This window comes from Pseudoduganella violacea, assembly GCF_014191875.1.
Lineage (GTDB): Bacteria > Pseudomonadota > Gammaproteobacteria > Burkholderiales > Burkholderiaceae_D > Rugamonas > Rugamonas violacea_A.
This window is the reverse complement of sequence record NZ_JACHXD010000016.1, coordinates 57,672-115,342: the sequence shown is the minus strand read 5'-3', so window position 1 is coordinate 115,342 and position 57,671 is coordinate 57,672. Positions and strand designations below refer to the sequence as shown.

Annotated in this window: 49 protein-coding genes (2 of these 49 cut by a window edge); 25 read left to right on the top strand and 24 right to left on the bottom strand. The window is 63.3% G+C overall.

Features of this window, described 5'->3' with window-relative positions; genetic code table 11:
- The 4 genes from FHS03_RS22495 to FHS03_RS22480 all read left to right on the top strand — a co-directional run.
- Positions 1–326: the 3' portion of a DoxX family protein gene (locus FHS03_RS22495; RefSeq protein WP_183443163.1), read on the top strand. 115 nt of this gene lie to the left of the window's left edge; 326 of the gene's 441 nt are visible here — the last part of the coding sequence; its start codon lies beyond the left edge, outside the window; the stop codon is at positions 324–326.
- 242 nt (positions 327–568) lie between these two features.
- Positions 569–1,564, top strand: coding sequence for a porin (locus tag FHS03_RS22490; RefSeq protein ID WP_183443162.1), 996 nt, complete (start codon positions 569–571; stop codon positions 1,562–1,564).
- A gap of 40 nt (positions 1,565–1,604) precedes the next feature.
- Complete coding sequence (locus FHS03_RS22485; RefSeq protein ID WP_183443161.1) at positions 1,605–2,363, top strand: transporter substrate-binding domain-containing protein; 759 nt, start codon at positions 1,605–1,607, stop codon at positions 2,361–2,363.
- Positions 2,364–2,395: 32 nt separating this feature from the next.
- On the top strand, positions 2,396–3,163 hold the full coding sequence (locus FHS03_RS22480; protein ID WP_183443160.1) for a substrate-binding periplasmic protein: 768 nt from the start codon (positions 2,396–2,398) through the stop codon (positions 3,161–3,163).
- Here FHS03_RS22480 and FHS03_RS22475 read toward each other — a convergent pair.
- Both FHS03_RS22475 and FHS03_RS22470 read right to left on the bottom strand, forming a co-directional pair.
- On the bottom strand, positions 3,160–4,176 hold the full coding sequence (locus FHS03_RS22475; RefSeq protein WP_183443159.1) for an AraC family transcriptional regulator: 1,017 nt from the start codon (positions 4,174–4,176) through the stop codon (positions 3,160–3,162). The genes FHS03_RS22480 and FHS03_RS22475 overlap by 4 nt on opposite strands.
- Complete coding sequence (locus FHS03_RS22470; RefSeq protein WP_183443158.1) at positions 4,173–5,087, bottom strand: GGDEF domain-containing protein; 915 nt, start codon at positions 5,085–5,087, stop codon at positions 4,173–4,175. The genes FHS03_RS22475 and FHS03_RS22470 overlap by 4 nt, the downstream gene beginning before the upstream one ends.
- 314 nt (positions 5,088–5,401) lie before the next feature.
- Between FHS03_RS22470 and FHS03_RS22465 the strand changes: the two genes are divergently transcribed.
- The 4 genes from FHS03_RS22465 to FHS03_RS22450 all read left to right on the top strand — a co-directional run bounded on the left by FHS03_RS22465 (position 5,402) and on the right by FHS03_RS22450 (position 12,991).
- The gene (locus FHS03_RS22465; RefSeq protein ID WP_183443157.1) at positions 5,402–7,942 is read left to right on the top strand and encodes a TonB-dependent receptor; all 2,541 of its coding nucleotides are present in this window, start codon (positions 5,402–5,404) and stop codon (positions 7,940–7,942) included.
- A gap of 20 nt (positions 7,943–7,962) precedes the next feature.
- Positions 7,963–9,825 (top strand): phytase, encoded by a 1,863-nt coding sequence (locus FHS03_RS22460; RefSeq protein WP_229426349.1) that lies wholly within the window; start codon positions 7,963–7,965, stop codon positions 9,823–9,825.
- A 216-nt stretch (positions 9,826–10,041) separates the two neighbouring features.
- Positions 10,042–11,673: an ABC-F family ATP-binding cassette domain-containing protein gene (locus FHS03_RS22455; RefSeq protein WP_183443155.1), complete on the top strand. Its 1,632-nt coding sequence runs from the start codon at positions 10,042–10,044 to the stop codon at positions 11,671–11,673.
- A gap of 13 nt (positions 11,674–11,686) precedes the next feature.
- On the top strand, positions 11,687–12,991 hold the full coding sequence (locus FHS03_RS22450) for an NCS2 family permease (protein ID WP_183443154.1): 1,305 nt from the start codon (positions 11,687–11,689) through the stop codon (positions 12,989–12,991).
- A gap of 23 nt (positions 12,992–13,014) precedes the next feature.
- Here FHS03_RS22450 and FHS03_RS22445 read toward each other — a convergent pair whose 3' ends face one another.
- The gene (locus FHS03_RS22445; RefSeq protein WP_229426348.1) at positions 13,015–13,293 is read right to left on the bottom strand and encodes a hypothetical protein; all 279 of its coding nucleotides are present in this window, start codon (positions 13,291–13,293) and stop codon (positions 13,015–13,017) included.
- Positions 13,294–13,419: 126 nt separating this feature from the next.
- Between FHS03_RS22445 and FHS03_RS22440 the strand changes: the two genes are divergently transcribed.
- From FHS03_RS22440 to FHS03_RS22425, 4 genes are all read left to right on the top strand, one after another.
- The gene (locus FHS03_RS22440) at positions 13,420–13,881 is read left to right on the top strand and encodes an Lrp/AsnC family transcriptional regulator (protein WP_176346207.1); all 462 of its coding nucleotides are present in this window, start codon (positions 13,420–13,422) and stop codon (positions 13,879–13,881) included.
- Positions 13,882–13,950: 69 nt separating this feature from the next.
- The gene (locus FHS03_RS22435) at positions 13,951–14,832 is read left to right on the top strand and encodes a CHAD domain-containing protein (protein WP_183443153.1); all 882 of its coding nucleotides are present in this window, start codon (positions 13,951–13,953) and stop codon (positions 14,830–14,832) included.
- A gap of 130 nt (positions 14,833–14,962) precedes the next feature.
- The gene (locus FHS03_RS22430) at positions 14,963–15,712 is read left to right on the top strand and encodes a DUF481 domain-containing protein (RefSeq protein ID WP_183443152.1); all 750 of its coding nucleotides are present in this window, start codon (positions 14,963–14,965) and stop codon (positions 15,710–15,712) included.
- Between the two features lie 83 nt (positions 15,713–15,795).
- The gene (locus FHS03_RS22425; protein ID WP_183443151.1) at positions 15,796–16,596 is read left to right on the top strand and encodes a class I SAM-dependent methyltransferase; all 801 of its coding nucleotides are present in this window, start codon (positions 15,796–15,798) and stop codon (positions 16,594–16,596) included.
- A 144-nt stretch (positions 16,597–16,740) separates the two neighbouring features.
- On the opposite strand, the gene FHS03_RS22420 is transcribed toward FHS03_RS22425, so the two are convergent.
- Both FHS03_RS22420 and msbA read right to left on the bottom strand, forming a co-directional pair.
- The gene (locus FHS03_RS22420; protein ID WP_183443150.1) at positions 16,741–17,499 is read right to left on the bottom strand and encodes a carbonic anhydrase; all 759 of its coding nucleotides are present in this window, start codon (positions 17,497–17,499) and stop codon (positions 16,741–16,743) included.
- A 129-nt stretch (positions 17,500–17,628) separates the two neighbouring features.
- Complete coding sequence (msbA, locus tag FHS03_RS22415) at positions 17,629–19,500, bottom strand: lipid A export permease/ATP-binding protein MsbA (protein ID WP_221208227.1); 1,872 nt, start codon at positions 19,498–19,500, stop codon at positions 17,629–17,631.
- 110 nt (positions 19,501–19,610) lie between these two features.
- On the opposite strand from msbA, the gene FHS03_RS27950 reads away from it, so the two are divergent.
- Both FHS03_RS27950 and FHS03_RS22405 read left to right on the top strand, forming a co-directional pair.
- Positions 19,611–22,745, top strand: a complete 3,135-nt coding sequence (locus tag FHS03_RS27950; RefSeq protein WP_221208226.1) for a patatin-like phospholipase family protein — start codon at positions 19,611–19,613, stop codon at positions 22,743–22,745.
- Between the two features lie 125 nt (positions 22,746–22,870).
- Entirely contained in the window at positions 22,871–23,305 is a 435-nt protein-coding gene (locus FHS03_RS22405) for a universal stress protein (protein ID WP_183443148.1), read from the top strand.
- Positions 23,306–23,313: 8 nt separating this feature from the next.
- Here the strand turns inward: FHS03_RS22405 and FHS03_RS22400 are convergent, their stop codons facing one another.
- The 8 genes from FHS03_RS22400 to FHS03_RS22365 all read right to left on the bottom strand — a co-directional run bounded on the left by FHS03_RS22400 (position 23,314) and on the right by FHS03_RS22365 (position 30,918).
- Positions 23,314–23,709: a four-helix bundle copper-binding protein gene (locus tag FHS03_RS22400; RefSeq protein WP_229426346.1), complete on the bottom strand. Its 396-nt coding sequence runs from the start codon at positions 23,707–23,709 to the stop codon at positions 23,314–23,316.
- A 73-nt stretch (positions 23,710–23,782) separates the two neighbouring features.
- On the bottom strand, positions 23,783–24,226 hold the full coding sequence (locus FHS03_RS22395) for a GNAT family N-acetyltransferase (protein WP_183443147.1): 444 nt from the start codon (positions 24,224–24,226) through the stop codon (positions 23,783–23,785).
- A gap of 15 nt (positions 24,227–24,241) precedes the next feature.
- The gene (locus FHS03_RS22390; protein ID WP_183443146.1) at positions 24,242–25,441 is read right to left on the bottom strand and encodes an MFS transporter; all 1,200 of its coding nucleotides are present in this window, start codon (positions 25,439–25,441) and stop codon (positions 24,242–24,244) included.
- The gene (locus FHS03_RS22385; RefSeq protein ID WP_183443145.1) at positions 25,438–26,100 is read right to left on the bottom strand and encodes a lysozyme inhibitor LprI family protein; all 663 of its coding nucleotides are present in this window, start codon (positions 26,098–26,100) and stop codon (positions 25,438–25,440) included. Before FHS03_RS22385 ends, FHS03_RS22390 begins: the two co-directional genes overlap by 4 nt.
- 42 nt (positions 26,101–26,142) lie before the next feature.
- Positions 26,143–27,885 (bottom strand): lactate permease LctP family transporter, encoded by a 1,743-nt coding sequence (locus FHS03_RS22380; RefSeq protein ID WP_183443144.1) that lies wholly within the window; start codon positions 27,883–27,885, stop codon positions 26,143–26,145.
- A gap of 59 nt (positions 27,886–27,944) precedes the next feature.
- Positions 27,945–29,390 (bottom strand): LutB/LldF family L-lactate oxidation iron-sulfur protein, encoded by a 1,446-nt coding sequence (locus FHS03_RS22375; RefSeq protein ID WP_183443143.1) that lies wholly within the window; start codon positions 29,388–29,390, stop codon positions 27,945–27,947.
- Positions 29,387–30,100: a LutC/YkgG family protein gene (locus tag FHS03_RS22370; protein WP_183443142.1), complete on the bottom strand. Its 714-nt coding sequence runs from the start codon at positions 30,098–30,100 to the stop codon at positions 29,387–29,389. Before FHS03_RS22370 ends, FHS03_RS22375 begins: the two co-directional genes overlap by 4 nt.
- Positions 30,097–30,918 carry a (Fe-S)-binding protein gene (locus FHS03_RS22365; protein WP_183443141.1) on the bottom strand — a complete coding sequence of 274 codons (822 nt, stop codon included), beginning with the start codon at positions 30,916–30,918 and terminating at the stop codon, positions 30,097–30,099. Before FHS03_RS22365 ends, FHS03_RS22370 begins: the two co-directional genes overlap by 4 nt.
- Before the next feature lie 125 nt (positions 30,919–31,043).
- On the opposite strand from FHS03_RS22365, the gene FHS03_RS22360 reads away from it, so the two are divergent.
- Together FHS03_RS22360 and FHS03_RS22355 are read left to right on the top strand one after the other, a co-directional pair.
- Entirely contained in the window at positions 31,044–31,760 is a 717-nt protein-coding gene (locus FHS03_RS22360) for a FadR/GntR family transcriptional regulator (protein ID WP_183443140.1), read from the top strand.
- 101 nt (positions 31,761–31,861) lie between these two features.
- Positions 31,862–32,668, top strand: coding sequence for a PEP-CTERM sorting domain-containing protein (locus tag FHS03_RS22355; RefSeq protein WP_183443139.1), 807 nt, complete (start codon positions 31,862–31,864; stop codon positions 32,666–32,668).
- 46 nt (positions 32,669–32,714) lie between these two features.
- Here FHS03_RS22355 and FHS03_RS22350 read toward each other — a convergent pair whose 3' ends face one another.
- Genes FHS03_RS22350 through FHS03_RS22330 form a run of 5 tightly spaced genes read right to left on the bottom strand, consistent with a single transcriptional unit; the run spans position 32,715 to position 35,446 of the window.
- The gene (locus FHS03_RS22350) at positions 32,715–33,386 is read right to left on the bottom strand and encodes a hypothetical protein (RefSeq protein WP_183443138.1); all 672 of its coding nucleotides are present in this window, start codon (positions 33,384–33,386) and stop codon (positions 32,715–32,717) included.
- Positions 33,387–33,401: 15 nt separating this feature from the next.
- Positions 33,402–33,764 (bottom strand): CPCC family cysteine-rich protein, encoded by a 363-nt coding sequence (locus tag FHS03_RS22345; protein WP_221208225.1) that lies wholly within the window; start codon positions 33,762–33,764, stop codon positions 33,402–33,404.
- A 53-nt stretch (positions 33,765–33,817) separates the two neighbouring features.
- A complete protein-coding gene (locus tag FHS03_RS22340) occupies positions 33,818–34,033 on the bottom strand; it encodes a hypothetical protein (protein ID WP_183443137.1) in 216 nt (71 codons plus the stop codon).
- A 9-nt stretch (positions 34,034–34,042) separates the two neighbouring features.
- A complete protein-coding gene (locus FHS03_RS22335; protein ID WP_183443136.1) occupies positions 34,043–34,453 on the bottom strand; it encodes a nuclear transport factor 2 family protein in 411 nt (136 codons plus the stop codon).
- Between the two features lie 60 nt (positions 34,454–34,513).
- Positions 34,514–35,446, bottom strand: a complete 933-nt coding sequence (locus FHS03_RS22330) for a LysR substrate-binding domain-containing protein (protein ID WP_183443135.1) — start codon at positions 35,444–35,446, stop codon at positions 34,514–34,516.
- A 95-nt stretch (positions 35,447–35,541) separates the two neighbouring features.
- On the opposite strand from FHS03_RS22330, the gene FHS03_RS22325 reads away from it, so the two are divergent.
- From FHS03_RS22325 to FHS03_RS22310, 4 genes are all read left to right on the top strand, one after another.
- Positions 35,542–36,714, top strand: a complete 1,173-nt coding sequence (locus tag FHS03_RS22325) for an aminotransferase class V-fold PLP-dependent enzyme (protein ID WP_371871758.1) — start codon at positions 35,542–35,544, stop codon at positions 36,712–36,714.
- A 250-nt stretch (positions 36,715–36,964) separates the two neighbouring features.
- Positions 36,965–37,888 (top strand): ABC transporter substrate-binding protein, encoded by a 924-nt coding sequence (locus tag FHS03_RS22320; RefSeq protein ID WP_229426345.1) that lies wholly within the window; start codon positions 36,965–36,967, stop codon positions 37,886–37,888.
- A gap of 147 nt (positions 37,889–38,035) precedes the next feature.
- On the top strand, positions 38,036–39,190 hold the full coding sequence (locus tag FHS03_RS22315; protein ID WP_229426344.1) for an ABC transporter substrate-binding protein: 1,155 nt from the start codon (positions 38,036–38,038) through the stop codon (positions 39,188–39,190).
- Between the two features lie 42 nt (positions 39,191–39,232).
- Positions 39,233–43,774: an EAL domain-containing protein gene (locus FHS03_RS22310; protein WP_183443134.1), complete on the top strand. Its 4,542-nt coding sequence runs from the start codon at positions 39,233–39,235 to the stop codon at positions 43,772–43,774.
- Positions 43,775–43,807: 33 nt separating this feature from the next.
- Here the strand turns inward: FHS03_RS22310 and FHS03_RS22305 are convergent, their stop codons facing one another.
- Positions 43,808–44,707: a hypothetical protein gene (locus tag FHS03_RS22305; protein WP_183443133.1), complete on the bottom strand. Its 900-nt coding sequence runs from the start codon at positions 44,705–44,707 to the stop codon at positions 43,808–43,810.
- On the bottom strand, positions 44,707–46,185 hold the full coding sequence (locus tag FHS03_RS22300) for an AAA family ATPase (protein WP_183443132.1): 1,479 nt from the start codon (positions 46,183–46,185) through the stop codon (positions 44,707–44,709). Before FHS03_RS22300 ends, FHS03_RS22305 begins: the two co-directional genes overlap by 1 nt.
- Positions 46,186–46,476: 291 nt before the next feature.
- Here FHS03_RS22300 and FHS03_RS22295 point away from each other — a divergent pair, with 291 nt between their 5' ends.
- The 5 genes from FHS03_RS22295 to FHS03_RS22275 all read left to right on the top strand — a co-directional run bounded on the left by FHS03_RS22295 (position 46,477) and on the right by FHS03_RS22275 (position 53,775).
- Positions 46,477–47,688: a cyclic di-GMP phosphodiesterase gene (locus FHS03_RS22295; protein WP_183443131.1), complete on the top strand. Its 1,212-nt coding sequence runs from the start codon at positions 46,477–46,479 to the stop codon at positions 47,686–47,688.
- Between the two features lie 383 nt (positions 47,689–48,071).
- Positions 48,072–49,997 carry a thiamine pyrophosphate-binding protein gene (locus FHS03_RS22290; protein WP_229426343.1) on the top strand — a complete coding sequence of 642 codons (1,926 nt, stop codon included), beginning with the start codon at positions 48,072–48,074 and terminating at the stop codon, positions 49,995–49,997.
- Positions 49,998–50,795, top strand: a complete 798-nt coding sequence (locus tag FHS03_RS22285) for a citrate synthase family protein (RefSeq protein WP_183443130.1) — start codon at positions 49,998–50,000, stop codon at positions 50,793–50,795. It begins immediately after the preceding gene.
- Positions 50,792–51,604, top strand: coding sequence for a citrate synthase family protein (locus FHS03_RS22280; RefSeq protein ID WP_183443129.1), 813 nt, complete (start codon positions 50,792–50,794; stop codon positions 51,602–51,604). The genes FHS03_RS22285 and FHS03_RS22280 overlap by 4 nt, the downstream gene beginning before the upstream one ends.
- A 68-nt stretch (positions 51,605–51,672) precedes the next feature.
- Positions 51,673–53,775: a TonB-dependent receptor plug domain-containing protein gene (locus tag FHS03_RS22275; RefSeq protein ID WP_183443128.1), complete on the top strand. Its 2,103-nt coding sequence runs from the start codon at positions 51,673–51,675 to the stop codon at positions 53,773–53,775.
- Between the two features lie 152 nt (positions 53,776–53,927).
- Here the strand turns inward: FHS03_RS22275 and FHS03_RS22270 are convergent, their stop codons facing one another.
- From FHS03_RS22270 to FHS03_RS22255, 4 genes are all read right to left on the bottom strand, one after another.
- Positions 53,928–56,168, bottom strand: coding sequence for a TonB-dependent receptor (locus tag FHS03_RS22270; protein WP_183443127.1), 2,241 nt, complete (start codon positions 56,166–56,168; stop codon positions 53,928–53,930).
- Between the two features lie 35 nt (positions 56,169–56,203).
- A complete protein-coding gene (locus tag FHS03_RS22265) occupies positions 56,204–56,950 on the bottom strand; it encodes a substrate-binding periplasmic protein (protein WP_183443126.1) in 747 nt (248 codons plus the stop codon).
- A 229-nt stretch (positions 56,951–57,179) separates the two neighbouring features.
- Positions 57,180–57,338, bottom strand: coding sequence for a hypothetical protein (locus FHS03_RS22260; protein WP_183443125.1), 159 nt, complete (start codon positions 57,336–57,338; stop codon positions 57,180–57,182).
- Between the two features lie 3 nt (positions 57,339–57,341).
- Positions 57,342–57,671 carry the 3' portion of an RHS repeat-associated core domain-containing protein gene (locus FHS03_RS22255; RefSeq protein ID WP_183443124.1) on the bottom strand. 5,148 nt of this gene lie beyond the right edge of the window, so the window shows 330 of its 5,478 coding nt (coding positions 5,149–5,478); its start codon lies off the right edge, out of view; the stop codon is at positions 57,342–57,344.

Genomic DNA, 57,671 nt, shown 5'->3' with positions numbered 1-57,671 from the left:
CGCCGGCCGCCACCATGGGCTACATCTCGGCCATGGGCCTGCCCTTCCCGGTCCTCGGCCTGGCCGGCGCCATCGGCGTCGAACTGATTGGCGGCCTGCTGCTGGCCTTCGGTTTCCAGACTCGTCTGGTGGCGCTCGGTCTGGCCGCCTTCTCGGTGGTGACGGCCGTGCTGTTCCATAACGCCATCGGCGACCAGAACCAGCTGATCCACCTGCTGAAAAACCTCGCCATGGCTGGCGGCCTGCTGCAAATCGCCGCCTTCGGCCCAGGCAGCCTGAGCCTTGATGCCCGTCGCGGCGCACCGCAAGTGCTGGCCCGCATCTGATTCGGCAAGCATTTCTAGCACGGGGGCCTGGCCCCCGTTTTGCTTTTTTTGCGCATGGTGGCGCTTTCGCCACGCTAGCAGGCGCTTTTGTTAACGTCCTTGCAGTCTTTCTTGCCACTTCCATAAGAACAGCAAAAAAAATCTCCCCAAGGCTGTCGCGTTTTTCCAAAAAACGTTGAAGTTACGGGGCGTATGGCCATAATCGATTCCGCAAGCCAACCAGCCAGCGACGGAGACGACCAATGAAAACCAGCCATTGCATCTTGATGTCCACCCTTGTTCTGGCAGCCGGCGGCGCCGGCGCGCAAACCAATATCACCGTCTACGGCTCGATGGACCTGGGCATCGTGCACGAAAGCGGCGGACCGAAGGCGGCCGGTTGGACCGTGCAAAGCGGGGTCGAAGCCGGGTCGCGCCTGGGCTTCAAAGGCACGGAGAATCTGGGCGGCGGCCTGCAGGCCCTGTTCGTGCTCGAAAGCGGCATTGCCGGCGATACCGGCGGCAGCCGGCCGGGCGGCCTGGCGTTCGGCCGCCAAAGCCTGGTCGGGCTGAGCGGCGGCTTTGGCACCATCAAGCTGGGGCGGCAATTCAATCTGCTGACGTATGCGCTGATGGATGTCGATCCCTTCGGCGGCGGCCACGAGGGCGCCTATTCGAACATCATGTTCTCGGATTTCCGCACCAGCAACGGCGTCTACTACACCACGCCCACGATGCAGGGCTTCAAGGCCAGCCTGACCTATGCCCCGGGCGAAACGCCGGGCAACAGCAAGGCCAAGCGCGAAACCGGCCTGGCCCTGGAATACCAGCGCGGCCCGCTGTTCGCCGTCTTCGCCCACCGCAATCTGGAAGACGCCACGGGCAGCAGCCGCAACAAGGTCAGCTTCGCCGGCGCCACCTACCAGGTGGGCGCGTTCAAGGGCGCGCTCGGCTACGCCGTCAACAAAGACCCGGCCATGGCCATGGACAGCCGCGACCTGATCGTCGGCGCCACCTGCGAGCACGGGCCGTCCACCTATCTCGTGTCCTGGATACAGCATAAGGACCGCAGCATCCTGGACCAGGATGCCAACCAGGCGGCGATCGGCTATACCTTCGCGCTGTCGAAACGCACTGATTTATACAGTTCTTACTCGCGCATCAACAATAAGAATGGCGCCCCGTTCACGGTCGGCAATGCCATCGAAGTCGGCAGCGGCAAGCGCGGGTTTGCGGCCGGCATCAACCATAAGTTCTAAGTCCCTGTTCAACCATCCTCGTCCAATGGAGAAGTTTCCTATGAAAGCTCTCGCCAGCGCCCTGCTGCTCGCCTTGCCCGTCTCCGCCTTCTGCCAGGATGCCATGGTTCTTTGCGTTGAAGACCAGGCTGCGGCGCCCTATACCTTCCCCGCCAAGGACGGCACCATGCAGGTGCTGATCAAGATGGCGGCCAAGCAGGCAAATGTACCGGTAACAATGAAAGTAGCACCATGGAAACGCTGCATCGACGAAGTGCGCAGCGGCGCCACGAGCGGCTTGGTCAACGCCGGCTTTACGCCCTTCCACGCTGAATACGCGGCCTACCCGATGCAGGGCGACAAACCGAACACCGCCGCCGCGCTGGCGCGCATGGACATCCTGGCTTATCGCATCAAGGGCAGCAATGCCGGCTGGGACGGCAGCAAATTCCAGAACGTCAGCAAACCGGTGCTGATCCCTTCCGGCTTCGCCACCATTTCGGATCGCCTGAAATCCATGAATGTGCCGTATGATGACAATACCAAGGAGCCGGCGCGCAATTTCCATAAGCTGATCGCCGGCCAGGGCGAAATCCTGCTGGGCTTCGATGGCGAGATGAACGCCTTGCTCGCCACGCGCAAGGAGTTCAGCGACAAGGTCGAAGCCCTGCCCAAGCAATTCATGACGGCAGATTTCTACGCTCCCGTATCCAAAACCTATTACGCGGCAAACAAGGAGAAAGTTGAAGCGCTATGGGCGGCCATCGGCAAGGTGAAAAAGTCCAAGGAGTACCAGGACGCCATCAAGGACATCAAATAGTCCGCTGCCGTATCGCGGCCGCCGGCGTCCTGTTGGCGGCCTTGCTGGGTGGCGGCGCGGCGGCGGCCGACCAGGTTGAAGTGGTGGTCTATGCCGACGACGCCTATCCGCCTTATTCCTATTCCCTCAATGGCGAAGCGCGCGGCGTCTATCCCGGCATTCTGCGCAAGGCTTTCGCGCGCATGCCGGCCTATAAGGTGCAGGTGCTTCCCGTGCCTTGGAAGCGCGGCCTGAAAATGGTGGAAATGGGCGAAGCTTTCGCCCTCACGCCGCCCTACTACCGTCCGGACGAGCGGCCGTATATGGACTATTCCGCCCCCATCTTCAATGAGAGCGTGTCCCTGTTCTGCAACGATAGCGTGGCGCCCAAGGGCCCGCTCAGCCGCTGGCCGGACGACTATCTGGGGCTGCACATCGGCAGGAATACCGGCTATCTAATCGGCGGCAAGGAATTCGACCAGGCGCTCAAGCAGGGCAAGATCACGCTGAACGAGGCGCGCGGCACCGAAGAAAACCTGCGCAAGCTGCTGGTGGGACGGCTCGATTGCTATATGAACGACCGCCACGCGATCCAGAACGCGCTGGCCCGCATCCGCACCGAGAAGGCCTATCAAAAGACCGGCAATGTGGTGGAGGCCACGATCATCAGCCAGGAATTCGGCTACCTGGGGTTCACCCGCGTGGACCCGCTGCGCTATCCCTTCAAATCGGAGTTCGTGCGCCAGTTCAACGTCGTGCTGAACGAGATGAAGCGCAGCGGCGAGCTGGAACAGATCGCCGAGAGCGAGCTGCGGCGCTAGGCCAGCAGCGCATCGCGCAGCAAGGCCGGCGTCTTGCCGGTCCAGCGCTTGAAGGAGCGGCGGAAATTGGTGGCGTCGTGGAAGCCCAGGTACTGGGCCACGGCCTCGTTGTCGGCGCGCCGGCTGTGAAAGAGATGCAGCGCGACGTGGGTGCGCACCTGATCCAGTTCGGCTTGAAAATGCGTGCCGTGGCGCGAGAGATAGCGCTTCAGCGTGGCCGGGCTGGCGCCGAAATCGGCGGCGGCCTGCTCTTGCGACGGCGCCCGCCGCACCCGTTCCAGCAGATAGTTGTACATCGCATCGGGCAGGCTAGGCAGCGCCGCCGTTTCGCCGGCCGCATTGCGCAGGGCGACGGAGGCCGCCACCGCGTTGCCGCGCGGCCAGGGGCGGTCCAGCCAGGCGGCGTCGATCAGCATCGCATCCAGATGGCAGTTGAAGCGTAGCTCGGAACCCAAATGCACTTCGTGCTGTTCCACATGCGAAGGCGAGGCGCGGTTGAAGCAGAAGCGCCAGGGCAGGCGCTCGCCGCCGAGCCAGCGGCACATGGCTACAACGGCCGTCATATGCATTTCCACCAGCGCGGGCAGCAGGCTGGGAGCGCCATAACTGTCGACCCAGTACAGCACGGCGATGCCGTTCTCCTCGCGCAGCCGGGGGCAAAGCAGCGGCGTCAAGCGGGCATGCCAGGCCGTCAGCAGTTCCAGCGCCTGGCGCAGGTTCTGTGCATGCAGCAGCGCGTGGCTGATCGCACCGTTATGGCCGGGCAGCAGGTGCTGGCCCAGCATGAAGCTGGTATCGGAGCTGTTCAAGGCGCGCAGCGTATTCGCCAGCAATTGGTGGTACTGGCCCGGTGTAATCATGCTGGCGGGATCGGACAGTACCGAAGCGTCCAGCCACAGGCCGCGCAGCAGCGCGCTGTCCGCCGCCTCGCGGCTGCGCGCATAGTCGAGCGCCAGCGCGGGCTGCTGGCCTGCCGCAATGCAGGCGTCGCCGATGGTGTGGAAGGCGATCACGTCGGCGCTGCCCGCTGGCCGCCCAGCACCGTCTCGCCAGGCTGCGGCGCGGATTGGTCGATTTCGCGGCCCAGGCGGGCCAGCAGCTCGTCGGCCTCGCCTTCGGCGGCGGCGCAGGCGTGACGCAGGCTGATGGCGATTAATCCCTGGCTGCCGTGATGGCGCATCTTGCCCACCATGGCGCATAGATGGGCGGCGATGGCGCGCGCCTCCTGCGCGCCGGTGCAGGGCATCAGGATGGCGAAACGGTCGCCCGCATAGCGGCATAGCAGATCTTCATTGCGCAGATTGAGCAGCAGCATATGGCCCACGGCCTGCAGTGCGCGGTCGCCTTCACGCTGGCCGTGTTCGCGATTGATGCGGTGGAAGCCGTCGATGTCCAGCAAAACCAGGGCGCAGCCGCGGCCTGGATGGTTTTCGCGCTCCAGGCGCAACTGGGTGCGCAGATAACCGGCGCCCGCCAGCTGCGTGATGCGGTCGAAGGCGCGATGGTCGCGGAACAGGCGCTCGCGCTTCTGCAAATGTTCGTTCAGGCTGAATTGCTCCTGGCGCCAGTAATACATGCCCGCCGTGAGCACCAGCATCCCCAGCGGCATCAAGCCTTCCAGCCAGTTGTCCCACACCTCGTCCTTGGGGATGCGAAAGAATTCGTCCATGCAGTCGGCCCAGCAGCCCAGCATGATGGCCGCCAGCCCGCCGGCCAGCAGGCGCGTCACCAGTCCACCGGGACGGCTGCTCAGGGTAATCAGCAGCCACACGCCCGCCATCAGCGCGGTGCCTCCTTCGCCCACGATGTCCATCCAGCGCCAGGCCGCAACAGGTTTGGCCGCTCCCAGCGCCGCGTACAGGAAGGGCAGCGAGAGCATGGCCAGCGCGGCGGCGATGAGGAAGTTGCGGTGCAATCTGAGCATGGCGTTGGGACGGTATCGAGAGGGCCGCAGCAGCTTATCGCCGCCATATGACGGGGCGATGACAAGCGGGAGGTGCAAACAGCTCACATCTTTTTTGCGGCAAGCGCGGGCCGCACCCTTATCTCATAGGGAAAGCCGGCACGCCATACCTTGCAAGACGGCGCGCACCCGCCGCGCAGACAGGTCATTTCAGCTCAGATCCCGCGCCGGATGCGGCAAATCGGGCCGAATCCGGGGCTGCGGCCAAAGCTCGTAACAAAGCTGACACATTCCCTGCCTAGAATCCGCCCCGTTCAACCACTCATCCACACACCATGCATACCAAGACCCAGCCGAACAAGCCCGCCGCCCTGCGCCTGACTACCCTGAGCCTCGGCATCCTCGCCATGTGCAGCGCCCACGCCGAACTGGCTGACACCGGCCCGGTGGCCGCCGCCGTCGTCGTGACCGGCCAGCGCGCGAGCCTGAGCAAGGCCATTTCCGCGCAGGAGAAGGCCGACAATATCGTCAGCGTCGTCAGCAGCGACGATATTGGCGGCCTGCCGGACAAGAACGCCGCCGAAGCGCTGGCCCGCCTGCCCGGCGTCTCGGTGCAGCGCGACCAGGGCGAAGGCCGCTATGTCACGGTGCGCGGCCTCGGTCCGGACCTGAATGGCGTCACCATCAACGGCGCGCTGGTGCCCTCGCCGGAAGCTGGCCGCCGCGCTGTGGCGCTGGATGTGCTGCCCGCGGGCCTGATCCGCTCCCTCGAAGTGAGCAAGACCCTGCTGCCCGAACAGGACGCCAACTCCCTGGGCGGCTCGGTGGAAGTCAAATCGCTGTCCGCCTTCGACCTGCCCGGCACGCTGCTCAACGTGAACGCGGCCGCCAGTCATGACGGCAACACCGGCAAGAAAAGCCCGAGCGCCGGCCTGCTGTGGGCGCAGCGCTTCATGGACGGCAAACTGGGTGTGGCCGTGGGCCTGAGCGCCGAGAAACGCAAATTCGGCTCCGACAATGTGGAAACCGGCGGCGCATGGGATGGCGAGCGCCTGGGCGGCTTCGAGCTGCGCGACTATCTGCCGGTGCGCGAACGCAAGGCCGCCGCCGTGAACCTGGATTACCGCCCCGAAGCGGGCAGCAGCTTCTACCTGCGCAGCTTCCTGAGCCGCTTCAGCGACGACGAAGTGCGCGACCGCATCACCGTCGGCAATTTCAGCGGTGGCGGCGTGCTGGAAGGCGTTACCGCCAGCGCGCGCGCCGAGCGCCGCATCCGCCAGCGCAAATACACCCAGGAGATCGGCTCGCTGGTGCTGGGCACCGAACAGAAAATCGGCGCCTGGCAGTTCTCCGCTTCCGGCGGCATCAGCCGCGCCGACGAAGACACACCGGAATCGCTGAACGATGGCCGCTTCCGCGGCAATGCCAACTTCGCCGGCGTCGGCTTCCTGAATGGCGAGAAGCCCCAGCTGCAAGGTCCGGCCGCGCTGTTCGATCCAGCCAATTACAGCCTGAACGCCATCACCCTGCAGCAGCGCTATTCCAACGACAAGGCGCGCCACCTGCGCGCCGACCTGGGTCGCGGCTTCGACACCGGCGATCTGCATCACGAGCTGAAATTCGGCCTGAAAACCAGCCGCCGCGAGAAAACCAACGACACCAACCAGTGGGCCTATAACAGCAGCAAATCGTCCAGCCCGAACTACTGGGGCGCCGGTTCGGTCGCCATGTCCAGCTTCGTGCAGGGCAGCGAGCTCGATTACAAGCTGGGACGCATCGGCATCGCGCTCGATCCGGCCGCCATCCGCGCCCGCGTAGCTAATCTGGACCGCAACGCCGCCCGCCTTGCCGCCGAGTCGAGCATCAACGACTACACGATGAACGAGAATATCGACGCCGCCTACGTGCAGGACAGCGTCTCTTTCGACGCCTGGCGCCTGCTGGCCGGTGTGCGCGCCGAACGCACCCGCTTCGACGCCGCCGGTTCGCAAGTAGCTGGCAGCACCATCACGCCGCTGAACCGCAGCCGCTCCTACACCAACTGGCTGCCTTCGCTGCAGGCACGCTACGATGTGGACCAGCAAACCAGCGTGCGCGCCGCCGTCACCAGCTCCGTGGTGCGCGCCAATTTCAGCCAGCTGGCGCCGGGTGTCAGCCTCGCCAGCAATACCGAAGCCGTGATCGGCAATCCGGACCTTGCGCCGCTCAAGTCGCGCAACCTGGATCTGGGTGTGGAACGCCTCATCGGCAGCGACGGCACGGTATCGGCCTACTTCTTCCACAAGGATATCCGCAACTTCACCTACACCACCAATCTGGCGGGCAGCGGCCAGTGGGCCGGCTACACCAGCGCCACGTCCTACGAGAACGGCGACAAGGCCAAGGTGAAGGGCATCGAGCTGTCCTGGATGCAGCCGCTGCGCATGCTGCCGGCGCCGTTCAATAATCTGCTGTTGGGCGCGAACGCCGCCTGGACCGACTCGCGCGCCGACGTGGCCCGCTTCGATACCAAGGCCAAGGCGCGCCTGTCGCGCAGCATCGCGCTGCCCGGCCAGTCCGACCGCGTGATGAACCTGATGCTGGGCTACGAACAGGGTCCGGTCAGCACCCGCCTGGCCTTGAACTACAAATCGCCGTATCTGCTGGAACTGGGCTCGGATATCCTGAACGCCAGCCAGGACCGCATGGTGGACAGCCAGAAGCAGCTGGATTTTTCCTTCTCCTGGCAGATCGACAAGCGCTTCCAGCTGACCTTCGAAGCGGCCAATCTGAACAACGAAAAGTACTACGTCTATCAAGGCAGCAAAAACCACAACGCGCAGTACGAGCAATACGGACGCACCTACAAGATCGGCCTGAAAGCCGCCATTTTCTAAGAGAGCATATGAGAAAGAGCATGATTCAAAGCGCGATCGGCGCGCTCCTGGCTTCGTCAGCCGCCGTGGCGGCAACGCCGGCGCCGGCCCTTCCTTCGACACTGGCCAACGCGGCCGAACTGGCGGCCCTGCCGGACGGCGGCTGGCTGGCGCTGGACAAGAACGGCCTGCGCCTGCTCGACGCAAGCGGCGCGCAGCGCGCCCAGTTTCCCATCCGCGCCCGCCAGCTCGACACCCGCAGCCATGCCGAAGGCATGCTGGCCGTGGTGGTCGATTCCAACACCGAGCGCGCCCAACCCCTCGTCGTCGACCTGGCGCGCGGTACGCTGAACGCCCTGCCCGCGCTGCCCGCGCCGGGCTTCGACGTGGAGGCGTCCTGCCTGTACCGCGACGCCCAGCGCATCGACCACCTGTTCCTGATCGGGAAAGATGGCCAGTCGGAGCAATGGCTGCTGTCCGGCGCGCAGTACCGGCCGGTGCGCAAGCTGGCGCTGCCGCCGCATATCAAGCACTGCCGCGTGGATGACGACAGCCATACCCTGCTGGCCGCCGAATCGGACTTCGGCCTGTGGGCCTACCGCGCCGATGCCGAAGGTTCCGGCCAGCGCCAGGCTGTGGCCCTGCGCGCGCCATACGGCAAGCTGGCGGGCGGCGCGGGCGCGCTGTCCCTGCTGCCTGGCGGCGCCGCGCTGCTGGACAAGGACGGCGCCAAACTGCATCTGTTCCGCCAGCGCGAAGGCAAATGGGAAGCGGCGGGCAGCCAGCAGCTTGCGGCAAAAGGCGGCAGAGGCAACGCGCTTGCAGTCCGCGCAGCCGGTGGCAACGCGGTCAGTCTCGCCTACAAAACTGCTGAAAACGCGCCGTGGCAGGCGCGCGCCCTGGCATGGACGTCCGCTGGCCAAGCGCCCGCCGCCATCCCCTTCGCTATTGTCGAACCGCGCACCCAGACCGACCCGATGGAACGCCAGGGCGACGCGGCCGACGATCCGGCGATCTGGCTGCATCCCACCAACCCGGCCGCTTCGCGCGTCTTCGGCACCAACAAGAAGCAAGGCTTGCTGGCCTACGATCTGCAAGGCAAACAAACCCAGTTGCTGGAATCGGGACGGCTGAACAACGTCGACATCCGCCAGAACGTGCTGCTCGCGGGTGAACGTTTCGATCTGGCCGCCGCCACGCGCCGCGACGACAACACGCTGATGCTGTTCACCATCGATGCCAAGGGTGACGCCGCCGAAGCCGCCGTCTTCCCGACAACGCTGGAAAAGATCTACGGCATGTGCCTTTACCAGCCGTCCGGCGGCGCACTGGAAGCCTTCGTCAACGACAAGGATGGCCGCTACCAGCACTACCGCATCGAACGCAGCGAAGGCCGCTTCCGCGCCGCCCTGCTGCGCAGCTTCGCCGTCGCCAGCCAGCCCGAAGGCTGCGTGGCCGACGACCGCAGCGGGCGCCTCTTCATCGGCGAGGAAAAACTCGGCGTCTGGTCCACCTCGGCCAGCGCCGCCAAGGCCGAGCCGCTGCGCATGATCCTGCCAGTTGGTCCCGCGCTCAAGGCCGACGTCGAAGGCATGGCCCTCTACCACGGCGAGAAGGCCAGCTATCTGGTGGTGTCCAGCCAGGGCGACAACAGCTATGTGGTGCTGGACGCCGCCGCGCCGCACGCCGTGCGCGGACGCTTCCGCATCGGCATGAACGTGGCGGCCGGTGTGGATGGCGCGTCCGAAACCGATGGCCTCGACGTGACCTCGGCCAATCTGGGCGGCCCTTACGCCAAAGGCATGCTGGTCGTGCAGGATGGCTACAAGCGCTTGCCCGATGGTCCGCAGAACTTCAAATACGTGGCCTGGGACGATATCGCCCGCGCCCTGAACCTGCCTTAAGAAAGGAGCGCCAACATGAAACGCAAACACGGCGGCGGTTGACAATTCGCGCTGATGCGTTAAACTGCGGGCGCTGCTGAAAATATCGGCAGCGCCTTTTTCTTCCGGAGCACCCACCCCAAATGGACATCTAAGCCCACATCCGCAAACGACCGCTGCTGCTTTGCCTTGCTGTGCATCGCCGCTGCGCTGACGAATCTCGTCACCGGGGCTTATATGTTATCCAATCCAAAAGAACTCTCTCTGGAGCTGCGCCACGTCTCGGCCATGCTCCCCGATGGCCGCATGCTGTTCGACGGCCTGAACGCATCCTTCCAGCGCGAGCTAACCGGTCTTGTCGGCGCCAATGGCGCGGGAAAATCCGTGCTGGCCGCCATATTGAGCGGTCAGCGCCAGCCCGATGGCGGCCGTATCGCCTGCAACGGCAGCCTCGCCTACGTGCCGCAGGAAATTCGTCCCGCACCCGGCGCCACCGTTGCCGCCGTGGCCGGACTGGCGGAGCTGTTTGCCGCTCTCGCCCGCGTCGAAAAGGGCGACATGCTGGCCGGCGATCTCGATCTGCTGGAAGGCCGCTGGCATATTCCGGCCGCTTTCGGCTGCGCTCTGCGCGATGCCGGCCTGCCGGCGGTTCAGCCGCAGCAGGCCGCCGCGAACCTGAGCGGCGGAGAGCTGATGCGCATCGCCCTCGCCGGGGCCCTGCTGTCGCAAGCCGACTGGCTGCTGCTGGACGAGCCAAGCAACCACCTCGACCGCCCGGGCCGCGACTGGCTGGAAGCGGCCTTGCGCGCATGGCGCGGCGGCGCCATCGTGGTCAGCCATGACCGCGAGCTGCTCGACCAAATGGAGCGCATCCTGGAGCTGCGCGACGGCCAGTTGCACAGCTACGGCGGCAACTACACCCTGTACCGCGAGCAGCGCGACAGCGCCGCCAGCGCGGCGCAGGCAACGCTGGACCACGCCCGCACCGAACGCGAATCGGGCCTGCGCGAACTGCGCCGCCAGCACGATGCCCAGCATGCGCGCATGGCCCGCAACAAGCGCAATGCCAAGAGCGCCAATCTCGCGCCCATCCTGCTGGGCCGCATGCAGGACCGTGCAGAAGTCCACGCCGGCCGCGTGGCAAAACAGCATGAAGAAAGCCGCCTCACAATGGACCAGGCGGTGCGCGAGGCAGCGGAGAGGATCGTGTCCGAACAGGCGGTGGCGCTGCTGCTGCCCGCCAGCGCCGTTGCGCCAGGCAAGCGCGTGGTCGAACTGGAACAAGCATGCGCGCCTTTTCCAGCCGATACGCCGCCGCTCGACCTGGCACTGTGCGGTCCCATCCGCCTCGCCATCACCGGCCCGAATGGCTGCGGCAAGACCACGCTGCTGAAAATGCTGGCGGGACTGGAAGCGCCGCTATCCGGTATCTGCCGCAGCCCGCTGCCGATGGCCTGGCTCGACCAGCATGCCGCCGTGCTGCTGCCGCCCGGGCTGTCGGTGCTGGAACGCCTGCGCCAGCTGGAAAGCCCGCTGCCGGAAGGAGAGCTGCGCAGCCGCCTCGCCCTGCTCGGTCTCGGCGCGCGCCATGTGCATACGCCGGCCGAAGCCCTGAGCGGCGGCGAGCGTTTAAAGGCGGCCCTGGCTTGCGCCCTGTGGCGCAAGGAACCCGCGCAATTCCTGCTGCTGGACGAGCCGACCAACCACCTCGACCTGCACGCCGTCACCGCGCTGGAACAGGCGCTGCAAGGCTTCAGCGGCGCGCTGGCCGTGGTCTCGCACGACCGCCGCTTCCTGTCCGCGCTGGGCCTCAGCCACACCTTGTCGCATACGCCGCAGGGCTGGCGGCTCGACGGGATGGTATCCTAGGCGACCGCAACACATGGGGGCAACCGTGTCCATTACAGAAAAATTATTCAAACTCCGGGAGAACGGCACCAATGTGCGCACCGAGGTGGTGGCAGGCCTGACCACCTTCCTCACCATGGCGTACATCATCTTCGTCAATCCCTCCATCCTGTCTGAAGCGGGCGTGCCGAGGGACGCCGTCTTCGTCGCAACCTGCCTGGCCGCCGCGCTGGGCACCCTGATCATGGGGCTGTACGCCAACTACCCGATCGGCATGGCGCCGGGCATGGGCTTGAACGCCTACTTCGCCTACGCCGTGGTGCTGGGCATGGGCATACCGTGGCAGGTCGCGCTGGGCGCAGTGTTCATCTCGGGCTGCCTGTTCGTGCTGATCAGCGTCTTCCGCCTGCGCGAGATGATCGTGAACGGCATCCCGCATTCGCTGCGCACCGCCATCACGGCCGGACTGGGGCTATTCCTCGGATTGATTGCGCTGAAAAGCGCGGGCATCGTCACCGCCGACAAGGCCACCATGGTGACGGCGGGCGACCTGCACAAGCCTGCCGCCCTGATGGCCATCGGCGGCTTCCTGCTGATCGTAACGCTGGACCGCCTGCGCGTGCGCGGCGCCATCCTGATCGGCATCGTCACCGTCACGGTGCTGAGCTTCTTCTTTGGCGACACCAAATTCCAAGGGCTGATCTCCGCGCCGCCATCGCTGGCGCCCAGCCTGTTCAAACTCGACATCTCCGGCGCCATCGGCGTGGGCCTGTTCAATGTGGTGCTGGTGTTCTTCCTGGTTGAACTGTTCGATGCCACCGGCACCCTGATGGGCGTGGCGAACCGCGCCGGCCTGCTGGTCAGCGGCAAGATGGAGCGCCTGAACAAGGCGCTGCTGGCCGACAGCTGCGCCATCGTCGCCGGCTCCATGCTCGGCACCTCCAGCACCACCGCCTATGTGGAAAGCGCAGCCGGCGTGCAAGCGGGCGGACGCACCGGCCTGACCGCCGTGGTCATCGCGCTGATGTTCCTGGCCTGCCTGTTCTTCTCGCCGATCGCCGCCGTGGTGCCGCCCTACGCCACCGCGCCGGCCCTGCTCTTCGTCGCCTGCCTGATGCTGCGCGACCTGTCGGACCTGGACTGGAACGAAACCACCGAGAGCATCCCGGCCGGCATCACCGCCCTGCTGATCCCCTACACCTACTCGATCGCCCACGGCATCGCCTTCGGCTTCATCACCTATGCGGCGCTCAAGCTGCTGACGGGCCGCGCGCGCGAGGTAAAACTCATCGTGTGGCTGATCGCGGGCGTCTTCATTTTCAAATACGCTTATATGTAAGGCCGCTTCCCGCCCTGCCGGCCTTACTGCAAGGCTGGCGCGGGGCGCGGCGTTTCGCGGATTTTGAGAATCCCGATCACATTACAGAGGCGCATGCGGCACAGCGTCAGCGCCTCTTCCTCCTCGGCTGCCACGCGCAGTTGCACTTCCATGCCGTGCAGGCCGGCTTCCATGCGCACGCCGCGCAGCTCGATGCCGCCACGCCGGATAATCGCCAGCGCCGATTCCAGCGAGTCGGTGGCGGTATGGGCTTCCACCCGCAGGCGGAAGGTCTTTTGTGGGGTTTGGACTAGCTCATTCATACGGTAACTTTAACTGCCCCGCGCGGGAATAGGCATCCAAAGATTATCCAATTTCATTCGATTTTTAGAATATTCTTCTTTTTAATATAGAATATTCACCAGAATAATCTTCGAATCGAAAAAAACATGGAACAACTGGATGAAACCGACCGCCGCATCCTGCGCGCCCTGCGCCGCGACGGACGCCTGAGCAATACCAAGTTGGCGGAGCAGATCGGCCTCTCCACCACGCCCTGCTGGAACCGCGTACGCGCACTGGAAGACAATGGCGTCATCGAAGGCTACACGGCCCTGCTCAACCAGCAGGCGCTGGGCCTGCCCGACACCGTGATCATCGAGGTCACTCTGGAACGCCACGACGACGACATGTTGGAAAAATTCGGCTTGGCCTTGGCCGAGCTGCCCGAGGTAATGGAAGCCTATCTGCTCACCGGCGATTACGATTACCTGATCAAGGTGGCGGTGGCCGGCACGGCGGGCTACGAGGAATTCCTGCGCCGCAAACTGTATAAGATGCCCGGCATCCGCCACAGCCGCTCGACCTTCGTGCTGCGCTGCCTGAAACGCGCGCACTCGGTGGAACCTTAAGCCAGTCCGTGGCAAAATGCGTCTCCAGCAAACGCATTTGCCGCCCGCAGCCGCCGCGCGGACTTCTCGATGAGCGCCACTCCCGTCACCGCCAAGCCGATTGTCCTGCGCAAGGACATGAGCATTCTGCAGGCCCATACCGCCGTCGTTGCCGAGTGCCTGCGCCATATCGAAGCCAATGCCCCAGGCGTCGCGGCCCAAGCCGATACCGAATTTCTGCACCAGATGCGCATTGGCCTGCGCCGCTTGAATGCCGCGCTGCACCTGTTCCGTGGAGTGCGTCCGCTGCCGGAAGCACTGCGTCTCGAAGTGAAATGGCTGGATGCGGCGCTCGCGCCGGCGCGCGACTGGGAAGTGCTGGCCAACAGCACCCTGCCACGCATCGCGGCCAGCGCGCCCGCCCATCTGGGCCTTGCGGCCCTGCTGCAGCTGGCCCAGGAGGCGGCGCGGCGCCACAACGCAAGCGCTGCGCAAGCGGTGGCCTCGCCGCGCTGCCGTTCCCTGCTCGACGCCCTGCATGCCTGGGCCGCGCAAACGCCGCAGGGTTTGCCGCAGCCGAATGCCCGGCTCAAACACTTCGCCACGGCCTTGCTGGACTCCGCCGGCAAACGCCTGCGGCGCCGTGCGCAGCATCTGTCCCAGGCCGGCCAGCGCCGCCTGCACCGCTCGCGCATCGCCGCCAAACGTCTGCGCTATACGCTGGAATTCTTCGCCAGCCTGTATCCGCAAAGGCAGGCCAGCCGCCGCATCGATACGCTGGCCGCATTTCAGGATGCGCTGGGCGCCATCAACGATGCCAGCGTGGCCCACGCCCTGCTGGAGCATGAAGCGGCCAGCCATCCGGGCCTGCATACCGCCACCGCCTATGTGCGTGGCTATCTGCAAGCCGACAGCCGGCATCAAGTCAGGGCGCTGAGCGGCCTGTGGAAGCGTCTGCGCCGCGCGCTCTGAGGGATTTTTACTTAAGCCTTTGTTAAATCGTAGTATCGTAGCAACGTCAAACTTGACATTGGGGTACAATGCCAGCTCCCTTTTGTATCAAAAGCGGCCGCTCCAAGCCTGCAAGGCCGCCAATAAGCACATGAAATCGATTACCACTCTCGCCTTGGCATTCGCCATGGCGCACGGCGCAGCTTTTGCCGCCGACGAAGAACTTCCGGAACGCGACTGGAGCGTTTCCGCCGAACTGGGCGCCATCACCACCACCGGCAACACCGCCGGCACCTCCGTCACCGGCAAGATCGACGCGCGCCAGGAGCTCGAAAACTGGAGCAACGAATACATCTTCAGCGGCTACTTCAAGGAAGACAAGAACGAGCAGGAAGACGGCAGCAAGGTCAAGGAGCGCTCGGCCGAACGTTTCGCCGCCTCCGCCAAGGCCGCGTACAAGCTGATTGGCGACGGCAAAAAGCTGTTCGTGCTCGGCTCCCACGTCGACGACAAATTCGGCGCCTATACCAAATACACCACCATCGCCGTCGGTCACGCCTCGCGCTGGTACAAGTCGCGCGACAAGACCATCGACGTGGAAATGGGTCCGGGCTACTTCAGCGGCACCCGCGCCAACGGCGACAAGGAAAACGGCCTGACCATCCGTGGCGCGGCCGCCATGCGCTGGCAGTTGAGCCAGACCGCCCTGTTCACCCAGACGCTCAGCGTGGAGCGCGGCACCTCGAACACCCACTCGGTGGCCGAGACGGCGCTCAGCACCAAGATCAACGGCACCATGCAGATGAAGGCCGCCTTCAGCGCCCGTAACGATACCAACGTTCCAGCCGATAAAAAAGGCACCGACACGCAAACTTCCCTGACCCTGGTGTATTCCTTCTGAAGGTCCGACGGGAAATCGATTGAAGCATTAGAATGCCTTGCCGCCAGCCATATTCAAGAGCTGGCGCCGAACAAGGAGGACTTATGCCGCAACAACAAGGCGACAATATCGATGTCCTGGCGCACAACCGCGCCTCCTGGGACAAGCAGGCATCCGAACAGCGCGAATGGTCGCGTCCCGTCAGCAGGGAAACCATCACCGCCGCCAAAGCCGGCAACTGGCAGGTGCATTTGACGCCGCAGCCGCTGCCATCCGCATGGCTGGGCGAAGTAAAAGGCAAGCACATACTCTGCCTCGCCTCCGCCGGTGGGCAGCAAGCGCCGGTGCTGGCCGCGGCTGGCGCCCACGTCAGCGTCTACGACATCTCCGACCGCCAGCTCGAACAGGATCGCATGGTGGCCCAGCGCGATGGACTGGAACTGCAAACGGTGCAAGGCGATATGCGTGATCTACGCGCCTTCGCCGACGCCTCGTTCGACATCGTATTCCACCCCATCTCCAACCTGTACGTGCCAGACGTGCGCCCCGTGTGGCAAGAATGCGCGCGCGTGCTGAAAAGCGGCGGCGCCCTGCTCGCCAGCTTCTACAACCCTGTTGTCTTCATCGGCGACCGCGACCCGGCGTATGCCGGACAAGGGCTGATCCGTCCGCGCTACCGCCTGCCCTACTCCGACGTGAACGACCTGGATGCCGCCCAACTGGCAGCCAAGCGCGAGCGCGGCGAAGCGATGGTCTTCGGCCACACCCTAAGCGATCTACTGGGCGGCCAACTCGCCGCCGGCTTCCTCCTCACGGATTTCTACGAAGACGCCGCCGCCCATCCCCGCTTCCTGGTCGACAACTACATGCCCACCTTCCTCGCCACCCGCGCTCTCAAGCGCTAACGCGCGCCCACCTTTGATCCAAATCAAAAAATGTCCCACCCTGGTGTCAGGCACCAGAGTCGGACATTCTTTGATCTAGATCAGTAAATGTCCTACCTTGGTGCCTGACACCAGGGTGGACATTTGTTGAGGAAGATCAAAGGGCTACATACTTTCCTTGACGACGCGGCCGTTGAGGGCTTGCAGCGGGCGGGCGTTGTGGGGGTAGATCTTGCTGAATTGCGTCAGCTGCTGGCTGGAGATTTCCACTGGCTGCTTGAGTACCAGCCAGTTGACTTCTTCGCTGCAGGGGGGCGTGGTCAGGGAGCCGGCGAAGTTGTAATAGCCTTGCTGTTCGGGCAGCAGGGATTTGAGGTCGAAGTCGCTCGTCAATTCGACTTCCTTGTTCTTTTCGGATGGGATCTGACTCCACAGCGTTTTGATCAGCGGGTTTTCCTTGCCGTTCTTGAACAGCACCGCGACCACGGCCAGCTTGTTGTCGGCACTTTTGTGCACGAGGTGGGCGACCATGCCATAGCGCTTGCCGTTGATGCTCTCTTCGCTCGGGTTGTGGAAGTGGAATTGCAGCAGCTCGTAACGCTTGCCGTCAAGGGTGATGCCGCTGCCGGCGCCGAAGTTCACCTGCACGGTGTGGCCGTTGTCGAGAATGCGCGGGGTCGCGGGCTTGTAGTCGAATTCGATCTTGGGCAGTTCGGCCTTGCTGGTCTTGCGGATGTCGATGGGCGATTGGTGGTGCCCCAGCTTGCAAGTCTTGTAGTCGTCATTCAGCTCGGACCAGTGTTTCGGCCCTTGCTTGCCTTCATAGGCCCAGGAGTGGCCTTGCCCTTTATCGGCAGCGAAGGCGTGGGATGGGAGCAGCGCGGCGGCGCAAAGCAGGGCGCCGACGATTGACAGTGGCTTCATGGGCATCTCCGTTCGGTTGTTGGATGATGGCAGCGGCTTGCATCCACTTCGCTACCATCCCGCGTTGGCGTTTGCACACTTTAGCAAAAGCGCTCGCGGCTGCCCATGCCGCACATCCAAACTGTTGGTTTATGCGCTCAACTGCTTCTGCGTCATGTAGAGCCGCGCATAGATGCCGCCTTGTTCCAGCAGCGCCTCGTGGCTGCCGATTTCGGCGATACTGCCGGCGTTCATGACGACGATGCGGTCGGCGTTCTCGATGGTCGAGAGGCGGTGCGCGATCACCACCGTGGTGCGGCCCTTCATCAGGCGCTCCAGCGCGGCCTGCACCTGGCGTTCGGATTCGGTATCGAGCGCACTGGTGGCTTCGTCCAGGATCAGGATCGGCGCATCCTTGTACAGCGCGCGGGCAATCGCCATGCGCTGGCGCTGGCCGCCCGACAGGCGCAAGCCGTTTTCGCCGACTTCGGTCTGGTAGCCCTGCGGCTGGCGCATGATGAATTCGTGCGCATACGCCGCCTTGGCCGCCGCTTCGACGCGCGCCGGGTCCGGAGCCGGGTCGCCATAGGCGATATTGTTGGCCAGCGTATCGTTGAACAGCACCACGTCCTGGCTGACCAGCGCAATCTGCTGGCGCAGGTCGGACAGGAGGTATTCGCGCAGGTCGACGCCGTCGAGCAGAATCTTGCCGCTGCCGACATCGTAGAAGCGCGGCAGCAGACTGGCCAGCGTCGTCTTGCCGCTGCCGGAACCGCCCACCAGGGCCACGGTCTCACCGGCGGCGATGTCGAGCGAAACGCCGCGCAGCGCAGGCGCCGCATCCGGGTCTTCCTCGTTGTAGCGGAAGCCAACGTCTTGCAGCGCGATGCGGCCTTCGGCGCGTGCCAGGCTGCGCTTGCCGGTATCCGGTTCGATTGGCGCGTCGATCAGGCCGAACACCGATTTGGCGGCAGCCAGGCCACGCTGCAGCGGCTCGTTGATCTTGGTCAGGTTCTTGATCGGCGACTGCATCGCCATCAGCGCGCCCATGAAGGCGACGAAATCGCCGGGCGACAGCGCGCCGCCGCGCGCGCGCAGCAGGGCGAAGTAAATCACGGCCGACAGGGTGATCCCGACCAGCATCATGATCAGGCCGGAGTTGGCGGCGGAAGTGGCCGAGTGCTTGACGGCGAGCTGGCGGTTCAGCTTCACCACCTCATCGAAGCGTTCCTGCTCATAGCGCTGGCCGCCGAAGATTTTCACCACGCGCTGGCCGCCGATGCTTTCATCGAGCACGCGGGTCAGCTCGCCCATCGCATGCTGGGCGCTTTCGCTCAGATTGCGCATGCGGCGGCCGGCGAAGATCACGATCACAGCCACCAGCGGCAGCAGGCCCAGACAGAACACGGCCAGCTGCCAATCGATGATAAAGAGGGAAATCAGATAGCCCACCGTTGCCACCGAGTCACGCACCGCCACGTTCAGCACATTCAGGCCGGCCTGCGACACCAGGCTGGCGTCATACGCCACGCGGGAGAGCGTGGTGCCGGTGGAGGATTGGTCGAAGTAGCGGTTGGGCAGACGCAGGATGCGCGAGAACATCTGTTCGCGCAAATTGGCCTGCACCCGGTTGCTCAGCCAAGAGGAACCATATTCGGCCGTGAAGCTGCTCACCATGCGCATGAAGGCGAGGAAAACGATCAACAAGGGAATCGCCCACAGCGCGGCCGTCGCCGGGTCTGCCGGCGTCAGGCGGTTGACCCAGCCTTGCACCGTCACCAGCACGCCGCTGGCGCCGGCGACCGCGCCGGACTGCACGTTCGGCTGCATGGCGTCGACCACATTGCGCAATTGCGCGATCAGCAGCACATCGGTCAACGCGGCCAGGGCCACGGCCAGCAAGGTACCGGCCATAACTCCGCCATAGCGAAGGAACTCATGAATCAGACGGGTATAGAGTTGGCGGCTTAGCACTGGAATCTGAAGAAATCGGAGAAAGGCAGCATTGTACCCGCCTTTCATACCTCTACAGCCTCGCAGATACGGCAGAGCTGCAACACTGTGACATTGTGTGAATATCCTCGCCCGCCGGCTGCCTATAGTGAAATATCAAACTAACATGAAAGGCAGCCATGTCCAAACCGTCCCCCGAGCAGGCAGACCTCGAGCGCAAACAGGATCTGGTCCGTAAGCTGGATATCCTGGGCTACAAGGCCCAGGACGATTTCGAGGCAGCCCTGGAGCATTTCCGCGCCGACGAAAAACTGGACAAGGAGGATAGTTACAAGCTGTGGCAGCGGCTCAACGAGCGCGCCGGCAGTGTCTTCAGCGAAGTGCTGCAGTATGAACTGGACGCCATCGCCGGCAGACAAGCCAAGCTGGCGCCGGCCAGCCTGTCGGAGACCCTGCACCAGGCCCACGAACGCAAGCTGGCTGGCCTGGCCTTCTCGGGCGGCGGCATCCGCAGCGCCACCTTCAACCTGGGCGTGATCCAGGCCTTGGCCGAGTTGCGCCTGCTCAGCACCTTCGACTACCTGTCCACCGTCTCGGGCGGCGGCTATATCGGCGGCTGGCTGTCGAAGTGGATCAAGGAAAAAGGCGGCGACGTGCGCGCCGTCGAGCAGGAACTGGCGCCTTCGGGCTCGCAGCGCGCCGGCCGCGCCGAACCGGCCCCGATCCAGTTCCTGCGCCAGTACAGCCACTATCTGACGCCGAAGACCGGCATGTTCAGCGCCGATACCTGGACCCTGATCTGTACCTATCTGCGCAATACCCTGCTGAACCTGACCATGCTGGTGGCTTGGCTGTCGGTGCTCTTCCTGCTGCCGCGCGGCGCCGCCATGTTGACCGAGATGCAGATGCTGGCGCCGGTGTCCGGCACGGTGGTGGGCGGCATCGCCTTCTTCCTGATGGCGATCTTCTTCATCGCGCTCAGCATCTCGTGCAAGGCGCCCGAGCCGGGACAGCGCCTGCCGCAGGACCAGGGAACCATCCTGTACACCATCTGCCTACCGCTGATCGCGGCCGGATACCTGAGCAGCATCGCCGTCTGGCAGCACCGGCATGAGCTGAAGGACTTCTGGGCGCAACTGCCCGACTCGCTGTTCGATATCCCCCAACCCTGGCACTTGCTGATCCCCGGCCTGGTCTACTTCGCCGTGTGGGCGGCCGGCTGGGGCTGCGCCCAGTACCAGAACGCCCGCTTTCCGCGCAGCGAGCCAAAGGAAAGCCATCTGGAACCGAACGCCGCGCCTTTGAAGGCCGCCGAGGAAAAGCTCCATGCCCGCCACAAGCTGGTGGTCGAAGGCGTGGGCCATCTGCTGTGCGCCATCGGCGCGCTGGCGGTCGGCACCTTGCTGCTGCTGAAAGGCGTGGCCAGCATCCCCAACGCGGTGCTGGACAAGATCGACGCCGTTAACCTGGCCACTTTCGGCATGCCGATGATGCTGCTGCTGTTCGGCGTGACCATCACGCTGATGATCGGCCTGGTGGGCCGCATGTACCGCGACGAAAGCCGCGAATGGTGGGCGCGCCAAGGCGCCTGGACCGCCATCTTCATGCTGGCCTGGTCGGGACTCTTCCTTTGCACCTTCTATATGCCGCCGCTGCTGGCCTGGGCCTTTGCCGAGTACCAGGCCCAGAGCAGCGCCGGCGCCCTCGCCATCGTCCTGTTGGCCTGGCTCGGCCTGCGCTCAGGCAGCAGCAATGCCACCGGGCGGCCGGGCAGTTCGTCGAAACTGGAGCTGGCGGCCAAGCTCGCGCCCTATGCTTTCATGCTGATTATCGTCGCCATCCTGACCACCTGGCTGCAAACTCTGGCCGCGCCCGCCCCCCGGCTGACGGCTGGTCCCCATCCGCTGTCGGCCTTCTATGCCGCCTATTTCAAGGCTTCGATGCTGTCGCATGGCTTGCTGATGCCCTTGCTGATTTATTGCACGATCACGGCTGCGGTGCTGGGCTGGCGCGTGGACATCAACAAATTCTCGCTGTATATGATGTACCGCATGCGCCTGGTGCGCGCCTATTTCGGCGCCAGCAGCAATCCGCGCGCGCCGCATCCCTTCACCGGCTTCGACGCCGCCGACGATATTCCCTTGCATAGCCTGCTGCACCAACGCCCGGACGGCACCATCCAACCGCAGCGGCCCTATCACATCATCAATACGGCGCTGAACCTGGTGAACGGCGAGGAACTGGCTTGGCAGATGCGCAAAGCCGCCTCCTTCTCGATGACGCCGGCCTTCTGCGGCTTCGAAATGCCGGCGCTGCCCGGCAGCCATGGCGACAAGGTGCCGAGCAAGATGCTGCGCGGCTGCTACCGTCCCACCAGCGACTACGCTTCCCGCCCCGCCCTCTTCAAGGACGATGACGCCTTGGTCAAACTGGGCCTGGCGGTGGCCGTCTCCGGCGCGGCCGCCAGTCCGAGCATGGGATATCACAGTTCGCCGCCTTTAAGCTTCCTGATGACGCTTTTTAACCTGCGCCTGGGCCGCTGGTCGCCCAATCCGCTCAAGGAACATAAATGGAAGCAGTCGGCGCCGCGCATCGGCTTTTTCAGCCTGGTGGCCGAGCTGTTCGGCCTGACCGATTCCAGCGCCAACTTCCTTTACCTGTCGGACGGCGGCCATTTCGAGAACCTCGGCCTGTATGAGCTGGTGCGGCGGCGCTGCCGCCTGATCGTGGTGGTCGACGCCAGCGCCGACCACAAATTCACTTTCGACGACCTGGGCAACGCCATCCGCAAATGCTTCACCGATATGCACGTGCCGATCCGCCTGAACGCCAGCCATATTGAAACCATGAGCGGGCCAACACCGGTGGGCGCGGCCTTCGTGACCGGCGAAATCAATTACGCCAAAGCGGACGGCGTGTGCGAAAACGGCGTCCTGCTCTACATTAAGCCGACCATGACCGGCAGCGAAAATGCCGACCTGCTCAACTACCGCAAAACCCACGCCGACTTCCCGCACCAATCCACGGCCGACCAGTGGTTCGACGAGGATCAGTTCGAGAGCTACCGCGCGCTGGGTTATCAGATCGCCATGGCGGCGCTGAAGGAAGCGGCGCTGAAATCGGCCAGCCGCCTGCCCGGCAGTCCCAGCCACCGTATCGGCTATCTGGCGCACCTGCTGCTGAAACAGGGCGAGGTCGAAGAACCGGCCAATGTACTGCCGCTGCATGGCGGCGAAGCGCCCAAACCGCCGGCGCCGCCTAAACCTTCAGCACCGGGCGTCAAGACCGGCGAGGCGGGCCAGCAACGCGCCTGAAGGCTTCCTAAAAATTTGATCTGGATCAATGATTTTTGCCTGGACGGCAGCGAAACTTCTGCTTATACGTCGTACAATCCGCCGTGCCAAAAGTACGGCATCGATTTATTCGCAGGAGTTCGCTCATGTTCAAACATATTCTCGTACCAAGTGACGGTTCGCTCGCATCGGAAGCCGCCATCCGCAGCGCCCTGCAATTCGCCAAGGAGACTGGCGCCCGCGTCACCGGCATGCATGTGCTGCCGGATTTTCACGCCCTGACCTATCTGCCCGAAACCCTGGACGGCGCGCCCGAAGTGCCGGACAGCACCAGCCGCGCCAGCCAGATCGTTGGCCGCATCGCCGAAGCGGCCGCGCGCATGGGCGTGCCTTGCGAAACGGTGCTGCGCCGTTCGGACCAGCCCTATGTCGCCATTGTATCGGTGGCCGGCGAACTCAAATGCGACATGATCGCCATGGCCTCGCACGGCCATCGCGGCATCAAAGGCCTGCTGCTCGGCAGCGAAACCCACAAGGTGCTGACCCATACCAATATTCCGGTATTGGTCTTCCGCGCCTGATTTCCGGCCTAGTGGCGCGCCGTGGCGGCCTTGCCGCCGCGCGGGCCGCGCTGGCCATGGCTCTCGGCCCGGCCATCCAGCTCCAGCATGCGATTGCACTGCGCCATGCAGCGCAGGCAGGCCGCCGCGCATTCCTCGCAATGCCACATCGCGTGCCTGTAACATTCGGCTGCGCATAAATCGCAGACTTCAGCGCAGGCCTTGCAAATCGCCAAAGCCGCGGGACTGCCCCTTTCCATCGCCCCTACCGCCAGACGGCATAGCTGGGCGCAGTCGGTGTCGAGCGCAATGCAGCCGGCCAGCGGCGTCACGTCATCTTCCTTCAAACAAGCGCTGGCACAGACATCGCAGGCATGCGCGCACTCGATGCAGGCCGCGATACAGCTTTGGTATTGTTCGGACATAACGCCTCCATATCCAAAGAGTCGAAAGTCCACCATACGCCCTTTGCGCGCGGCGGGACGCCAGCTTGCCCGCCTACATGCTTTCGCGCCTCATCTGCAGGTAAATCACGTCCCGGCCGCCGTATTGCCGGACGATTTCGCCTACGGCGGCAAAGCCGTTTTCTTCATAGAACCGTATTGCGCCCGCATTCGATTTCGCCACGTTCAATGAAAGGCCTTGCGGCGCCTCGGCCGATACGGCGTTCAGCAATGCCCCGCCCACGCCGCGTCCCCGGGCGCTGCTGTGCACGAAGAGCGCGCGCAACTGGCCGCCGAAGGCCGCCGAGAAACCAAGCACTTTCTCATTTTCAAAGACCAGCACCGCCGATTCCTTGAACGCCGCCTGGAGGGCAGTATCCCGATCCAGCGGCGTAATGACGAAACCGCCGCGCTCGAACGCCAGTTCATCGCGCTTCGCATCGAGATAAATCCGGCAAACCGCCTGAAAATCCGTTTCGATATAGGGCCGTACCGCCATGGCTTCTCCTTCGGTTTAAGCTTTGTCGATGCGCGCCGTGGCCGCCAGAAAACACAGTAGGGCCAACACGGCAATCCCCAGCAGCACGGCCAGCAGCAGCTCAGGCTCAAGACCCGCGCCCAGCAGCACCGCCAGCAGCAAAGGGCCGGTGGCGCGGCCTACCAGGCCTGGCGCGGCCATCGCGCCGGAGATGGCGCCGTAGTTCTGGCGGCCGAACAGTAGTTGCGGCACGGTGCCGCGCACAATGGTCTGGATGCCGTTACTCAGTCCATACAGCACGCAGAAAAGCGCCACCGCCCACTGCTGCTGATGCAGCAGCAGTACGGCCAGCAGGCCCGCCGGCAAGGCGGCGAAAGCGAAACGCCCCACATTCTGCGGCGGCGCCTGATGGAAGAACAGCCGCTCGGCGATGCGTCCGACCACCTGCATGGGACCGATCAACGCCGCCAGCGCCACCGCCGTTGCGGCAGGATGGCCGAAATGGATCAGCATCGGAATCAGGTGGGCCGACATCGCGGCGAAGATAAAGGCATTGGCAGCAAAGGCGAAGGCCAGCTTCCAGAAGGCGGGATGGCGCAGCGCCTGCTGCAGGCTGTAATCGCCGTCCGCGGCGGTCGCGCTGGTTTTGCCGGCTGTCTTTGCGCGCGGAGGAGCGGCGGGCAACAGCAGATGGGCAGGTAGGCACACAGCCAGATGCAGCGCCGCGTAGGCCAGGCAGGTCTGGCGCCAATCCAGCATGGACGTCAGTTGCAGCGTCAGCGGCCAGAATACGGTGCTGGCGAAGCCGCCAAACAGGGTCAGTGTGGAAATCGCCTTGCGCGCATCCAGCGCAAACTCGCGGTTGATGGTGGCGAAAGCGGCTTCATACAGGGTCAGCGCCATGGCGGCGCCGATCAGGGTCCAGGCCAGGAAATAGCTCCACAGCGCGCCACTCCAGGACAGCAGCAGCATGCCAGCTCCCGCCAGCAGCGAGCCCCCTGCCATGACCACGCGGCCGCCGATGCGGTCCAGCCAAGCGCCGGCCGGCGCGGCGGCCAAGCCGGCCACCACCAGGCTCCAGGAAAATGCGCCGTAGACCAGCTCTTGCCGCCAGCCCATCTCGCGCTGGATATGCGGCGCGAGGATGGTGATGCCGTAATAAAGAGAACCCCAGGAGACGATCTGCGTCAGCGCCAGAATCGCCAGCATGCGGCGCTGGCCGCGCGCCACGCTCATTTACCGATTACGCGGCGATACTCGCCATCGAAGCTCACATTGTGGCCGCCGCACTGCATATTGTCGTCGCTGATGCGCAGAATATCGCCATCGAAGTGCAGGTTCAGACGACAAGCCTGCTCGCCCTCTTCCTTATAGGCCGCGTTGCGCCCATCCAGGCGGGCCACGCCGTCGATCTCGCCCAAATTCACATTGCCGATAGCGGCATTGCCCACCCAGATAGCGCTGCCCAGCAGACGTACCCGGCCCGCATCCAGCTCGAACACATCGAGGGAAGCCTCATGCTTGTCCGGTTTGCCCTTGAAATAACGCATATAGAAGCCGCTTACGGGATGCGCGCCGGTGGCGGCACGGGCAAAGCCGCGCAAGTCGTTGTTCTGCTCCGCGTACAGCGTCTTCAGGCAGGCCGCGTCGGCGCAGTTGTCGCGCCGCTCCAGCCAGGCCTTCTGCCAGCGTTTCAGCGAAGCGCGGTCGCGCGCCTTGGCCTGCGCGTCCTTGTAAGCCTCGGCCAGTATTTCATCCTGCTGCGAGACCGTGCGGTCAGCGCAGATCAGTTTTTCCACGCGGCTGGCCGCCTTGCCGCAATCGAAGCTGGCCGCAAGAACCGGAGTGCCGATGGCCGCAAGCGCGGCGGCGGCGAGCAAATTCAATTTCTTCATGCCTTACCATTAATATAAGCCCGCCGCGATTCTACACCCTCCTCAGCCTGGGATCATGCCCGTTAAAAAGTAAGCCTGCAGCACCGTGATGACGGCTACGATCAAGGCAAACAGCAGGCTGTGTTTCAGCGTGAAGCGGAACAGGTCCGATTCGCGCCCAACCAGGCCGGTCGCGGCGCAGGCGACGGCGATCGATTGCGGCGAAATCATCTTGCCGGTCACGCCGCCGGTGGTGTTGGCAGCCACCAGCAGCGTGTCGGAGACGCCGATCTGGTGCGCGGTGGCGCTTTGCAGGGAGCAGAACAGCGCGTTCGACGAGGTGTCCGAGCCGGTCAGGAACACGCCCAGCCAGCCCAGGAAAGGCGAGAAGAAGGGGAACAGCGCGCCGCTGCCCGCCAGCAGCAGGGCCAAGGTCGAGGACATGCCCGAATAGTTGGCGACGAAAGCAAAGCCCAGCACCAGGCCGATGGACAGCACGGGACGGCGCAGCTCCATGACGGTTTCGCCGAAAGCCTTCAGGGCCGCACCCGGTTTCATGCGCAGCATCACGATGGAGATCAGGGCCGTCAGCAGGATGGCCGTGCCGACCGCCGACAGCAGGTCCAGCTTCAGCACCGCCTCATAAGGCTTGTCGCTGGTGACGATGGGCGCGGTCTTGATCACCAGCTGGTCGAGGTAGGGAATCTTGAACTTGAAAACCATGCCCGCCAGCGCGCCCTTGGCCGCGAACAGCGCCTTGAACTGCGGCAGGCTCCATACCGTGACGATGGCCGTGAGGATGCCGAACGGCGCCCAGGCGCGCACCGTTTGTGCAGTGCTGTAAGGAGAGCGCCGCTCCTTGCGCTCGCCGAACGAGCCTGCGACGCCGGCAGACGCGCCGCCACCGCCAAAGGCGCTCAGCACCGCCGCGCCGCCACCAGCGCTTTCCACGCCACTCACGCCAGCCGCCGCCGCGCGCGATTTGGCCGACGCCGGCTGCCACACTTTCAGGAAAGCCGTCAGCGCGAACAGACAGACCAGGGCCGACGTGATATCGGGCAGTTCTGGGCCGATATGGTTGGCGGTGAAGTACTGGGTGACGGCAAAGCTGCCGCCCGCCACCAGGGCGGCGGGCCAGGTCTGCTTCACGCCGCGCACGCCGTCCATCATGAACACCAGCCAGAATGGCACGAACAGCGACAGCAGCGGCAATTGGCGGCCCGCCATGGCGCCGATATGGAAGGCATCCAGCCCCGTCACCTGGCCCGCCACGATGATGGGAATGCCCATCGCGCCAAACGCGACCGGCGCGGTATTGGCGATCAAGCACAGGCCCGCCGCGTACAGCGGATTGAAGCCCAGGCCAACCAGCAGCGCCGAGGTGATCGCCACCGGCGCGCCGAAGCCCGCCGCGCCTTCCAGGAAAGCGCCGAAGGCAAAGCCGATCAGCAGCATTTGCAAGCGCTGGTCGTCCGTCACCGACATGATCGAGGCGCGGATGATTTCCAGCTGCCCGGTCTTGTCCACGATCTTGTAGAGGAAGACGGCGGTGATGATGATCCAGGAAATCGGCCACAGGCCATACACAAAGCCATAACCCGCGGCAGCCAGCGCCTGCGGCACCGGCATGCCATACGCAGTAATCGCTACGCCAAGGGCCAGCAGCAAAGTGATGCCGCCCGCGATATGGCCTTTGATGCGCAAGACGGCCAAGGCGAGGAAAAAGAAAATAATCGGTATCGCCGCCACCAGCGCGGACAGCCAAAGGCTGCCCAGGGGCGTGTAGAGTTGATGCCAGGCTTGCATGTCAGTCTCCTTCTATAGTTTTATGTGAAATTTGACGCGTCAGGCTGTGTGATGAATGTCTATTCGGGCTGGCCTCGGGCTTTCAGCAGGTCGGCCAGGCTGCGCGCGGCCGGCTGCAAGGGTTCGCGATGCTCGGTCCAGCCCATTTGCCGTTTCGGCGCGAGCGCGCGCAGGCGCGTCGCGGCCCAACGGAAGCTGCGGTAGGCCGCCGGGCTGGCAAAAGCGCCGCTCCAGAAGCGCCATACCAGGCGTTCGCCGCGCGAGTACTTGGCGCCCTGCCCGCGCAGCGGATGGGCTACTTCCTCGTCCGGATTGCGGTTCGCTTCACCGCGCAGGCGCACCAGCAGTTGCGGAATCGGGATGCGTACCGGGCAGACTTCGGCGCAGGCACCGCATAGGCTGGAGGCAGTAGCCAGATCGGCCGTCGCTTCCAGGCCAAGCAGATGGGGCGAAATGATCTTGCCGATCGGGCCGGGATACGTCGTGCCATAGGCATGGCCGCCGACACGGGTGTACACCGGGCAGTGGTTCATGCAGGCGCCGCAGCGGATGCATTGCAGCGTGGCGCGCAACTGCTCGTCGGCATAGGCCTGGCTGCGGCCGTTGTCGAGCAGGACCAGGTGCAACTGGCGTGGGCCATCCTTTTCGCCGGGGCGGCGCGGGCCGGAAATCAAGTTGAAATAAGTGGTGATGGCCTGACCGGTCGCGGAACGCGTCAGCAGACTGGCCAGCGGCACAATGTGCTCCAGCTTCGCCACCACTTTTTCCATGCCCATGATGGCGATATGGATGTCCGGCACGGTGGTGGATAGGCGGCCATTGCCCTCGTTCTCCACCAGCCATAGCGTGCCGGTATCGGCGGCGGCGAAGTTGACGCCGGACAGGCCGATATCGGCATCGACGAAAGCCTGGCGCAGCGCGCGGCGGCCAGTCTGGATCAAGGTATCCACGTCCTCGGTGTAGGGCGTGTCGGGGATGTTTTGCTCAAACAGCTCGCCGATATCGGCGCGCGTCTTGTGGATCGCTGGCATGACGATGTGCGAAGGCTTTTCGCCGGCCATCTGCACGATGTACTCGCCCATATCCGACTCCATGCAGGCGACGCCACGCTCGGCCAGGTAATGATTCAGCTCGATTTCCTCGCTCGCCATCGACTTGCCCTTGATGACGCGGCGCGCCTGGTTGTGCTGCGCGATGCCGAAGATGATGCGGTTCGCTTCGTCGGCGTTTTCCGCCCAGTGCACCTGGACTCCCGCCTCGGTCAGCTTCCTCTCCAGCTGCACCAGCAAATCGGGCAGATTGGCCAGCGCATGCTTGCGCACGGCCTCGCCCAGATCGCGCAACTGCTCCAGCTCATTCGCATCCGGGAATTGCGCGCTGCGTTTGCCCTGCAAAAAATCCATCGCGCCGCGAAAGCTTTGGCGCAGCTTGGGATCGTCCAGCGCGGCACGGGCGCGGGCGTGGAAGTCGGCCGAGGGCACGAAATGCAAGGTCTGCGCGCTCATCGCATGCCTCCGACCAGGTCGTCGACGATGATCACCCACAGCCAGCGCGGACCATGCGCTCCATAGGCCAGGGTTTGCTGAATGTCCGAAGTCTTGGATGGCCCGGACACCAGCACCAGATTGGATGGCATGCCCTCAGCCCAGCGTTCGGCATGCACCGCCGCGTGCAGGTCGGCGTGCAGTGTGGAGGCGTAGACCAGCGCGATATGCAGCGGCGGCACCAGCGACACGGTGCGCGGCGTGCCCGCATCCGGCGCCAGGATCAGCGTGCCGGTGGCCGCAATGCCGGAGCGGGCTACGGTGAAGCCGGCATCCACGCCGGTGAACAGTTCGGACTTCCACTCTTCCAGCGGACGCCCGAACTCCATGGCTTTCAGCTGCGCAGGCAGCGCAGCCTTGAGCGCAGCCGCCTCCGTTCTCGCGCTATCCAGCAGCAGATGGCGGATATTGGCTTCGCTGAGCTTTTGCGCCAATTGCGCCGGCCACTCCTCGCTCCCAGCGCGCCATACCGTTGCATGGGAAGCCGTGAGCGCAGCCTGCATGACCGCCACCGGGTCCGCCGCCGCTGCCGAATGCGGGCGGCGGCGCGCAAAATGGACGTCGATGCGGTGATCCAGCAAAGCCAAGGCGCCGCGCGCATCGACCGGAGCGCTAAGGGAAGCGGCGCGCAGGCGGCCCAGCATGCGCTCGCGTGGTCCCGGGCCGCTCATGCCGCCACCTCGATTTTCTGCGTCATGTCGCCCGCAGCGCCGATGCCAGCCTGTTCAACACGCCGCCACAGGAAGCTGGCCATATGCTCGACCTCAAGCCGCTTGCCCTGATAAGCGGCCGCGTGGCCGATATTCAACAGGCAGCCGCAATCGGCCGACACCAGCTTGCCGCAACCGGTGGCGCAGGCCGAGGCCACCTTGTCCTTGACCATGGCGCCCGAGATATCAGGATGCCTCAGCGAGAAAGTGCCGCCAAAGCCACAGCACTCCGATTCGCGTTCATGTTCGACGCGCGTGACGCCGGGTAGGCTGTCCACCAGCTCCACGCCATGCTGGCGCGTGCCCATTTCGCGGCGCGCGCCGCAAGAGGTATGCAGCACGACTTTCTCCGTCTGCGCATCCGCCGCGATCAGGTCCGAATAGTCGACCCGCAGCACCTTGAGCAGGAACTCGGTCAGCTCGTAAATCCGTTCGCTCACGGAACGCGCCAGCGCCGCCATTTCCGCATCGTCGGCAAACAGCTGCGGCCAGTGGTGGCGCATCATGCCTGCGCAGGAACCGGACGGCACGACCACCGGCCAGTTCTCCTGGAACAGTGCCAACTGCGCGCGCGCCACCTGCTTTGCCTGCTCGGGATTGCCGCTGCTGTAGGCCGGCTGGCCGCAGCAGCTTTGGCCCTGCGGATAGTGGACGGTGACGCCCTCGCGTTCCAGCAGCCGCACCGCGTCCAGGCCGGCCTGCGGGACGAACAGATCGACCAGGCATGTACCGAACAGGTACACATGCTTGGGGGCTTGGGGATAATGTCGCTCTTTCATGCCTGTCTCCTTTTGCATCGAGCCGCTTTGCGTATTCTTTGAGCTCGACGCATAATTCCACCGCCAGTCCTGCGGCACAAATTGGTAGGACCAATCGGTGTACACTCAAAACAACAGGAGAAAAAATGACGGCGATGGCGCAAGTCCAGGGACGGGTGGAAGAAGTGATGCGACTGCTGGAAAAGGCGCTATTGGAAGGCAGCCTGCCGCCCGGCTCGCGCCTGCCTTCGGAACGGGCCTTGGCCGAGCAATACGCAGTCTCGCGCAACACGGTGCGCGAAGCGGTGCAGCGCCTGGCCGCGCGCGGGCTGGTACGCAGCCGTCCCGGCGCCGGCGTCTACGTCACCGACCAGCTGCGCACCGGCATTGCCTCGCCCTGGGGCCAGCTGGTGGCCGACCACCCTGCCCTGCGCGACGACATCCTGGAATTTCGCCGGGTGCTGGAAGGCGCCACCGCCTACTTCGCCGCCATGCGCGCCGATGACGATGACGTGGAAAGAATCGGCGCCCTGATGGACCAGCTGGAACAGGCGCGCCGCGACGAGGATATGGCAGCCGAAGCGGCGGCCGACGCCAAGCTGCACGAAGCCATTGCCCTCGCCTCGCACAACTCCATGTTCCTGCATCTGCACGCGAGCATCATCGGCATGCTGCGCGAGCACATCACGCTGAACGGCACCGGCATGCGGCGACAGGATGAGAAAGTGTCGGCGCAACTGCTGGAGCAGCACCGCGTGGTGTGCGACGCGATACGCGGCCACCGTCCAGAAGAGGCGCGCACTGCTATGCAAGGCCATATCGACTATGTGCGTAGCCAGGTCGCCAGCAATGGCGATGGGTAAATTGGCCCAACCAGTCTCGATGAAACTAAGTTTCCATAAAATCTATTCTTATTGATAATTTCGTGATAGTGTTATTTGCACAAAATCAATGCGAGAACACTATGAATAGAACTTATCTTGCCGCCGCCCTCGTTGCGAGCATGTCTATTTGCGGCGCCGCATCTGCCGAAGCCACTTCCAAAACGACCGTGAGTGGCGTCTCCTATCAGTTGCTTGACCTCGACTTAAATGACGGCATTTCTCCATCACTGATTTTTGTAGATTACGGCATGGCCACCGCACCAACCTCGCTGCAAGCGGGTTTTGAAGGCAATCAAGTGGCTTTTCAAACCTTTGGCCCACGCGATCTTGCGCCGATCAGCATGAGCCAGACGCATGGCACCGGCAGCATGCAAGGTTACGTCAGCAGTAGCGGCACATTGGATTCACTAAGCTTGAGCGCCACCGCTCGAATTCGCGGCGACGGCACTTATACCTATCTGCAAACCTCCGCAAATGCCAGCAGCGGCCTTACCAATTTCATCCTGTCGCCCAAGACGGCTGTCGTCTTCACGGCAAATACCGCCTTGGACGGCCGGACCTCCCAAGTTGGCGACTGGGCATTTGCCAGCTCCTGGTTGGGCGTCGTCACCTACGTGGATGGCGTGTACAACACAACCCTGTCTGAAATTAAGATGCTGAGCTCTTTTTATAATCAGACCAACGGCGGTGTTCAAACTGAGCACACTACTGATACGCTGCTGGTCCGCTATGACAATTTGACGAATGCCGGCCAAGGCAGCGGATTGAACGTCAGCGCCTTCTCGAATTCCATGGGCTATATGGCCACGCCTGTACCAGAGCCGTCGACCTACATCATGCTATTGGCTGGACTGGTGCTCACTGCTGGCATAAAACGTCGCCGCTGACCGTCTGCGGTATAGAGACCATTTGATGAGTTCAGGCTGCATAAACTTACACTTCGCTTTTCAATACTGTTTGGCTCAATGTATCTTCAAACGACCCGAAACAACATAATCTTCCGTACTGGCTAAAGGAATACAGCGCAACGACGTTGGGATCACGTGGCATATCTGCGGGCAGAGGATGGGGGATGTGACGTTTATAAAGATGACTCCTGACTAGGTAATCAACCTGGCGGATGGCAAGCGTCGGCTCGACCGAGCGCGAAGCCCAAACGCGGGAGATGTGAAACATATTCTCCGCTGGAGTTAGCTCTGCTACAAAGGCCAAAGTACCAGCCCAGCTCCGGCAGAAGTAAACTCGGTTATCGTAGAGATAGATGTCCCACTTTTCTTCCATCGCGCTAGACTTGAATATTGCTCCGTCGCGTATTTCTCCGGCATGAGCATATGCGAGCGAGCACGGAATTTCGGCGCTGTCCTCCGGAAGGGTATTGCATAGCGTTTGACCATCCTCCGATCTAAGCGCAACGAAAGACCTTGCCAGATCTGGGTCTTTTGTCGTCGATATCATTGAACTGACAAAGCCATAACAATCGAATCCCTCAAGCACAAACGGATTTTTCGGGTCGTCTTTGGTGAGCCAGTGTGCTGACGAAGATCCATCAGATTGCGGCTTTGTTGCTGACAAATTACGAAATATGGAGAGAAATTTTTTAATCATTCGATTGCGAGGTCATCAGGTACGCAGCCAGTAGTACAAATCATATTTTGAAGCCATATGCTGCGGATGCGTTTTATCGTTTTCCGCATCGGGGATATCCACCCTGCGTTCCCATAGCGGGAACCAATGACGATCGCACGCGTCGTCAAGCCCCGCAGCACGAGTGTTCTTTGCCATCGCCCGGTCGCAAGCGCCAAATTGCACAAAGTTGACCTGGGCTTCTATCAGGCTGGCCGGATTGGCGCCATCCGCCTGATGCGGGTAGTACAACTGAAACAGGTCGTCCTCCCAAAAGCAAATCGGGCAAATATCATATGAGCCGGGATGATTGGGGAATACCTCGTATCCGCAGCAAGGACATGTGAACATCGAATCCATAAGCTTCTTCTAGCTGCCGGCTTCCAGTTTTACTTCGCCAAAAGTCATGAAAATCAGCGTAGTATCGCTGGATCCGCGATAGACGCCATTTGCCTTAGAATGGTTCCGGTGTCGAGGTCTGCCGACCAGTTTTCTTCCTCGCCAAAATGCCAGGTGGCGGAGTGGGCCGCGGTTTGCTGCGCCAGACCTTCGCGGGATTGTTCGATAAATTGAGGGGCAAGCTGACTTTTGCCTGTCTCGGAGAGGGCTGAAAATAACTTTTTAAACATAAATCACTATTAAGTTTGATGCCGTATTTCGGTCGCTTGCGACCATACCACCTGCCACAAGCCATTGCGCTTCTCGTAAAGGTCCGTATGCCAATATTCGGCCCGGGGAACATGGTGTGGCCCAAAGGTGAGTTCGAGGCTGGATTTGTAGCGGATGGCGGCCGCTTGATTGTAAAGCCGCACGTCAATATGCTGCGGCTCCCAGAAAGAATAGACTAAGCCACCGGCGGCAATCGCGCCCAGGTATTGTTCTTTGGATAGCGCGATTCCAACCGGCGTAATGAGCTGAAAATCCAGGGCATGCAGCGGCGCGGCGCGCTCGATATTTCGCTCAACCAGCGCCATCACCCTCGCGTATTCGATTGAACGAAGAATTTCACCTTCCGCGTCAAGGCTCGTATTTTCTGAGAATTCAAACATTTGATATCCCTGGCTAAGTAATCAAGCTTGCAGGAAGTTTATCACGCGCTTGCCGGCAAATTATGCATCTAGGGCCAGGCGCCCATCCAGTACCGCTTCCAGCCCCTGCAAATCGGCGTGCAGGCGGGCGCGCATGATGCCCAGCAGCTCCTGGGCGAAGCTGCCCAGCGGTTTCCCGGCCGGCATGGCGAGGATGCAGCCATATTCCAACTGTTCCGAGAAGCGGCGCAGCACCACGCCGTGATCGAGATAGTCGAGAGCCGTGACGGGATTGACCACGGCCACGCCGACACCATGCCGTACCAGTTCGCACAGGCTCAGCGAAAACGGCGTTTCCACCACCGTCGATGGCGTCACGCCGTGGGCCTGGAAGATGCCGTCGAGTTGGGCGCTGGCGCCGTCTTCGGGATTCAAGGAGAGGAAGGGATAGCGCGCCAGGTCCTGCGGCGTAATCAGCTTGCGCCGCGCCAGCGGATGGCCGGGCGGCAGCGCCACCACGCCGTTATAGCGCGCGAACTCGGAGTGCTCCAGGCCGAGCAGGGAGACTTCATCGGCCATCAGCCCGATATCGGCTTCGCCCGCGAGCAGGCGCGCCCTCACCTCGCGCGAGGCCATGATCTGCAGCGATACCGTCACCTTGCGCTTTTCCAGATCGAGCCCGCCCAGCACGCGCGGCAGAAAACCCACGCCCAGGCCCGGCAGGCTGGCGATGCGCAGCCGCCCCGCGCCGAACTGGCGCAGGCTGCGCAGGCGGTGTTCGATGGCATCCAGCCCGACGAAGCAGCGGTTGACTTCCGCCAGCAGCGCTTCCGCTTCCTGGGTCGGATGCAGCTTGCCGCGCACGCGCTGGAACAGGGCCATGCCCGCGTGCTCTTCCAGCCGCCGCAGCGACTGGCTGATGGCAGGCTGGCTCACGCCCAGCAGGCGCGCCGCCTTGCTGGCCGATCCCGATGTGATGACGGCCCTGAAGACCTCGATTTCCCTTAGCAGCATATAAGCACAGCTTATAGAACAAAAAGCCAGGAGGCAAGTTGCAAGCGCTCGGCCAGGCATACAATGAAGCCACTTTTTCACCTCTTGGAGACTGTGTGATTAACGAGGAAAGCTACTGGGACGGCATCGCCGCCCAATACGATGTGGCCCCCGGCTACGTCAATCTGGAACATGGTTATTTCGGCGCCATGGCGCGCCCCGTCATGGAGGAATACAAGCGCAATATCGAACTGCTCAACACCAGCAATACGCGCTTCCTGCGCGAAGACTACGATCCGACGAGCAGCGAGACCGTGCGCGCCCGCGTTGCCGCCGCCGTCGGCTGCGCACCGGAGGAGATCGCGCTCACGCGCAGCGCCACCGAAGCCATGCGCCACTTAATCTTTAGTTATAGGCTGCTACAGGCCGGCGATACCGTCATGCTGTCCGATGTGGACTATGACAGCATGACGCGCGCCATGCACGCCCTGCGCGAGCTGCGCGGTGCCGAGGTGGTGCAGATCACCTTGCCGGAAGCGCCCACCAAGCAAGCCATCCTGGATGCCTATGCCCAGGCTTTCGACGCCCATCCGCGTACCCGCCTGCTGCTGCTGACCCATGTCAGCCACAAGACCGGCCAGCTGATGCCGGTGGCCGAACTGGCCGAGATGGCCCGGGCGCGCGGCATCGACACCATCTGCGACGCGGCCCAGTCCTGGGGCCAGATCGATTTCAAGGTCGGCGACCTGAAATCCAACTTCGCCGGCTTCAATCTGCATAAGTGGATCGGCGCGCCGCTCGGTGTGGGCTTCATGTATATCCGCAAGGAGCGCCTGGACGATATCGCCATCGATCCTTCCGGCGACCGTTTTGCGCCGCACGATATCCGCGCCCGCACCAACACCGGCACCACCAACACCGCCAATGTGCTGACCGTGCCGGCCGCGCTCGATTTCCACGAGGCCATCGGCGGCGCGCGCAAGGCGGCCCGCCTGCGCCAACTGCGCGACCGCTGGGTGGAACAGGTGCGCGGCCTGCCCGGCCTGCAATTGCTGGTGCGCGACGAGGCTGACGCTTGCGGCTGCATCACCTCTTTCCGTCTGGCCGGTCAAACCAGCTGGGAGGAAAACCAGGCCCTGGCCGTCCGCCTGCTCGACGAGTTCGGCGTGTTCACGGTGGCGCGCAAGGGTTTGACGGGCGGCGCCTGCGTGCGCGTGACGCCGGCCTTGAGCAACCGCTTGGCTGATCTCGATCAACTCGCTAGTGCATTGAAAGTAATAACACGCTGATTTCTCGCAAAGAGTCGTTGTTTTTTCGTCAAATCAATCGTGCGCCAGGGAAATTTTCCGCATTGCAAAATAGACATATCAATTAGTGCCTGAATAAAAATTTTTGCATGCAATTTGGCGGCAGCAACGCTACACTCGTTACTGCCATTACCAATGGTCCCGGTTCTTTCACCTTGCCCACTAGCGCGACTTGAGAACACTACTCTTTCGGAAGACTGGACACCCCCTCCCAGCCGCGGTCCTGGCGGCCTTGCTGCTGAGCAGCAACCCCGCCCAAGCCGAGCTGGCCGAAGGCGGTGAGCGGCAGGCAGCGGCCGAGAGCATTGCCGTGGTCTACCCGGACATTGGCGAACCCTACCGCAAAGTATTCACGGAAATCATCGGCGGCATCGAGGACGAAACCAGGATGCGCGTGCGCGGCTATCCGGTCGGCCCGCACGCCGACCTGGGCGAGTTGCGCGCCCAGCTGCGCCGCAGCGGCAGCAAACTGGTTATCGCACTGGGCCGGCAAGGCGTGAAAGCGGCCAGCGGCGCCGATCTGGCGTTCGGCATGGTGGTCGGCGGCATCAGCTCCGCGCCGGACAGCGAACGCTTGCGCGGCATCACGCTGTCGCCCGACCCGGCCTTGCTATTTAGTCATCTCAAAGCCTTATTGCCTTCGCTCAGACGTATCACTGTGGTGTATAACCCACAGAATAATCATGCTCTGATCAAGCTGGCGCAGGAGGCGGCGCGCAACCAGGGACTCGATTTGCAAGCGCTCGAGGCGGCGGACCTGGCCGCCGCCGTGCGCCGCTACGAGCAGGCTTTCGCCAGCGCCGACAACCGCTATGACGCGCTCTGGCTGCCGCAGGACAACACCACCGTCGACGAGGCCATCATCGTGCCCATGGTGCTCAAAGAATCGTGGAACCGCGGCCTGCCGATCTTCTCCAGCAGCATGCTGCACGTCAAGAAAGGCGTGCTGTTTGCCTTGTACCCCAACAATTTTGAACTGGGCCGCGAACTCGCCAATCTGGCGGTCGACGTGCTCAATGGCGACAATACGCGCCAAGGCCTCACTCCGCTGCGCAGCGTGCGCAGCGCCCTCAACTGGCGCACCGCCAACCATATCGGTTTGAATCTCGATCCGGGCCGCCAGCGCAACTTCGACACCATCTTCCCCGAGCCTTAAATATGCGACTTAGCGGATAGTAAATTTCTTTCTCTTAACCAACAGAGCGCATATACTAGGCACAGCCTTTGTCCTTGTGCCGGATGAAAGATTGCATTGGCATTGCCATTAAGAATCAATGGCTACGGGACAGCAACGGAATATGGAATGATTAAAAAGACAACTCATACGCGCGGCCTGTTTTGGGCCGCATGCACCGCCGCTTTGGCCCTCGCCGCGGCCCTGCTGCCGGCCGCGCCGGCCCACGCCCTGGATTCGGGCGAAATGGCCGAATTGCCGCTGTCGCCCCTGTTCGAGATGCACGGCAGTGCGCGCGACTCGGTCGGCGCCGTGTTCGACCGCATCGAATCGGGCGGCCCGCTGCTGCGCGCCGATGTGCGTCCCGTGACCCTGGCCCAGCTCGAAGAGCAGTTGCGCCGTCCCGATGTACAAGCCTCGATCGGCAAAGGCACCATCGCCGTGCTGTATCCGAATGTGGAACAGCCCTTCCGCGCCGCCTTTCTGAGCATGATCCAGGGCATCGAGGACCGCACCAAGCTGCGCGTGCGCAGCTACGCGGTGGACGCCAAGTCCGACGCCGCCGAACTGAACGCCCTGCTCAAGCAGAACGGCACCAAGGTGGTGATCGCGCTCGGGCGTCAGGGCTTGAACGCGACCTCCGGCCTGGACCGCGAAATCTCAGTGCTGGTGGGCGGCGTGCTGCTGCTGTCGGACGCCGAAAACGTGGCCGGCATCAGCCTGACGCCCGATCCGGCCCTGCTGTTCAGCCGCCTGCGCGTGCTGCTGCCGGACCTGCGCCGCGTCATCGTCGTCTACAACCCCAAAAACAGCGAATGGCTGATCAAGCTGGCGCGCGAAGCGGCGCGCGCCCAGGGCCTAGAATTGGTGGCCCATATCGCCACCGATATGGCGCGCGCCGCCCAGCTCTACCCCACCCTGATCGCGGGCGCGGACAGCCGCCGCGACGCCGTCTGGCTGCCGCACGACAGCACCACCGTGGAGGAAAGCACCATCCTGCCGCTGGTGCTGCGCGAGACCTGGAATAACGGCGTGCCGCTATTCTCCAGCAATGTGCTGCATGTGAAAAAGGGCGCGCTGTTTGCCATGGCCCCCAACAATGTAGAGCTGGGGCGGACGCTGGCCAGTTCCGCCATGAGCCTGATCGCGGGCGACGGCCGCCGCCGCCTCATGCCGCTGCGCGAAGTCCAGACCGCGATCAATGTCCGTACCGCCAACCATGTAGGTCTGCATCTGGGCGACCAGCAGCAGCGCAGTTTCGATTTCGTGTTTCCGCAACCTTAAGTTTCAGCGGCGACTCCCATTTGACTTCTGAGCCCGGCCGCCATGTTTCAACATTTTTTACGCCGTACTGAATTCCGCCGCCAACTGACCGTCATCATCTCGGCCGCCATCCTGGGCCTGGCGCTGTTTTCTTCGCTGATGAACTCATGGCAGGCCAGCGCGCGCATGCGCGATTATTTCATTGAACAGGGCCAGCGCATCGCCGAGAACCTGGCGCGCCAAAGTACCCTGGCGCTGCTCTATCATTCACCGGAAAATGCGCGCGAGGTGGTGGGCTCCACCCTCGCCTTCCCCGACGTGGCCGGAGTGCAGATCAGCGACGCCAAGCAGCTGGTGCTGCTGGCCCAGGCCGAAGGCGGCAAGCAGTTGCCGCAATTCCCCAAAGGCGTGGGCGCGGCCCCGGTCAAGGCCAGCCTGGTGGGCGAAACCGGCGACGCCTGGCAGTTCGGCGCGCCCGTCTATGGCGGCCAGGCCGAGGCCACGCCCTTCGACGTGCAGGACCACCAGCCGCAGCTGCTCGGCTATGTCCACGTGCAGGTCGGCAAAGGCACGCTGGACCGGCTCACCATGTCCCTCCTGCTCGGCAATCTGGCGCTGACGCTATCGTTCGCCGTGATCCTGCTGGGCCTGGTGCGCCTGCTGACGCGCCATATGATCAATCCCCTCAACGCCCTGCTCGGCCTGATGCACCGCGCCGAAGCCGGCGAATCGGGCATGCGCGCCGCGCCGGAAGGCCCGCGCGACCTGGTGGAGATGGCGCACGCCTTCAACCAGATGATGAGCGTGTTGGAGCAGCGCGAGGCGGAACTGAAGGAATCGCGCGACGCCGCCGTGAATATGGCGCAGATGAAGGCGCAATTCGCCGCCACCGTCAGCCATGAGGTGCGCACGCCGCTGAACGGCGTGGTCGGCATGCTGGACATGCTGAAGGAAATGCACCTGAATCAGCGCCAGCAGGAATGCGTGGACGTGGCCTGGAATTCCTCGCGCACCCTGATCGACCTGATTAACAATATCCTCGACTTCTCCAAGATGGAGGCGGGCAAGCTGTCGCTGGAAGAAGCCGATTTCGACCTGCGCAAGCTGCTGGAGGAGGCGGTCGAGCTGATCGCCCGTCCGGCCCAGCAAAAAGGCCTGGACGTGGTGTATCTGCTGGACACCGACGTGCCGGCGCGCATCAAGGGCGATGCGCTGCGCCTGCGCCAGATCCTGGTCAACCTGCTGGGCAACGCGGTGAAGTTCACCGAACAGGGCGAAGTCTGCGTCCAGGTCAGCATGGCCGCGCAGCACGAGATGGACGGCTTCGACCTGCGCTTTGAGGTGCGCGACAGCGGCATCGGCATGAGCCCGCAGGCGCAGCAGCATGTATTCGAATCCTATGTGCAGCCCGATCCCTCGACCACGCGCCGCTACGGCGGCACCGGCCTTGGCCTGGCCATCTGCAAGCAGTTGGTGGAATTGCTGGGCGGCGAGATCGGCGTCAGCAGCACCCCGGGCCAGGGCACGACCTTTGTCTTCTCCGTGCGCTGCCATCGCGCCGCCGAGGAATGCCCGCAAGCAGCGGCAGCGGCGGCCGACAAGAGCCTGGCCGGCCTGCGCGCGCTGGTGCTCGACGCCAGCCCCGGTGTGCGCAGCTTCCTGCGCCTGAGCATGGAACAGCAAGGCATGCGCTGCTTCGCCACCGCCGCCGCCGACAGCGCCATGGCCGAATTGCATGGCGCCTATGCCGCCGGCACGCCTTACGATGTCGCCATCCTCAATCTCGGCACCCACGACGACAGCGGCGTCGACCTGGCCGCCCGTATCGGTTCGGCCGGATTGGCGCCGCATCTCCTGCTGCTCGACCGCTACGGCAACACCAGCGGCGACAGCACCGCCCACAGCATGCATCCGGCCCACGCCGCGCTGGCCAAGCCGCTGCGCCACGAGCGCCTGCTGAAAGCCCTGCGCTCCCTGCTGGCTGATCATGACGCCCACGATGCGCACGCGCCGGCGCCGCGCTCGGCGCGCGCCATGCCGGAACGCCATTACCGTGTGCTGGTGGCGGAAGACAACCGTACCAACCAGCTGGTGGCGGCGGGCATGCTGTCGATGAACGGCTGCGTCTGCGAATTCGCCTCCAACGGCCACGAAGCGGTGCTGGCGGCCCAGCGCAACCGCTACGACCTGATCCTGATGGATTGCAGCATGCCGGAAATGGATGGCTACGAAGCCACCGCCCATATCCGCCTGGCCGAAGAGGCGTTGGGACGGCGCGTGCCGATCGTGGCGATGACGGCCAATACCCAGCGCGGCGACGCCGAGAAGTGCCTGGCGGCCGGCATGGACGATTACCTGGCCAAGCCGATCACCCTGATCGAACTGCGCCACAAGCTCGAACGCTGGCTGCCGCACGGCGCCACGCCGCCCGCTCCAGCGGCGGCATCTGCAGCGCCGGCTCCCGCACCGGTCCAGGCGCCGGTCGGCGGCCACGCCATCGTCGCCCTGCACGACCGCGCCATTGCCGCCATCCAGCAGGAAGAAGAACCGCCGGTCGACCGCGCCGTCTTCGACAAGCTGCGCGAAATCCTGGGCGCCTCGCTGCCGCACGCGATCATGCCTTTCATGGAAGATTCGCCCACTTACCTGAACGAGCTGGAACACGCCGTCCGCGACGGCAATGCCGACCTGGCGCGCGCCCGCGCCCACTCGCTCAAAGGCGCGGCCGGCAATCTGGGCGCAACGCATCTGGCCCACCTGGCCCAGCGCGCCGAGGAAATGGCGATCAACCATCGCCTGGAAAACATCGCCGCCATGCTGCAGGACATGCGCAACGCCTACCACGCGGTGGCCACCTTCCTCGCGCCCGAAGTGCGCGGCAAGGTGCTCGATACCGAACTGGATATGGCCGAACTGGCCCACGTGCTGGTGGTGGACGACGACCGCAGCACGCGCACCACCCTGCGCTACATCCTGCAAAGGGACGGCTTCCGCGTGGAAGAGGCGGCCGACGGCGCCGAAGCGCTGGCCATGCTGAAACGCTGCCAGCCGGACGTGATCCTGATGGACGCCGTGATGCCGGTAATGGATGGCTTCACGGCCTGCGCCCGCATGCAGGAAATTCCCGGTGTCAGCGCCATTCCGGTGCTGATGATCACCGCCCTGCAGGACAATTCCTCGGTGGAGCGCGCCTTTGCCGCCGGCGCCAGCGACTACATTCCCAAGCCGATCCACTACGCCGTGCTGTCGCAGCGCGTGCGCCGCATCATCGAAGCCAACCGCGCCGAGAAGCGCATCCGCCACCTGGCCTATAACGACCTGCTGACCGGCCTGCCCAACCGCACCCTGTTCTTCGAACTGCTGGCGCAAGGCATCGAGGAAGCGGCCAAGCGCGAGCACCAGTTGGCCGTGCTGTTCATGGACCTGGACCGCTTCAAGTACGTCAACGACAATCTCGGCCACGACGTCGGCGACCGCCTGCTGGTGGCCGTGGCCCAGCGCGTGCGCCACAGCGTGCGCAATGTCGACACCGTGGCCCGTCTGGGCGGCGACGAATTCACCGTGGTGCTGGGCGAACTCGAAGGCCCGGCGGCGGCGGCGGCGGCGGCCCACAATATCTGCCGCGTGCTGTCCACGCCATTCCAGATCGACGGCCACGATATCTTCGTCACCAGCAGCGTGGGCATCGCCATCTACCCGCACGACGGCAAGGATGTGGCGACCCTGGTCAAGCACGCCGACAGCGCCATGTACCGCGCCAAGAAGACCAATACCGGCTTCAAGTTCTACGAAGCGTCGATGGAACAATCGATCAGCGAGCATGTGCGCATGGAGAGCGATCTGCGGCGCGCCATGGAACAGCAGCAGCTGGAAGTGTTCTACCAGCCGCAAGCCATGCTGGAAAACGGCCATATCGTCGGCATGGAAGCGCTGGTGCGCTGGCGCCATCCGACGCGCGGCATGGTGCCGCCATCCGAATTCATCCCGCTGGCCGAGGAAACCGGCTTGATCAACCCCTTGGGCGAATGGGTACTGCACACCGCCTGCGCCCAGCTCAAGGCCTGGCTGGACGACGGCCTGCCGCCGCTGCGCGTGGCCGTGAACATCTCGGCGCGCCAGCTGCTGCAAAAAGAATTCGCCGACTCGGTGGAAGCGGCCTTGAACACCACCGGCCTGGCGCCGCAGCACCTGGAGCTGGAGATCACCGAGACCACGCTGATGGAAAACGCGCAGGAAACGCTGCAAGCCCTGCACCAGCTGCGCAATCTGGGCGTACGCCTGTCGATCGACGATTTCGGCACCGGCTATTCCTCGCTGTCCTACCTGAAGCGCTTCCCGGTCGACATCATCAAGATCGACCGCTCCTTCGTGCGCGACGTCCCGCATGATACCGACGACGCGGCCATCGTCACCGCCATCATCGCGCTGGCCCACAGCCTGCGCCTGGAGGTGGTGGCCGAGGGCGTGGAAACCGAGGCCCAGCTGCGCTTCCTGCGTTCGCGCCAATGCGATCTGCTGCAAGGCTACCACCTCAGCCCCGCCATCCCGGCCGACGAGTTCGCCCGCCTGGTGCGCGAGCGCGAAGCCCTGCAGCTCAACGCCTGACAACAGCCCGGCCGGCGTCACCGGCCGGGCTGCCTAGTTTCCGCGCACTTGCTCGTACAAGTCTTTTTTGACCTTGCCTAGAAGCTCATTCCGGTAATTGTCGATATCGAAGCCCAGGCTATGGCGCTCGGTGAACGAGCACGGAATGCCAAAGGTATTTTTCAAGAACCCGGTCTTGATCTCATCGTAAATTTGCATGTTTTCGATGAAGGTATTCAGCATGGCGGAATGGATCGCATAGCGTTCAGGCAGCAGGAATAACTTTGCCGAATTGCGGGCTTTCTGGCCCACGGCGGGACGAAGGCTGACCTCATAACGCATGCCGTCCGATTTCTGGATATTCAAATGCTCGATTTCGTCGAAGCAGAAATGGAGGCTTTCCTGATCCTCCAGCGGATGCAGGTGCTGCTGGTGAAAGAAATTCACCTCGCCTTTCAAAAAACTGTTACAAACGTGGCAGCAGGGCACCAGGTTGGACAAGGTGATCGCCAGATAGGGGTATCGCGCTTGCGAGTAGAAATGGTCGAGGGTCGGCCGGAAACTCTTGTTATCCTCGCTGATAACGGTAAAGGCAAAGTTTTGCTGGCAATAAGGGCAAAGGACGTAAGGGGATTTCTGGCACAGCTTGTAAGCATCCCATCCTTTGTAATCGAGGTCTCTTTTGTTGCGGAATTTCGGATAGTTAAAGACGGTTTCGCATTCCGTCTTGAACAAGCTGTACTCTGCCTCGTCGCACAAAGACAGCAGGCCGTCGGCGAAATAGATCAGCTGGCGCAGTTGCGCCGGCGTGCCATTGACGATCGCATCTCTTTTTCGATCCAGCAAATGCTTCAGATGGGGACTGGTGACCGTCGCGCCATCGATGGCCTCCTCGACGTACTTGGCGTGCGTCTTACCGGCCTCCTTCCAGACATCGGAGATATTGATCAGCATTAGATTTCCTTCATCTCTTTGAGTCGTTTGACGAAGGATTGAATGACCGGATCGTCAATCATGCGGATATGGTAGTCATTCACTTGTTCGCCAGCCCTGAGTTTGCCGACGACCGTCTTCATGAATTCCACAGAGAATTCGCCGAGGGTGCCCGCCTTACCGGTCTGATGGATAATCGATTGCAAAGGGGCGCCAAAGGAAACAAGCTCCTCGTTGTTTTCCGCGCCGAATATCGCCCACCCTTGCTGCTCATCCTCGCTGAGCTGGATGATGCAATCCCTGGGAAAGTCGCTCATCAGCACCGGCGAATGCGTGGTCAGCACCACCTGGATGGCGGCAAATATTCCCCGCTCCCTGATTTTTCGTATATAGCTATTGAGGAAGCTGATGTATTTTTGCTGCCATTTCAAATGCAGGAACACATCGCCCTCATCGATCAAAAGCAGCAGATTGCTGAATTTCCTGTCGCGCTTTGGCTTGCGCTCGCGCAGCGCATTTTCGATGATGGAAAATTGCTCCAGCAGCGCCGCGCCGCCTGCGCTCAAGCCTTTGATCGAGATATCGCCAAGGCCGGCATAGCCGATCCTCTGCAGTGACATTACTTGCGCCTCGCTCAGTACGCTCGCCCTTGCAATATCAGGCCGCCCCAAGACCTCCCAGATATCCTGCAATTTGTTCAAAGTTTGCTGATAGGCCCGGATTGCCGTTTTTGGCAGCGTTTTCAATTTACGCGTAAACGGCACATCCAATTCCTGCAAAAACCATTGAACCACATCGTTCATCTTGCTGTGCTCTTTGGTCGTATAGAACAAGGCTTGCATTTTCAGGTCGTAATCATCGCCCAGACGCTCCTTCAAATAAGAGGCAATCCGGGCCTCCGCCTCGCCTTCGAGGAACAGCAAATCCTGGTAGGCAGGCAGCTCGCGATACGCCTGGTAGCCGATTTTTCTGCGCTGAAGCTCGGCGTCCTTTTGCTTTGCCTGCAGGTTCTCCATTGCTTGTTTGAGAACGCTTGGCAAGCCCTCGATATCCACCCATCTGGTATTGGAGAATAATTGGGCAATATGGAGTTTGATATAGTCCGCGGAATGAAAGGAAAAAACCACCTGCGGCGAAAACCCGAAAAACTCGGCAATGTCGTTTAACACCGCGAAATTCTGGTATTCCTTCACCGACTTTTTCCGCTTGCCCAAGTCGATGAACTGCTCGCCCTCCGGCGGCATGGGGTGCGGGAAGGGAACGGGGGTGTAATAGACCAGCTGAGTCTTGCTGTAGGGATTGTCCTTGCCTTCTACGCTCTTATTGACCGAGAGCACATTCGACACGATCTCGTACAGCGAACGGCTCTTGCCCGAACCGTTCGGCCCCACGATCAGGGTCATCGAATCGGCCGCATAAATATTCAAGCCGGGATCTTTCAGCACGGCGGGCGGCACCAGTTGCAGCTCGCCGAATTTGGTTTGAATCGAATTGATCATGGATGGAAACGTTGCAATAGATGGCAATGAAAACAGTGCGGGGATTCTACTCCGCAACTTGATTTCATGATAATTTTATTTTCCACTCAACAATTTATCGCACAAAGCTGTGTGCGCACAGCAACGCCGCTGGCCAAAAATCGCATGACTGTGCTAAGATTACTTCCATCAGGCAACCTTACTCCCCGTTACCTGGCCGGCAGCCTGGCGCTGCCAACCGAGTCTCCTTCACCCTGAGCTCCCTTCGTCAACCCTGTGATGAGGCCGTCATTAAGCTGACGGGTAACGGATATGCTCAAAAAGATACCAGTAGAAAAAGTACGGCAAGGCATGTATATGCAGCAGCTCTGCGGCTCATGGCTCAACTCGCCTTTCTGGCAGACCTCCTTCGCCATCGACGCCCCGGAGCTGGTGCACCAGGTGCGCAATTGCGGCGTGCGCGAGATCTGGATCGACGTCACGCGCGGACTGGACGTGATGGAGGCCGCCGCCACCATGACGGCGCAGCCCGCCAGCGCCGGCAGCGCACCACGTTTTCGCTTCAGCAATGTGGACAGCACGCCCGTGGCCGAGGAACTGGAACGCGCCGCCCGGCTGGTGCAGCATTCCAAGGAAGCGGTCAATACCATGTTCAACGAAGCGCGCATGGGACGGCTGAGCAATGTGGCCAGCGCCATGCCCCTGGTGGAGGAAATCGCCGCCTCGGTGCTGCGCAATCCGGGCGCCCTGATCAGCCTGGTACGCCTGAAACAGGCCGACGATTACACCTATCTGCACTCGGTTGCCGTGTGCGCGCTGATGGCGGCGCTGGCGCGCCAGCTTGGCCTGGATGATGAGGAAATCCGCGAATGCGCACTGGGCGGCCTGCTGCACGATATCGGCAAGATGGCGGTGCCGCACAATATTCTGAATAAGCCCGGCAAGCTGACCGACGCCGAATTCGGCGCCGTCAAAGGCCATCCCGCCGCCGGCTACAGCTTGCTGGCCGAAGCACAAGGCGCCTCGTCCATTGCGCTCGACGTCTGCCTGCACCACCACGAAAAATACGATGGCAGCGGCTATCCGCATGGCTTGAAGGGCGAGGAGATCAGCCGCCATGCGCGCATGGGCGCCATCTGCGATGTGTACGACGCCATCACCTCCGACCGTCCCTACAAGGCCGGCTGGTGTCCGGCCGAATCGCTGCGCAAGATGGCCGAATGGACCAAGGCCGGCCACTTCGATCCCGCCATCTTTAACGCCTTCGTCAAGTGCATCGGCATCTACCCGGTGGGCACCCTGGTGCGCCTGCGCTCGGGCCGCCTGGGTGTAGTGCTCGATAACACCAAGTCCCTGCTGCAGCCGCTGGTGCGGGTGTTCTTCTCGACCAAATCGACCAGCTATATCCCCCCCGAAAACGTCGACCTGGCGCTGCCCGGCCTGCAAGAATCAATCGCTGCCCGTGAGGATGCGGCCACGTGGAATTTACGCGATATCGAGCGCTACTGGCTGAACCCCGCTTAACGCGGTTAGGCCCGCACCTCCCAAATACCCCCCATCTTCCGCGTGCTGATCGTCGCCGAATTAAGCCAGCATACGTCAGCTTCGCCGCCGCGAAATCGCCTCGATCAAGACAATGGTGAAATGGCGGTCGAACTGCGGATGCCTGAAAAATATTCATAATTCCGCGCCAAGCCGCTTGCCAGGCGGCTTTCAATATTACTTGCATAAAGCAAGTTATTAGATGCCCGCTGCTGAGAATGTTAAATTCTCACAAAAAGTAACAAGAACGCCAGTTTTTGCGCTATCATTGCGCGCTGCAACAATATTGCCCCAAATCAATCTTAATTTCTATTTACTAAGATTAGCGTCACGCCGGGCATCCCTCTTCCATAACAAGGAATCGTATGTTTGACAGTCCCGCTATTCAGCAGCAGGATGGCACCCGCCATGCTGACCGAACGCGCTCCGGCGCCCGCCCCATGGATATGGCCGACCTGCTGGTCGCCTACCTCGACCAGATCGGAGTCGATTGCATCTTCGGCATCCCGGGCGGCGCCATTGAACCTTTGTATGACGCCATCGCCCGCCACCAGCGCCGCGGCGGCAACCTGAGCCACGTGGTCGCGCGCCACGAGGCCGGCGCGGCCTTCATGGCCGACGGCTATGCCCGGGAAACCGGCAAGATCGGCGTCTGCGTCGCCACCTCCGGCCCCGGCGCCACCAATATGCTCACGGCCGTGGCCACATCGTATACCAATGATGTGCCGCTGCTGGTGATCACCGGCCAGCCGACCCTCGCCTCCTTCGGCAAGCATGGCTTGCAGGAATCGGCCTGCACCGGCATGGATGTGATGAGCATGTTCCGCCCCTGCACCCGCTATAACTCTTTGATATCGCACCCAATGCAGCTAGAGTGGAAACTTATAACCGCACTGCAACACGCCCTGCGCGCGCCGCGCGGTCCGGTGCATCTGAGCGTACCGCTGGACGTGTTCCGCGCGCACAGCAAGAATCCGGCGCCGGCCTACGACCTGACGCCGCTGCTGCGTCCTTCGCTCCTGGTCGATGAGGGGGCGGTCGAGACCCTGCGCACCATGCTCGACGCCAGCCGCAAGACCGTGCTGCTGATCGGCGGCGCCTGCGGCGATGCGGTCGACGCGGTAATGCAGTTTGCCGCGTGCAGCAACTCCGCCTTCGTTGCCACGCCGGACGGCAAGGGCCTGATCTCGCCGCAGCACCCGCTGTTCCGCGGCGTGTTCGGCTTTGGCGGCCACGCGGCGGCCGAAGATGCGCTCAACGATCCCGAGGTCGACCTGATCCTGGCCGTGGGCAGCAGCATGGGCGAATGGAATACGGGCGGCTGGAACGCCAGCCTGCTCAACGAACGCCTGGTGCATATCGATGAATCGGAAGAGCATCTGGCGCGCACGCCGATGGCCCGCTTCCACCTGCGCGGTAATCCGCGCGCCATCTTCGCCCGCCTGCTGGAGCGCAGCGCGGCGCCGGCCACCGCCCTGCCCGCGGTGTCCAGCAGTGCCGGCAGCGCGCCCGCCGCCGGCCAGTGCGAAACGGCCGCTGGTACACGGCCGTCCATGCCGGGCCACGAAGCGCTGCCCCAATTGGCGCCGGAAGGCATCCTGGCCGATCCCGAAGCGTATCTGAGCGACGAGGTGCCGCTCAAGCCGCAGCGCCTGATGCGCGAACTGGGACGCCTGTTCCCGCACGGCACCCGCTTCCTGGCCGATGCCGGCAATAGCGTGGCCTGGGCCGCCCACTACCTGGAAGCGCGCGACCGCCGCCAGGGCGAGCGCCGCGCCGGCGAACGTTTGAGCGGGGACCATCCGCGCGAATTGGAACAGCGTCGCAGCCAGGGCGGCTGGCTGCGCCTGACCAGCCATTTCGCGCCCATGGGCTGGGCCATCGGCGCGGCCGTGGGCACGGCGGCGGCCAATCCCTCCACGCCCGTGGTTTGCATCACCGGCGACGGCAGCATGCTGATGAGCGGCCAGGAACTGTCGGTGGCCGTGGCCGAGCAGCTGTGCGTGATCTACGTGGTGCTGAACGACCGCGCCCTGGGCATGGTCAAGCATGGCCAGCGCCTGGGCGGCGGCGAGCCGATCGGCTACGCCCTGCCGCCGACCGACTTCGCCCTGCTGGCGCGCTCCCTCGGCGGCCGCGCCTACACCATCCATTCGCCGGCTGACCTGGCAGCGCTGGACCTGAAGTCGATCTGCAACCATCCCGGCCCCACCCTGCTCGACGTCCATATCGATCCGGAAGCCGTGCCGCCCATGAACAGCCGCCTGCGCGTGCTGAAGGAAGGCGCATAAATGGACGGCGACACAAATACGGCCCGCGACCTGATTCACACCCGCATCTGGCGCGAAGAAGCCGAAGCCGATAATCCTTTCGCCGCCCGCGCCGCTTTCTGCCGCGGCTACGACGTGTTCGGCGAAATGGTGGGCAACGCGCGCTGGACCGAAATGCTTTGGCTGCTGCTGCGCGACAGCCTGCCGCCGCGCGCCCAGCTCGACGCACTGGAAGCGCTGGCCGTCGCCCTCGCCAATCCCGGCCCGCGCGACGCCTCGGTGCATGCCGCCATGTGCGGCGCGGTGGGCGGCTCCACCGCCGCCGCCTCGCTGATCGCCGCGCTCTCGGTCGGCGCTGGGCGCTACGGCGGCGCGCGCGAAGTGCACGATGCGATGGCCATGTGGCAGCAATGCGGCCACGCGGTCGAGGCGTGGCGCGGCTGGTCCGAACCGCAAGCGGCCAGCCCGATCGAAGTCTGGCCCGAGCGCAAGCACGTCCCGGGCTTCGACCCGCATGGCGCATCGCTGCCCGCCACCGTCGCGCAACTGCTGGCGGCGCTGGTGCGCATCGGCGCCGGTCCGCATACGGCCTGGCTGCACGCCAATCTCGATGCGGTGCATGCCGCCATCGGTCTGCCGCTGACCACCGCCGGCGTCGCCGCCTGCGTGCTGCACGATCTGGGATTGTCGCCCGACGAAGGCGAAATGCTGTACCTGCTGCTGCGCCTTCCCGGCGCCGCCGCGCATGCCTTGGAACAGAAGACGGGCGGTTTCAAGCGCTTCCCCTTCTATCCGGTCGAACTGCAGGAGGCGGCATGAGAGGCCCGGACCTGCTGAAAAAACATGCGGGACGCTTGAAAACCCGTGTCGGCGCAGCCTATCCCGGCAGCCACGCCGTGTTCCGCGGCCACGACCTGCACCGCGACTTGAAGGATCTGGACTGGGTCGAACTCTACGTCTTCGGCATCACGGGCCGCCGTCTGACTGCCGCCCAGATCGAGATGCTGCATGCGATCTGGGTCAACACCAGCTATCCCGACGCGCGCCTGTGGAATAACCGCGTCGCCGGCCTGGCCGCCAGCGCGCGCAGCAGCGCCAACCTGGGCATCGTGGCGGCCCTGGCCCTGTCCGAGGCGACGGTGTACGGCGGCCTGGCCGGCCTGCGCGCCATCAGCTTCCTGCAGGCGGCGCTGCAGCGCGTGGCCGCTGGCGAAGAATTGGAAACGCTGGTGCTGGCCGAGGCGCGCGCCCACCGCATCTATGGCTACGGCCGTCCGATCAATTCCAGCGACGAGCGTCTGCCCTGGATCATGGAACTGGCGCGCAAGCTGGACCTGGACCAGGGCCCGCACCTGCAACTGGCTTTCGCCGTGGAGCGTGTGCTGCTGCCGCATTACCCGCAACTGCGCATGAATTACGCCGCCCTGCACGCGGCCCTGATCGCCGATATGGGCCTGTCGGCGCGCGAATACCAGCTGCTGCGCATCCCCACCTTCCTGGCCGGGATGCCGCCCTGCGTGGTGGAAGCGGCCGAGAAACCACCGGGCGCGCTGTTCCCTACTCCTTGCGATGGAGTAGCGTATGAGGGTTTGGCACAACGTTCCTGGAGTGCACAATTGGTAGAATAGTAATTTTTTGCACAGAAGTAAGTTGTACGCGCTACAATCGCCAAAACGACATTGGGAGATTGAATTAGATGTCTTCGCCAGTATTACGCATTTGCCTCACGGCGGCCCTGCTTTTCCCCGGCGCGGCCGTGCTGGCCCAGAACCCCAGCGAAGAAGAGGAACTCACCCTCGTCTACGGCGATAACGACAGCATCAGCATCGCTACCGGCAACGTCCAGTCGCTGCGCCGCGCCCCGGCCGTGGCGACCGTGATCACGGCGGCCGATATCGCAGCCATGGGCGCCACCGATCTCGATCAGGTATTGGAGGGCGTGCCCGGCGTCCACGTCAACCGCAGCGCGAACAACTACGCGCCGCTGTACGTGGTGCGCGGCATCTTCAGCCAGTTCACGCCGCAGCTGCTGATGCTGCAGAACGGTGTGCCGATCACCACGGTCTTTGTCGGTAACAAGGGCAATCTGTGGGGCGGCTACCCGGTCGAACACATTGCCCGCATCGAAATCATCCGCGGTCCAGGCTCCGCCCTGTATGGCTCGGACGCCTTCTCCGGCGTGATCAACATCATCACCAAGAACGCGGCCGATACGCCAGGCACCGAATTCGGGCTGCGCGCCGGCTCGTTCAATACCAAGGACGCCTGGGTGCAGCACGGCGGCCAATGGGGCGACATCGACGTCGCCGCCTATCTGCGCGTCGGCCGCAGCGACGGCATGGACCCGGTCATCGAAGCCGATGCCGCCAGCCGCAACGACCGCCTGTTCGGCACCCGCGTCAGCCGCGCGCCCGGCGCGGTCAACACCGGCCGCGACGCCGTCGACGCCAACCTGGACCTGAGCCGCGGCAAGCTGCGCGCCCGTTTCGGCTACAAGCTGCGCGACAAGCTGGGCACCGGGGCCGGCATTGCCTCCGCGCTCGACCCGGTGGGCCAGCAAAAGAGCGAACGCATTACCAGCAATATCAGCTGGACCGACGCCCAGTTCGCGCCCGATTGGGGCGTGGGCGCCGCCGTCAGCACCCAGCAATACAAGCAAACGATCACCACCGACTTCCAGCTGCTGCCGCCCGGCACCGTGTTGCCCACCGGCGCCTTCCCGAACGGCATGATCGGCGGCCCCGATTACGGCGAGCGCAATGTGCGCCTGGCCGCCTATGCCGACTACAGCGGCTTTGCGCGCCACCAAATCCGCATCGGCGCCGGCTACGAAGACCTGGACTTGTACCGCGCGCGCGAAACGCGTAACTTCCGCTATGCGCCGAACGGCGCCCCGATCCCGCTGCCGTCGGTGGTTGACGTGTCCGACAGCGATCCTTTCATCCGCCCGCACCGCCGCAAGATCAAATACGTCTTCGTGCAGGACGAGTGGCGCATGGCCAAGGACTGGACCCTGACGGCCGGCGTGCGCCACGACCGCTATTCCGACTTCGGCACCACCACCAATCCGCGCCTGGCCCTGGTGTGGGACGCCACCTACAATATGACGGCCAAGCTGCTGTACGGCCGCGCCTTCCGCGCCCCGTCCTTCAGCGAAAGCTACGGCATCACCAACCCGGTGGCGCTGGGCAATCCGGGTTTGCGTCCCGAGAAGAACGGCACGCTGGAAGCGGTCTTCGCCTGGCAGGCGGCCAACGACGCGCAGGTCAACCTGTCGCTGTACCGCTATTCGATGCAGGACATCATCCGCACCGTGCCGAACGCCATCGCCGGCACCGGCGCCACGTACAGCAACACCGGCAGCCAGAAAGGCAGCGGCGCGGAACTGGAAACCATCTGGCACTTGAATCGCGCCTGGCGCCTGAGCGGCAACTACGCCTTCCAGCGCTCGATCGACAAGTTGACCGGGCGGGACGCGGGCTACGTGCCGCGCCACCACCTGTACGGCCGCGCCGACTGGCAATTCATCAGCGGCTATCTGCTGTCCACGCAGCTGAACTGGGTAGCGGGACGGCGCCGCGCCGCTGGCGACCTGCGTCCGGCGATCGACGACTACAAGACCGTGGACCTGTCCCTGTCCACCCAGCGCGGCCGCCAGCAATGGAACTTCTCGGCCTCGGTGCGCAATCTGTTCAACACCGACGCGCGCGAACCGAGTTTGGCCCCGGGCCTGGCCATCCCCAACGACCTGCCGATGGCCCCGCGCGCCTTCTCGATCCAGGCCAGCTACCGCATGTAGGCAAGACCTGTGCAGATACGACAAGGGCCGGGTTCAACCGGCCCTTGTCGTATGATTGCGCTAAACTATGTGCATAATCATTTATCCAGGCCGAGCTGTGCTCCAGGTGGTGAATATCATTCCTCCTGGCCCGGATAGCCCATGAGCTGCCCTCAGTAGACGTAGCTCAAGCTTATGCCAATTGTACGCGGCCGGGTGACGGCGAGGCGGCGGGTGGCCGGCAGGTCGGCGGAAATGGCGACGGGCAGGCCGGTTTGACCGTAGCGCTTGAACAGGTTGTTGACGAAGAAAGCGGCGGTCCAGCGCTGGCCCTTGTTTTCCAGCGTGATGCGCAGATTGCTCAGGGCGTAGCCGCCGCGGCGGCGGAAGGGGCTGTCCGGTTCATACAGCGTGTCGGCGCTGCCGGAGTAGCTGGTGTCGATGCGGGCGCCGGCTTGCAGGCCGGTACGCAGCGGCCAAGTGTAATCGGCTGAAATGGAACCGCTCCAGCGCGGCACGTCGAGCAAGGCGTCGCCGCGCTGGGCGCCCGTGCCGGGAACGTCGTCGTCCAGCGTGGCGGAAGTGTAGTTGCCGGTGGCGCGCAAGGTCAGCTGCGTGGTGGGTCGGTAGGCGATTTCCAGCTCGCCGCCCTTGCTCTTGGCGGAGCCGAAGTTCACCGTGATATTGAAACCGCAATCGAGCACGATCTGCTGCTGCACCTTGTTCCAGTCGATGTAGTACAGCGAGCCATTGGCCGTCAGGCGCTGCTGCGGCCATTCCGATTTCAAGCCCAGCTCGTAATTCCACAAGGTGTCGGCGCCGAAGCGCACCAGGGCGCTGTCGCTCAGGCCCAGCCCAGCCACTTCCTTGCCGCAGACATTGGCGGGCGCCGGATTATTCGGCCCGCCCTGGCGGTAGCCTTTGGCCGCCGTGGCGTACAACAGCAGGTCGCGGTCGATCTGCCACGCGAGATTGAATTTGGGGTTGTAGCCTTTATCCCTGGCGTCGCTCACCACCGAACTGGGACCGCCGTTGAGGAAGCCGTCGCCCTGCTGTGCAAAGGTTTGGCTGATGCGGAAAGCGCGCAGGCCGACGCGCGCGGTCCAGGCGGGAAGGAAGCGGTAGGAGCCTTCGGCGAACCAGGCGCGCTCGCTCACCGTGGCCTGGCGCGCACCGTCGAAGAAGCTGCCGATATCGGTGCCGAAGGCTTCGTTGTAGCCCGGTGTGACGGGGATCGAGGACGCCAGCGGCGCGTTCACCTTGTGGTAGAAGGCTCCGGCGATCAGCTGGAATGGTCCGGCCCAGTCGGAGGCGTAACGCACTTCCTGCGTCCATTCGCGGTTGATGTAGCGGCCCGTCATCAGCAGCGGATAGACATAGGTTTGCGGGTCGGGACTGAGGAAGTAGTAGAAGACTTTGGAGGCATCCTCCGCTACCCGCACTTCGCGGTGGTAGTAGGAGCTGGTGGCCACCAGCTCGCCATTGGCAAAGCCCTTGCGCAGCGTGAGGTTGCCAAGGGTGGAGTCCTGCACGCTCGGTTCCGGCATCAGGCGGGTCTGAATCAGCGCGCCCTTCCCGCCAGGCGGCGCATCGATCTGGAACGGCGCGCCCAGGCGCATCTTCTGCTTGAACAGCGAAGCGGAAACATCGAGCTGATTGTCCAGCCGCAGCTTGAGCATGGCGCGGAAGCCGGTGGTCTTTTCGGTATTCACGTCCTCCAGCTTTTGTCCGCCGGGCGCGATGCCCAGATAATTGTTGGGATCGATGGGATAGCGGTCGATATAGCCCGCCTCGCGCCGGTAAAACACGGCCAGGCGGCCGGCCAGGCGGTTTTCGATCAGCGGCAGATTCAGCACCGCATTGCCTTCGCGGTTCCAGCCGCCATCCGTTTCCGACAAGGTCACGCTGGCTTTCGCGCCGGCACGCCGCATATCCGGCTGGCGCGTCACATAGCGCACCGTGCCGCCCATGGAGCTGGAGCCGTACAGCGTGCCTTGCGGCCCGCGCAGCACCTCGACCCGCGCCAGGTCGAACAGCGAGGGATCGATCAGGCCGCGCAGCGACAGCAGCGAAGCGTTGCTGGACGCGGAAATCGGGGTATCGTCCAGATAGTAGCCGACCGTGCCCGCCGTACCCGCCGTGGAGGAGATGCCCCGGATGATAAGGATGTTCTGTCCCGGTCCCGAGGACACCACGTTCAGCCCCGGCGCTTGACGCGCCACATCGGCCAAAGTCTGCGCGCCCATCTGCTCCAGCTGCGCGTCGCTCAACGCCGTCACGCTCAAGGGCGCCTGCTGCAGGGCCTCGCTGCGTTTCTGGGCGGTGATGACGACGGTGGAGAGGCTGTCGCCGGCCTGCTGGGAAAATGCCAGCGGCGGCAGGATGGCGAGACTGGCGAAGGCAAAACGCTGCATGGCATTCTCCCTGGGGCCGGCGCTGCGCCCGATGTCTATGGATGCGTGTTGAATACGGCCTTTCTGCTCTCTTCTATCAGCTTGGCCAACTGCCCGCTGTCGGCCAGCTGCTTGTAGCCGCGGTCGAACTTTTCCACCAGTTCCTGGGCATGCGGATGGCTGCGCCGGATCACCAGATACAGCGGCACCACGCGCAAGATCGTGGTCTGGGAAGTGATGCGGGCCTGCTCCTCCGGGCTGAAGTTAGTTTTTAACATAAACCGGCCCTCCTCTTCACCCATCGGGAATAGATCGATGCGCCCAACCAACAGCTTGCGCAGGTTGGAGAGGTCGTTGCTGGTCTCGTCGATCCGCAGCTTCTTGGCCGCCTGCAGGGCCGCCAGCTCGTCGGAATAGTAATTCCCCAGCGTGAAGCCAAGCCGGTAGTCGCGCACATCCTCCAGCGTTTTCCAGGGATAGCTCTCGCCGCGGCGGTGGAAGAACACCATGCGCATGGTGTAGATCGGCATGCTCGAATACAGCAGCTTGCGGTCGCGCTCCATGGTGTGGGTCCAGCCAAAGCTGCCGTCGTAAGGGCCGCTCATGGCGCCCAGGATGGCGCGGTTGTTCGGCACGAATTCCACCTTCGCATCCACGCCGGCGGTCTTGAAAGCTTCCGTCACCACGCGCGTGAGCCAGCCGCCGAACGGCAGGCGGGACGAGGCCATAGGCGGATACTCCTGCCCGGTCAGCAGGATGTGGTTGGGCGCCTCGGTCACGACCGGGGTCGCGTTCGCGCCCATTACAGCAGCCATGCACGCCAGAAGCAGCAGGGAAAAGCCTCTGGCGGCGGCGGCACGGGCTAAACTCATAACGGAAAGCGGAGTATGGATGGGGCAAACCGGCATGCATCGCCCTCAGGCTTTCAGCATGCGCTGAAAACCAGTCTACTCTAATCGCTGACTGTTGAATAGCAACAGGAGTTGCATGGATAGCATAAAGCAACAGAGTGCCTGCTTGCCGCCATCGCAGTCAGGGCTTGCCGAACTTCTCGGCAAGCACCCTGAGTATGACAAGGTAGGCAACGATAATCAGGAAATACACCGCCCCATGCGGGGCGGCATTTTTGATGAAGCCCTGCACCAGTCCAAGCAGGACCACGCCGAGAATATAAATGTAAATCTTTCGCATATTTTATCGCTGGCACCCACATGATTCGCCGCCATCGCCATTGGCAGCTTTCGCCGCGGCCTTGGCTCCCTGATACGCCGCCTGGGTCGCGGTGATGTCGCGGATACTGTTCTTGTGCTGCGAAATCCGGCCCGCGATTTTCGCCGCGCGGTTTGCGGTATTGGCGCTTTGCGAAGACAGCGCGCGGATCGCGTTACCGGACTTCCAGGCGGTTTTCCCGACATTCATCATACCCGGCGCCAGCGCGCCAACGGCGGCGGAAACGCCCACATCCCACCAATCGTAGTTGTCGATGTCAAAAATATCGCAACCGTCGCGGTAGTTTTTGTAAGC

Bases quoted from the DNA above. Each gene is read 5' to 3' on its own strand.
- FHS03_RS22490 (WP_183443162.1), top strand. From the start codon at position 569: ATGAAAACCAGCCATTGCATCTTGATGTCCACCCTTGTTCTGGCAGCC.
- FHS03_RS22485 (WP_183443161.1), top strand. From the start codon at position 1,605: ATGAAAGCTCTCGCCAGCGCCCTGCTGCTCGCCTTGCCCGTCTCCGCC.
- FHS03_RS22470 (WP_183443158.1), bottom strand. From the start codon at position 5,087: ATGCTCAGATTGCACCGCAACTTCCTCATCGCCGCCGCGCTGGCCATG.
- FHS03_RS22465 (WP_183443157.1), top strand. From the start codon at position 5,402: ATGCATACCAAGACCCAGCCGAACAAGCCCGCCGCCCTGCGCCTGACT.
- FHS03_RS22460 (WP_229426349.1), top strand. From the start codon at position 7,963: ATGATTCAAAGCGCGATCGGCGCGCTCCTGGCTTCGTCAGCCGCCGTG.
- FHS03_RS22455 (WP_183443155.1), top strand. From the start codon at position 10,042: ATGTTATCCAATCCAAAAGAACTCTCTCTGGAGCTGCGCCACGTCTCG.
- FHS03_RS22450 (WP_183443154.1), top strand. From the start codon at position 11,687: ATGGGGGCAACCGTGTCCATTACAGAAAAATTATTCAAACTCCGGGAG.
- FHS03_RS22445 (WP_229426348.1), bottom strand. From the start codon at position 13,293: ATGAATGAGCTAGTCCAAACCCCACAAAAGACCTTCCGCCTGCGGGTG.
- FHS03_RS22440 (WP_176346207.1), top strand. From the start codon at position 13,420: ATGGAACAACTGGATGAAACCGACCGCCGCATCCTGCGCGCCCTGCGC.
- FHS03_RS22435 (WP_183443153.1), top strand. From the start codon at position 13,951: ATGAGCGCCACTCCCGTCACCGCCAAGCCGATTGTCCTGCGCAAGGAC.
- FHS03_RS22430 (WP_183443152.1), top strand. From the start codon at position 14,963: ATGAAATCGATTACCACTCTCGCCTTGGCATTCGCCATGGCGCACGGC.
- FHS03_RS22425 (WP_183443151.1), top strand. From the start codon at position 15,796: ATGCCGCAACAACAAGGCGACAATATCGATGTCCTGGCGCACAACCGC.
- FHS03_RS22420 (WP_183443150.1), bottom strand. From the start codon at position 17,499: ATGAAGCCACTGTCAATCGTCGGCGCCCTGCTTTGCGCCGCCGCGCTG.
- msbA (WP_221208227.1), bottom strand. From the start codon at position 19,500: ATGAAAGGCGGGTACAATGCTGCCTTTCTCCGATTTCTTCAGATTCCA.
- FHS03_RS27950 (WP_221208226.1), top strand. From the start codon at position 19,611: ATGTCCAAACCGTCCCCCGAGCAGGCAGACCTCGAGCGCAAACAGGAT.
- FHS03_RS22405 (WP_183443148.1), top strand. From the start codon at position 22,871: ATGTTCAAACATATTCTCGTACCAAGTGACGGTTCGCTCGCATCGGAA.
- FHS03_RS22400 (WP_229426346.1), bottom strand. From the start codon at position 23,709: ATGTCCGAACAATACCAAAGCTGTATCGCGGCCTGCATCGAGTGCGCG.
- FHS03_RS22395 (WP_183443147.1), bottom strand. From the start codon at position 24,226: ATGGCGGTACGGCCCTATATCGAAACGGATTTTCAGGCGGTTTGCCGG.
- FHS03_RS22390 (WP_183443146.1), bottom strand. From the start codon at position 25,441: ATGAGCGTGGCGCGCGGCCAGCGCCGCATGCTGGCGATTCTGGCGCTG.
- FHS03_RS22385 (WP_183443145.1), bottom strand. From the start codon at position 26,100: ATGAAGAAATTGAATTTGCTCGCCGCCGCCGCGCTTGCGGCCATCGGC.
- FHS03_RS22380 (WP_183443144.1), bottom strand. From the start codon at position 27,885: ATGCAAGCCTGGCATCAACTCTACACGCCCCTGGGCAGCCTTTGGCTG.
- FHS03_RS22375 (WP_183443143.1), bottom strand. From the start codon at position 29,390: ATGAGCGCGCAGACCTTGCATTTCGTGCCCTCGGCCGACTTCCACGCC.
- FHS03_RS22370 (WP_183443142.1), bottom strand. From the start codon at position 30,100: ATGAGCGGCCCGGGACCACGCGAGCGCATGCTGGGCCGCCTGCGCGCC.
- FHS03_RS22365 (WP_183443141.1), bottom strand. From the start codon at position 30,918: ATGAAAGAGCGACATTATCCCCAAGCCCCCAAGCATGTGTACCTGTTC.
- FHS03_RS22360 (WP_183443140.1), top strand. From the start codon at position 31,044: ATGACGGCGATGGCGCAAGTCCAGGGACGGGTGGAAGAAGTGATGCGA.
- FHS03_RS22355 (WP_183443139.1), top strand. From the start codon at position 31,862: ATGAATAGAACTTATCTTGCCGCCGCCCTCGTTGCGAGCATGTCTATT.
- FHS03_RS22350 (WP_183443138.1), bottom strand. From the start codon at position 33,386: ATGATTAAAAAATTTCTCTCCATATTTCGTAATTTGTCAGCAACAAAG.
- FHS03_RS22345 (WP_221208225.1), bottom strand. From the start codon at position 33,764: ATGGATTCGATGTTCACATGTCCTTGCTGCGGATACGAGGTATTCCCC.
- FHS03_RS22340 (WP_183443137.1), bottom strand. From the start codon at position 34,033: ATGTTTAAAAAGTTATTTTCAGCCCTCTCCGAGACAGGCAAAAGTCAG.
- FHS03_RS22335 (WP_183443136.1), bottom strand. From the start codon at position 34,453: ATGTTTGAATTCTCAGAAAATACGAGCCTTGACGCGGAAGGTGAAATT.
- FHS03_RS22330 (WP_183443135.1), bottom strand. From the start codon at position 35,446: ATGCTGCTAAGGGAAATCGAGGTCTTCAGGGCCGTCATCACATCGGGA.
- FHS03_RS22315 (WP_229426344.1), top strand. From the start codon at position 38,036: ATGATTAAAAAGACAACTCATACGCGCGGCCTGTTTTGGGCCGCATGC.
- FHS03_RS22310 (WP_183443134.1), top strand. From the start codon at position 39,233: ATGTTTCAACATTTTTTACGCCGTACTGAATTCCGCCGCCAACTGACC.
- FHS03_RS22305 (WP_183443133.1), bottom strand. From the start codon at position 44,707: ATGCTGATCAATATCTCCGATGTCTGGAAGGAGGCCGGTAAGACGCAC.
- FHS03_RS22300 (WP_183443132.1), bottom strand. From the start codon at position 46,185: ATGATCAATTCGATTCAAACCAAATTCGGCGAGCTGCAACTGGTGCCG.
- FHS03_RS22295 (WP_183443131.1), top strand. From the start codon at position 46,477: ATGCTCAAAAAGATACCAGTAGAAAAAGTACGGCAAGGCATGTATATG.
- FHS03_RS22290 (WP_229426343.1), top strand. From the start codon at position 48,072: ATGTTTGACAGTCCCGCTATTCAGCAGCAGGATGGCACCCGCCATGCT.
- FHS03_RS22285 (WP_183443130.1), top strand. From the start codon at position 49,998: ATGGACGGCGACACAAATACGGCCCGCGACCTGATTCACACCCGCATC.
- FHS03_RS22280 (WP_183443129.1), top strand. From the start codon at position 50,792: ATGAGAGGCCCGGACCTGCTGAAAAAACATGCGGGACGCTTGAAAACC.
- FHS03_RS22275 (WP_183443128.1), top strand. From the start codon at position 51,673: ATGTCTTCGCCAGTATTACGCATTTGCCTCACGGCGGCCCTGCTTTTC.
- FHS03_RS22270 (WP_183443127.1), bottom strand. From the start codon at position 56,168: ATGCAGCGTTTTGCCTTCGCCAGTCTCGCCATCCTGCCGCCGCTGGCA.
- FHS03_RS22265 (WP_183443126.1), bottom strand. From the start codon at position 56,950: ATGGGCGCGAACGCGACCCCGGTCGTGACCGAGGCGCCCAACCACATC.
- FHS03_RS22260 (WP_183443125.1), bottom strand. From the start codon at position 57,338: ATGCGAAAGATTTACATTTATATTCTCGGCGTGGTCCTGCTTGGACTG.